Genomic DNA, 57671 nt, shown 5'->3' on the forward strand with positions numbered 1-57671 from the left:
GATTAAGTTAATAAGGGCGCACGGCGGATGCCTTGGCACTAGGAGCCGATGAAGGACGGGACTAACACCGATATGCTTCGGGGAGCTGTAAGCAAGCGTTGATCCGGAGATTTCCGAATGGGGAAACCCACTGCTCGTAATGGAGTAGTATCCATTTCTGAATACATAGGAAATGGAAGGCAGACCCGGGGAACTGAAACATCTAAGTACCCGGAGGAAGAGAAAGAAACATCGATTCCCTAAGTAGCGGCGAGCGAAACGGGAAGAGCCCAAACCAAGAGGCTTGCCTCTTGGGGTTGTAGGACACTCTACACGGAGTTACAAAGGAACGAAGTAGATGAAGCGGTCTGGAAAGACCCGCCAGAGAAGGTAACAGCCCTGTATTCGAAACTTCGTTCCCTCCAGAGTGGATCCTGAGTACGGCGGGACACGTGAAATCCCGTCGGAAGCAGGGAGGACCATCTCCCAAGGCTAAATACTCCCTAGTGACCGATAGTGAACCAGTACCGTGAGGGAAAGGTGAAAAGCACCCCGGAAGGGGAGTGAAAAAGATCCTGAAACCGTGTGCCTACAAGTAGTCAGAGCACATTCATGTGTGATGGCGTGCCTTTTGTAGAATGAACCGGCGAGTTGCGATTTCATGCAAGGTTAAGTTGAAGAGACGGAGCCGCAGCGAAAGCGAGTCTGAATAGGGCGAATAAGTATGAGGTCGCAGACCCGAAACCAGGTGATCTACCCATGTCCAGGGTGAAGGTAAGGTAACACTTACTGGAGGCCCGAACCCACGTACGTTGAAAAGTGCGGGGATGAGGTGTGGGTAGCGGTGAAATTCCAATCGAACCTGGAGATAGCTGGTTCTCTCCGAAATAGCTTTAGGGCTAGCCTCAAGGTAAGAGTGTTGGAGGTAGAGCACTGTTTGGACTAGGGGCCCTCATCGGGTTACCGAATTCAGACAAACTCCGAATGCCAATTACTTGTCCTTGGGAGTCAGACTGCGAGTGATAAGATCCGTAGTCGAGAGGGAAACAACCCAGACCGCCAGCTAAGGTCCCAAAGTATACGTTAAGTGGAAAAGGATGTGGAGTTGCTTAGACAACCAGGATGTTGGCTTAGAAGCAGCCACCATTTAAAGAGTGCGTAATAGCTCACTGGTCGAGTGACTCTGCGCCGAAAATGTACCGGGGCTAAACGTATCACCGAAGCTGCGGATTGACACCTTCTGGTGTCAATGGTAGGAGAGCGTTCTAAGGGCTGTGAAGCCAGATCGTAAGGACTGGTGGAGCGCTTAGAAGTGAGAATGCCGGTATGAGTAGCGAAAGAAGGGTGAGAATCCCTTCCACCGAATGCCTAAGGTTTCCTGAGGAAGGCTCGTCCGCTCAGGGTTAGTCGGGGCCTAAGCCGAGGCCGAAAGGCGTAGGCGATGGACAACAGGTTGATATTCCTGTACCACCTAATTTCCGTTTGAGTAATGGGGGGACGCAGGAGGATAGGGTAAGCGCGCTGCTGGATTAGCGCGTCCAAGCAGGTAGGCTGGGAGTGAGGCAAATCCTTACTCCTAAGGCTGAACTGTGATGGCGAGGGAAATATAGTACCGAAGTTCCTGATTCCACACTGCCAAGAAAAGCCTCTAGCGAGGAAATGGGTGCCCGTACCGCAAACCGACACAGGTAGGCGAGGAGAGAATCCTAAGGTGATCGAGAGAACTCTCGTTAAGGAACTCGGCAAAATGACCCCGTAACTTCGGGAGAAGGGGTGCTCCCGCGAGTGAAAGCTTGCGGAAGCCGCAGTGAATAGGCCCAGGCGACTGTTTAGCAAAAACACAGGTCTCTGCGAAGCCGTAAGGCGAAGTATAGGGGCTGACGCCTGCCCGGTGCTGGAAGGTTAAGAGGAGCGCTTAGACTTCGGTCGAAGGTGCGAATTGAAGCCCCAGTAAACGGCGGCCGTAACTATAACGGTCCTAAGGTAGCGAAATTCCTTGTCGGGTAAGTTCCGACCCGCACGAAAGGCGCAACGATCTGGGCACTGTCTCAACGAGAGACTCGGTGAAATTATAGTACCTGTGAAGATGCAGGTTACCCGCGACAGGACGGAAAGACCCCGTGGAGCTTTACTGCAGCCTGATATTGAATGTTGGTGCAGCTTGTACAGGATAGGTAGGAGCCTTGGAAACCGGAGCGCCAGCTTCGGTGGAGGCATTGGTGGGATACTACCCTTGCTGTATTGACATTCTAACCCGCAGCCGTGATCCGGCTGGGAGACAGTGTCTGGCAGGCAGTTTGACTGGGGCGGTCGCCTCCTAAAATGTAACGGAGGCGCCCAAAGGTTCCCTCAGAATGGTTGGAAATCATTCGCAGAGTGTAAAGGCACAAGGGAGCTTGACTGCGAGACCTACAAGTCGAGCAGGGACGAAAGTCGGGCTTAGTGATCCGGTGGTTCCGCATGGAAGGGCCATCGCTCAACGGATAAAAGCTACCCCGGGGATAACAGGCTTATCTCCCCCAAGAGTTCACATCGACGGGGAGGTTTGGCACCTCGATGTCGGCTCATCGCATCCTGGGGCTGTAGTCGGTCCCAAGGGTTGGGCTGTTCGCCCATTAAAGCGGTACGCGAGCTGGGTTCAGAACGTCGTGAGACAGTTCGGTCCCTATCCGTCGTGGGCGCAGGAAATTTGAGAGGAGCTGTCCTTAGTACGAGAGGACCGGGATGGACGCACCGCTGGTGTACCAGTTGTTCCGCCAGGAGCATCGCTGGGTAGCTATGTGCGGACGGGATAAGTGCTGAAAGCATCTAAGCATGAAGCCCCCCTCAAGATGAGATTTCCCATAGCGCAAGCTAGTAAGATCCCTGAAAGATGATCAGGTTGATAGGTCCGGTGTGGAAGTGTGGTGACACATGGAGCTGACGGATACTAATCGATCGAGGACTTAATCAATTTATTACATGGTTTACCTTCTCATTTATCTAGTTTTGAGGGAATGAATAAAAACCCTTGAAAAAAAGCAAAAAATGATTATAATAAAACTTGTCTTAGTAATTTGTCTGGTGACGATAGCGAAGAGGTCACACCCGTTCCCATCTCGAACACGGCAGTTAAGCTCTTCAGCGCCGATGGTAGTTGGGGGACTCCCCCTGCAAGAGTAGGACGTTGCCAGGCAAATAAAAAGCAAACTTGGTTGGTTGTACGATAATCTTAAATCACTCATTCCGCAGTAGCTCAGTGGTAGAGCTATCGGCTGTTAACCGATCGGTCGTAGGTTCGAATCCTACCTGCGGAGCCATGCTTCCATAGCTCAGTAGGTAGAGTGCTTCCATGGTAAGGAAGAGGTCACCGGTTCGATCCCGGTTGGAAGCTTCCAGGAACATCTTTATACATACTAATAATGGCCCCTTGGTCAAGCGGTTAAGACACCGCCCTTTCACGGCGGTAACACGGGTTCGAATCCCGTAGGGGTCACCATTTTTTTTTGATTAAAAGGAAGTAATTTATTTTCAATGGAGGATTAGCTCAGCTGGGAGAGCATCTGCCTTACAAGCAGAGGGTCGGCGGTTCGATCCCGTCATCCTCCACCATATAAATATGCCGGCCTAGCTCAATTGGTAGAGCAACTGACTTGTAATCAGTAGGTTGGGGGTTCAAGTCCTCTGGCCGGCACCAGGTTTGTTTTTTTATGAAAAAACGGTGGGGTAGCGAAGTGGCTAAACGCGGCGGACTGTAAATCCGCTCCCTCCGGGTTCGGCGGTTCGAATCCGTCCCCCACCACCATTTATACTATTTATGCATACATCTCTGATTGAAGGGTATTATACATAATATGTTAATTCATCAATGGGCTATAGCCAAGCGGTAAGGCAACGGACTTTGACTCCGTCATTCGTTGGTTCGAATCCAGCTAGCCCAGCCATTGAGCCATTAGCTCAGTCGGTAGAGCATCTGACTTTTAATCAGAGGGTCGCAGGTTCGAATCCTGCATGGCTCATTATTGTAATTAAATGTAAGTGATTATTGGTTGTCTTGATATATCAAGACTTCTTTGCATTTTGTTTTAAATTTAGGGGCCTTAGCTCAGCTGGGAGAGCGCCTGCCTTGCACGCAGGAGGTCAGCGGTTCGATCCCGCTAGGCTCCACCAAATTACATAAAATCACTCCGTTCATATTTTGAACGGAGTTTTCTTTTATTACTACTTGCATAAATATTCAAAAAATAGTTGAGTTGAGTCATATCCATTAATTCGGTAATATATGATGCGAGGGGGAAAAGGGATGAAAAAAAGACTGACTGTTATCGGAATGCCGTTGGATTATGGGCAAATGAGACGCGGCGTTGATATGGGGCCGAGTGCAATTCGCTATGCTGGGGTGATCGAGCGCTTGGAAAAGCTCCAGTATGAAATTGAGGATGACGGAGATGTTGTGATTGACCGTTCTGAAGCTAATCAGGTTTCAAATGACAAGCTAAGACATGCTGAAGTCATTGTCCGGGCAAACGAGCAGCTTGCAAATAAAGTCGATCAAATTGTAAAAGAAGGCTCCTTTCCATTAATATTGGGAGGGGATCATAGCATTGCGATCGGAACACTTGCAGGAATAGCGAAGCACTATAAAAATCTTGGGGTCATTTGGTTTGATGCTCATGGCGATTTAAATACGGTAGACACAACTCCATCGGGCAATATTCATGGTATGTCTTTAGCCGCTAGTCTTGGCTTTGGGGCAACTTCTTTAACGAATTTGGGAGGATATCAGCCGAAGATAAGGCCTGAAAATGTTGTGATTATTGGCGCAAGGGATTTCGATGAAGGGGAAAAGAGGCTTATTCAAGAACAAAATATAAAAGTATATACGATGCATGAAATTGATCGACTTGGAATGACAAAGGTAATAGAAGAAACGATTCATTATTTAAAAGAACGAACAGATGGAGTTCATTTATCGCTTGATTTAGATGGATTAGATCCACTCGATGCCCCAGGGGTTGGCACACCTGTCCTTGGTGGTATAAGTTATCGAGAAAGTCATTTGGCGATGGAGATGCTTGCGGAATCTGAACTTATTACGTCAGCTGAATTCGTAGAAGTAAACCCAATTTTGGATGAGAAAAATAAAACTGCGGAAGTAGCAGTCGCTTTAATGGGGTCGCTTTTAGGGGAGAAATTATTATAAAAGCAGCAGTTCTGATTTTATAGAACTACTGCTTTTTTGTGATAATTGTCTGATATTTATATAATAGTTTGTCCAATTGATTGCTAATATTGATTACTCGTTCATCAATAAATGAGGATGACAACCCCAATTCGATCATGTTTTTTCTATTTTCTTCGATTTTTATTAACAAATCATCTGCGGTCATAAGTGACAAGCCTCCTGACAAGTCTTTATTTATTGTATTTCCCATTTTTGAAAAATATAAACCAATTGTTGTAATCTTTGTTAATATAGAGAGGTATGCTTTTATTTATGTTTTAATGAAACCTTTTTCTTTTACATACGTAAGAATGGATAACCGCATAGAGCGGGAGGTAGAAAGAATGGATGCGATTGTCAATCAAAGAATTAAACAGGTGCTGCGTGGGGATCAGGAAGCTTTTGGAGAGATTGTAGAAATTTATAAAGATAAGATCTTTCATTTAAGTTACCGGATGTTGGGAAATCGTCATGAGGCAGAAGATATAGCTCAGGAGGCATTTGTTAGAGCTTATGTTAATATTCACAGCTTTAACCAAAAGCGGAAATTTTCTACGTGGCTATATCGAATTGCTACAAATCTATGCATCGATCGAATTAGGAAAAAGAAACCTGATTATTTCCTTGATGCAGAAGTAGCTGGAACAGACGGGCTAACGATGTATTCTCAAATCGCGGCAGAAGGGAAAACGCCTGATTCAGAAGTGGAAACACTGGAGACACAGGAGATGGTACAAAGGGAAATATTAAAACTGCCAGATAAATATAGGGCGGTTATCGTTTTGCGATATATTGATGAGTTATCGTTAAAAGAGATCGGAGAAGTGTTAGAAATTCCACTTGGAACCGTGAAAACGCGTATCCATCGTGGACGTGAAGCTTTGCGTAAGCAGCTACACAATTTGTAGGAAAGGTGAGAAGGAAATTGAAGGCATGTCCTGAAGAGATGATTCTCTATATGCAAGATTATTTCGATAATGACTTGTCGCAGAGAAATGAACAAGTGTTGAAAGAACATTTGCAAAGCTGCCCAGATTGCCAAAAACACTTTCAGGAACTTAAAAGAACAATTGCTAACATTAAAAGCACTTCTCATATTGAAGTTCCTAATGGCTTTACCGCTAACGTTATGGCTCGATTACCGAAGGAAAAAAGCAGTGTCAGTATAAAGAGATGGTTCCGCCATCATCCTTTGCTTGCAGCAGCTTCATTATTTCTTATATTAATGGCAGGCAGTATGTTTAATGTCTGGAATGATGATCAAAAATTTTCTGTCACAATGCAAGAGAATCTCGTTGTTGAAAATGGAACAGTAATTGTTCCAGAAGGAAAGATTGTTGAGGGAGATATTACTGTAAAAAACGGTAATTTACGTATAGAGGGCGAAGTACATGGAAATGTTACCATTATAAATGGTGAACGTTATTTGGCTACGGCAGGAAATGTAACAGGGGATATTGAAGAAATTAATGAGATGTTTGAGTGGTTTTGGTATAAAATAAAAGCAGGTGGGAAGAAAATCATCCTTTTATTTGACGAAAAGTAATTCCGGAGAATACTTAAGGGCAGATGCTTGGCATCTGTCCTTTTCAAGTCTGGCTTTACTCGCAAATAAAAAAATATGATATAATGATGAAGTTATTTAAAATAGAAAAAAATGAGAACAAGCTATATTGAAAAAATTAGTGGAGGAAAGAATATGCCGTTTGCAGATTTTACCATTATGGACTATTTGTCCAGCATAGTGGATATTTTCCTCGTTTGGTTTGTTATTTATAAATTAATTATGCTCATTCGTGGTACAAAGGCTGTCCAACTTTTAAAAGGAATATTTGTCATTATTATCATCTGGTTTTTAAGTGACTTCTTCCATTTAAATACGTTAGGGATGATGATGGAAACCGTCATTACTTGGGGGTTTCTTGCGATTATTATCATCTTTCAACCTGAATTAAGGCGGACGCTAGAGCAGCTTGGTCGTGGGAAAATATTTGCTAGAACGAGCATTCATGAAGATGAGGAGCGTAAACAAAGAGTGGATTCCATCGTGGAGGCGGTCGCTTATATGGCAAAACGGCGGATCGGTGCTTTAATCTCTGTGGAAAGGGAAACAGGTATGGGGGATTACATAGAAACTGGAATCCCACTCCATTCTAATTTAACTCCAGAGCTTTTGATTAATATTTTTATACCGAATACTCCATTACATGATGGGGCTGTAATCATTCAGAAAAACCAAATTGCCGCAGCTGCATGTTATTTGCCTTTATCGGAAAGTCCGTTTATCTCCAAAGAATTGGGGACGCGGCACCGGGCGGCTCTAGGGATTAGTGAAGTAACTGATAGCTTAACGATCATTGTTTCAGAAGAAACTGGCCATGTATCCGTTACACAAAACGGTGAGCTTTATCGAGATTTATCCAATGATGAGTTCGAAAAGCTTTTAGAAAAAGAACTTCTTATTGAAAATAAAGGTAAGCAGTCTTCTTCATCATTTTGGAAAAGAAAGGAGAAGGCAAAGAATGGATAAGTTTATGGAAAGCCCATGGTTTATGCGATTGATAGCATTGCTACTTGCTCTTCTCTTATTTTTTACTGCAAATGATTTAATGAACAAGGAATCGAGAACAACTCCAAATGGAATGGAATCGAATGATATGGATACGATTACCGATGTTCCTTTGGAAATCATTTATGATACGGAAAATTTAGTCGTATCAGGTGTGCCACAATCGGTTGATGTAAAAATTGAAGGGCAACGAAGATTTGTCGAAGCGACAAAGAGACAAAGGGATTTTAGCGTGTATATTGATTTGTCAGATGTTGAAATCGGAAAACATCGTGTACCGATTTTGTATAAAGATGTGTCTGAAAAATTAAAGGTTACGATTGAACCGCAATATGTAGATATTACCTTGCAAGAAAGAGTAACCGAGGAATTTAAAGTTGAGGCAGAGTTCAATCGGGGAATTTTAGCCGAAGGATTTGAAGCTGAAAAGCCAGAAATAAAGCCGAAAACAGTGAAAATAACAGGTGCGAAAGATGTCATTGATAAGGTGACTTATGTGAAAGCAACAATTGATACAAGTGGGTTAATCAATGACACGATTAAGAAAGAGGCACTTGTGACCGTACTTGATCAAGATTTAAATAAGCTGGATGTAATTGTGGAACCGTCATCTGTTTTGGTGACAATACCGGTGACCAATCCAAGAAAAAATGTTCCTGTTAAAATTAATCGAACGGGCACACCTCCTAGTGATATTGAGATTATTACTGTAAGTACAAATACACCTGAAGTCGTTATTTTTGGTCGCACCGAAATTCTTCAGTCGATTAACGAGATTGAAGTGAATGTTGATGTGAGTGGGATTACGGAAGATACAGAAATAGAAGTTCCCGTTAAAGCTCCGTCAGGAGTAAATAAACTAACGCCTGAAACAATTACTGTAAAAATCGTTGCGGAAAAAAAGGAGCAAGAGTCAACAATCTCTGATTTAAGCTTGGAGAGCAAGGGATTGGATCAAGGGCTCGATCTGGAGTTTGTGTCACCAACAGATGGCATTGCATCGATTACGGTGACAGGGCTAAAGGAAGAGCTTGAAAAAATCAACAAAGACGACCTTCATGTTTTCTTCAATGCGGAGGGTCTTGGGCAAGGTGAACATGAGGTTAGTCTGGAAGTGACCGGACTAGGTGATCTGAAATATGAGTTATCTGTAAAAGTAGCAAAAATTCGATTAATAGAAAAAGAAGCTGTCTAGAATAAGACATTGTTTGAAGAAGGAGCGATTTAGTAAAATGGGTAAATACTTTGGAACGGATGGAGTACGAGGGGTAGCAAATGCGGAACTAACGCCTGAATTGGCATTTAAGTTAGGGCGGTTTGGTGGATATGTGTTAACTAAAAATGCGGAGCGCCCAAAGGTCATCATCGGTCGAGATACCCGTATCTCCGGACATATGCTTGAAGGTGCTCTCGTGGCCGGATTGCTCTCAATTGGAGCGGAAGTCATGCGCTTAGGAGTAATCTCTACTCCAGGAGTATCGTTTTTAACAAAAGTGTTGGGAGCCCATGCGGGAGTAATGATCTCGGCATCTCATAATCCAGTAGCTGATAATGGGATTAAGTTTTTTGGGCCAGACGGATTCAAACTATCAGATGAACAAGAGGACGAAATCGAAGCGTTGCTTGACGAAAGTGATGATCAATTACCGAGACCCGTTGGTGCAGATCTAGGTCTTGTAAATGATTATTTTGAAGGTGGACAAAAATATTTACAATTTTTAAAGCAAACGGTTGATGAGGATTTCTCTGGTATACACGTAGCTTTGGATTGTGCCCACGGTGCGACTTCATCGCTTGCTACTCACTTATTCGCGGATTTGGAAGCAGATATCACAACAATGGGAGCAACGCCGAACGGATTAAATATTAATGAGGGTGTTGGTTCAACACATCCAGAAGCATTGGCTTCTCTTGTAAAAGAAAAAGGCGCTGATGTTGGACTAGCTTTTGATGGTGATGGAGATAGGCTCATTGCGATTGATGAAAACGGCGATATCGTTGACGGTGACCAAATCCTTTACATTTGTGGTAGGCATTTGAAGGAGGAAGGAAGATTAAAGCAATCAACAGTCGTATCTACTGTCATGAGCAATCTCGGCTATTATAAAGGCCTTGAGGAACTCGGAATTAAAAGCGCCCAAACGGCGGTAGGTGATCGATATGTTGTCGAGGAAATGAAGGCAAATGGGTATAATTTGGGAGGAGAACAATCAGGACATATTATTTTCCTTGATTATAATACAACAGGTGACGGCTTATTAACTGGTCTTCAACTTGTGAATATTATGAAGCACACAGGTAAGCCGCTTTCTGAACTTGCCAAAGGCATGAAAAAATACCCACAAAAACTTGTTAACATTAGAGTAACTGATAAATATCACGTAACCGACAACGAAAAGGTGAAAGAAATCATCGACGAAGTCGAAGCCGAAATGAATGGAAACGGTCGAATTCTCGTTCGCCCATCAGGAACGGAACCACTCGTTCGTGTCATGTGTGAAGCTGCAACAAAAGAACAATGTGAAGAATATGTAAATCGCATCGCGGTCGTTGTACAGGCTGAAATGGGGTTGCAGGAATAGAATAACATGTGCCAGGCACTACCCAAAAGATGTCGATGGATGTTGGCCTGGGGTGTGCTTGGTATTTTTATGTATGGAAGCTGGGTCCATATAGACAGCTTTAAATAGGAGATCATTCGAGTTAGAGCATAAGGTTTTTATAAAATGAGTAAGGAGATTTTTTTACGATGACATATGAAAATTCTAATTTACCGCCAAAGACTTGTTCGATTGAACGGCTTGTTACAGTTTCTGAAGATGTTGAAAAAGTATTGAGTGGGCAAAAGACAGCCACGCGCCGCAATGGAAGGTACGCTGATGTTGGTGAAGTAATGACGCTTCAAGGGTATGATTTCGTTGTTAAGCGAGTGTATGTTCAGGAGCTCGGAGAATTAACGGATGAGGATGCGAAGCAGGAAGGGTATGGTAATGTCACAGATTACAAAGAAGCAATTTTAGCGATGCATCCAGGCATGCCTTGGGTGCCAAAAATGAAAGTATGGGTGCATGAATTCGCACGTGCTTAATTAGATGACTGGTGAAGAAAAATAATATTTCTTCACCAGTTTTAATTTAGGGAAAGGATGGGAAGCGATGCGAGCATTATCAGTGCAGTTGGAAAATTGGGTGCTGCATTCTGTTGGTGAAGAAGCTTCGATCTGTTCAATTCAAAGACTGTTTGGTGGTACTTCCTCACTTGTACATCAGCTAACTTTACAATCGGGTGGAGAAACGTTTGATGTTGTTCTGCGACAGTTTACAAATAAGCAGTGGCTTGAGGAAGAACCTGATTTAGCTTTACATGAAGCCGAAAGTTTACGTTTGGCAAGTCACACCAAGCTAGAGACTCCACAGTTAATTGCTTTTGATGAAATAGGAAGAGAGGCTGGTGTTCCTGCTGTCCTTATGTCAATGCTTGAAGGGACGGTCGTTTTGGAGCCTGAAAATACCCATAACTGGACAAATGAACTGGCGCAAACGTTGGTGAATATTCATCAACAAGATGCAGATGAGTTCGCATGGAGCTATTATACATACAAAGATCTAGCTGCTCTGGAAATTCCAAACTGGTCATCCTTAACAAAAGAGTGGAAAGATGCCTTTCGGATCGTGAAAGGCCCGCGGCCGGAGGTGAGGAATACATTCATTCATCGAGATTACCACCCAGCCAATGTTCTCTGGTTACATCATTCGGTCAGCGGAGTTGTCGATTGGGTGAATGCGTGCCGAGGTCCTGCTGGGATTGATGTTGGGCATTGTCGATTAAATTTAGCAATGCTACACGGTGTTCAAGTGGCCGACCATTTTTTATCTGCGTATGAAAAACATGCTAGCGCTTCTTTTTCATACGATCCATATTGGGATTTGTTATCTATTATTGATATTCTTTTTGACCCGCCTGAAGTATTCCCAGGTTGGATCGAATTGGGAGTGACCGGGCTAACAGATGCGATCGTAAGGGAGCGCTTAGAAGCGTATTTGGTTAGTGTGTTAAAGGCGAGGTAGGTATATCGGGAAAAGCCGCTTAGAAATCGTCTAACAGCTTACAAATCCCACCTGATACAAAAAAGTGCCCCTCCCATCACCTGATTTTTAAAAATAGTTTGACATTTGATTTTTTTCATGGGAGAATGTACACGTGTACATAACTATGAGGTGAGGAAATGTCAAAAGCGAAAAGAAAAGATGTTGCTGCATTAGCGGGTGTTTCAGAAGCGACGGTATCCCGGGTGTTTAATAATGTTGCTCCATTGCGTGAGGAAACGAAGCGTAAAGTGTTAGAAGCGGCAAAGCAATTGAATTACCAACCGAACGCCATCGCTCAAAGTTTTGCAAGGGGGAAAAGTGGAAATATTGGTGTGCTTGTCCCATCACTACCTAAGGTAAGAATGTTCTCCACCTATTACTTTTCGGAGATTTTAAGCGGGATTGGGATGCGGCTTGCTGAGATGGATTACGGATTGCTTTTGTTATTCTACTCACCACATGAACCGATTGATTATGTGACATTATTTCATACCCAGAAAGTCGACGGCTGTATTATTCTTGGTTCGAAAAATGTTCCGAGAGACAAAGGGGCAATTGAACAACTTCATGAATTGAAGCTCCCATATTGTTTGATTAATCAACGGTTTGATGGGTATGAATTTCATTCGATTGATGCGGATCATCGTGATGGAAGCTTTCAAGCGATATCTCATTTAATAAAAACCGGTCATGAAAAAATTGCTTTTTTAAACGGACCACTTGAATTTTCCAATAGTTTGGATCGGTTGGAAGGATTTAAGACGGCGATGCAGACCTATGATCTGGGATGGAGTTCGGAATGGATTTTCACAGGAAATTATAGTCGGACGAGTGGATATCAAGCTGCTGAAAAAATTGGACAAATCATTGCAGAAATAGATGCTGTTTTCGTGGCAAATGATCGAATGGCGATAGGTTTAATGCAAGGGTTAAATGAGCAAGGTTTTCGGGCAGGTCGAGATTACTCACTTATAGGCTGTGATGATTCAGACATAGCGAGCATGACGGAACCACAATTAAGTTCCGTGAGAGTTCCACTATTTGAAATGGGGATAAAAGCGGCGAATGCAGTTTTTCAACTCATTTCAAACGATTCGTCTAAGCTTACTATTCATGAGCAGTTGCCAGTCACTTTTATTGCGAGGAATTCAATTATGAGGAAGGAGATAGACAAGTGAAGAAACTAAATATTGGTATGGTTGGATATAAATTTATGGGTAAGGCTCATAGCCATGCATACCACGATTTACCATTATTTTTCCCAGATCATATTCACCCGGTAAAAAAGGTGATTTGTGGACGCAATCCCGAAGCGATCAAGAATGCTGCTCAGCAATTCGGTTGGGAGGAGTATACAACGGATTGGCGCGAACTTGTCGAGCGGGATGATATTGATGTCATTGATATCAATGCTCCAAGCAATGTGCATAAAGAAATTGCGATTGCTGCCGCAAAAGCAGGCAAGCATGTTTTTTGTGAGAAACCGTTAGCGCTCACACTCGAAGATTCTCGTGAAATGCTAGAAGCAGTAAAAGCGGCAGGAGTAAAGCATATGATTGGATTTAATTATCGTTTTACACCGGCTGTTATGCTTGCTAAGAAATTAATCGATGAAGGGCGGCTCGGAGATATTTACCATTTCCGTGCTTGGTTTTTACAAGATTGGCTTGTTGATCCTGAATTCCCGCTTGCATGGCGGTTACAAAAGGAAATTGCCGGCTCAGGTTCACACGGGGATCTTGGAGCACATCTTATCGATATGGCCCATTATTTACTTGGCGATATAAAAGAAGTGATCGGGATGAGTGAAACGTTTATTAAAGAAAGGCCGATTTCGGAAAATATGAGAGGGCTAACAGCTTCAAGTGAGAAGAATGCTGGAAAAGGAGCCGTCACAGTTGATGATGCAACATTGTTTTTAGCCCGCTTTGAAAATGGTGCCCTAGGAAGCTTTGAAGCTACGAGATTCGCATCAGGCCATAGAAGTACAAATTCATTTGAAATTAACGGCAGTAAAGGAAGCGTGATCTTCGATTTTGAGCGCTTAAATGAGCTTCAAGTGTATTTTGTTGATGATAAAGATGATGTTCAAGGGTTCCGACGTGTCCTTGCGACAGATGCTGCTCATGCTTATTCTGACGTATGGTGGCCAGCGGGGCATACGATCGGATATGAACATACATTTATTCATGCGACAGTTGAATTAATGGAAGCGTTTCAAGAGGAACGTATGCCTGTTCCGAACTTTGAAGATGGCGTGAAATGTCAGCAAGTATTAGAAGCGGTGGATCTTTCGATTGAAAAGCGACAATGGATAAAAGTCGCTGATTTATAGATCTGAGGAGAGTGAGAGAGATGAGTAAAAAGGCATTAATCGTTTGGGGTGGTTGGGACGGCCATGAGCCGGAACAAATTGCTCAAATTTTCAAAGGGATTCTGAAAGAGGAAAATTTTGAGGTAGAAGTATCCAATTCGCTAGATTCATATGCAGACGTAGAAAAGTTAAAATCATTAGATCTAATCATTCCGCATTGGACGATGGGGCAAATTGAAAAGAAGTATGTATTAAATATTTCTGAAGCAGTTGTGAGTGGTGTTGGCATTGCTGGTTGTCACGGAGGGATGTGCGATTCCTTCCGTAATAATGTGGACTGGCAGTTTATGACTGGAGGGAATTGGGTTGCCCACCCTGGAAATGATGGAGTGGAATACATGGTGAACATTAAACATTCGACTAGTCCGCTTCTTGAAGGACTAAGTGACTTTAAAGTAGTGAGTGAGCAATATTACTTACACTTTGACCCAGCAGTAGAAGTATTGGCGACTACAAGATTTCCCGTTGTAGAAGGTCCGCATTCGACAAATACACCTGTTGATATGCCTGTTGTTTGGACAAAAAGATGGGGAGTAGGTCGTGTATTTTACAGTTCATTAGGTCATAAGGCAAATATTGTTGACATGCCAGAAGTAAGAAAAATTATGCGGAGAGGTTTCCTTTGGACGGCTGAAGGAAAATCGCTTTACGGAACAAATGAAGCAGTCGCAGCATCAGGCAATGCTAGGTCATATACAGGTATGGGAGATAGCCAATAAGGGAAAAGTTCGGAGGAAGCGACTATGGAAAAGCTAAAAGTAGGGATCATAGGATGTGGAAACATTAGTTCCATATATATGGAAAACTGTCCGAAGTTTGAGTATCTTGATTTGGTGGCATGTGCTGATTTGGACATACAGAGAGCACAAGCTCAGGCGGAAAAGTATTCAATTTGCCATGCGTATACAGTAGAGGAATTGCTTGCTGATCCACAAATTGTTTTAGTGATTAACTTAACGATACCGAAGGCGCATGCTGAAATTAGCATACAGGCACTCCAAGCAGGTAAGCATGTATACTGTGAGAAGCCATTAGCAGTTACAAGAGAAGAAGGACAAAGAATTCTTCAAATAGCTGCAGAAAAGGGATTGTATGTTGGAAGTGCACCAGATACATTTTTAGGTGCCGGCATTCAAACGGCAATTCATTTGGTGAAAAACGGCGCAATTGGAACGCCAATCGGTGCATCTGCTTTCATGATGTCGCGTGGTCATGAGCATTGGCATCCAGATCCTGGATTTTACTATGATGTGGGCGGAGGACCAATGTTTGACATGGGGCCGTATTATTTAACAGCACTCATCTCCTTGCTTGGACCAATCAATCGCTTATCAGGGTCCGCTCGAATAAGCTATCCGGAGAGAACGATCATCAGTCAGCCAAAAGCGGGGGAAAAGATACAAGTACAATGTGCAACCCATATTTCCGGGACGATTGATTTTGCATCCGGTGCAATTGGAACGATTACAACAAGCTTCGATATTTTTGGTGGATCAACACTCCCGTTCATTGAACTGTATGGAAGCGAGGGGACATTGCTTGTCCCTAATCCAAACACCTTTGGTGGTCCAGTGAAGCTTCGCAAAAAGGGGGAGGAAGATTTTACGGACATTCCATTAACTCACGGCTATGTGCAAAATAGCAGGGGTCTTGGTGTTGCAGATATGGCAGAAGCGATCATAAATGGCAAAACCCACCGCGCCAATGGTGAGCTTGCTTACCACGTCTTGGAGGCTATGCATGGTTTTCATGATGCCTCTGAAAGTGGAAAATATTATGTAATGGAAAGTACATGCGATACCCCCGCACCTTTAATGAACAAATTAGAAGAAAAGATATAGGCGTATAGTGAGGATGAAGTACAGGCGGCTCTTCATCCTTACTTTCCTCGCTGGAGAATTTTGAATATTCCCACTGTACACGCGTACATGAACATGGTACTATTTGATGTACTAAAACTCGTTAAATATGAGCCTTTTATCTATGTAACTGGAATCTATTTCTGGAGGGGGGAATGTGATTATCATATAATTTTTTAAAATGTCTTGGTAACGCTTACAATAAACCTTAGTAAAATGGGGAGAGGGGACAGTGATGAATAAAAAACTCGTTTTAACTATCATTTCTATTCTATGTTTTAGTATTTTAGTAGCTTGTAATGGTGGGAAAAATTCCACAGGGGGATCAACTGAGTCGAGTGGTGGAAAAAGCGGCGGTGAGGAGAAGAAATTAACATTATGGCATATTGAAACAGGAAACAATGTAACCGTTTTGGAGAACGCGGTTAAACGGTTTGAGGACAAGCATGAGGGTGTAAGCGTTGAAGTGGTACAAGTTGAAAATGACCCATATAAAACAAATCTAGTTGTTGCGATGGGTGGTGGCAATCCGCCTGATGTGTTTCACAGTTGGGGTGGAGGTTGGTTAAAGCAATTTTCTGATGCCGGACAAGTGCTGGAGTTAACCGATAAAATTGATGCCGACAATTATATTCCAGCTGCTATTAGCCCTGCTACATTTGATGAAAAGGTCTTTGGTGCACCGCTAGCCTTGTCTGGTGTTCCAGTTTATTACAATAAGGATATTTTCGAAAAATACAATTTAACACCACCCACAACATATGATGAGTTATTGACGATCATTGACACGTTAAATGAAAATAAGGTGATTCCATTTGCGATTGCTAACCAGTCAAAATGGCCGGGTGCGTTCTATTTAATGTATTTTGCGGACCGTCTTGCGGGAAATGAGTTATTCAATAATGCATTTGGTCGTGAAGGGCGTGGATTTGACGATCCAGTGTATGTAAAAGCTGGAGAAATGATTCAAGAACTCGTTGAGAAAAAGGCATTTCCAAATGGATTTAATGGTTTAAATTATGATACAGGGCAATCACGTCAATTAATTTATTCTGAGCAGGCTGCAATGATTTTACAAACGACAGGCTTTATTAATAATTTACGATCTGAAGCTCCAAAAGACTTTGAAAAGAAAATAGATATTTTTAATTTTCCAGCAATTGAAGGTGGAAAAGGTGATCCGACTAACGTCGTTGGTGGGGTGTCTCCAGTTTTCTCAGTTGCAGCAAAAAGTGCAAATCCTGATTTAGCTGTTGAGCTTGTAAAGGAATTAACGAGTTTAGAAACGGCTCAGGATGCAACCGATAATGGAGGGAAAATCCCAGCCGTTAAAGGAGTAGAAATTAAGGATGAATTTATTCAAAAGGTAAATGATCTTCTAAGCAATGCAAATAGTATGCAAACTTTTTACGATCAAACATTGCCACCTGAGCTTGGAGAGCTTCATAAAGATACAACACAGGCCATTTTTGGTTTAGAAATGACTCCTCAGGAAGCGGCAGATGCAATGGAGAAGAAAGCGAAGGAAATCTTGAAATAGCTAAAAAAAGCAGCTTATTGAATATTAATATAAACCTTGTTTATTACAACAGGAAGCGGGTTAGTTGGAAGATAATCCGCTTCTCCACGAAAGGATGGGGAGTAGCCTTTGAAGGAAATTAACCGTGATATGAAGTTGACAGTTGGGTTACATCAGCAGGATACAGTACGTCCTATAAAAGCGTCCGTAAAGAGAAAATGGGAAGATGGGACAATTATTACTTTTTTTCTTGCACCCGCATTAATTGTATATCTAGTATACGTCGTATATTCAATTTTCATGACCTTTTTTTATAGCATGTTTAAATGGTCGGGAATTGAAGCAGCATCTGATTTTATTGGTCTTGCCAATTATGTTCAATTAATGAATGACGGCGTATTTTGGAAATCACTCACTAATAATTTAATTCTTGTCGCTACTTCCGTACTCACGCAGATACCGTTAGGGTTGATCATGGCATTATTATTATTTGCACCAATTAGGGGAATTCGTCTATTTAGAACGGTATATTTTATGCCATTCTTAATGTCAACGGTAGCAATTGGCCTATTGTTTATTTTCATTCTAGATCCTAATTTCGGTTTGGTTAATCATTTTTTATCCCTATTGGGCCTGGACTCTTGGCAACGAGGCTGGTTAGGGGAAAGTGATACAGCATTGTGGTCGGTCGTTGCTGTAATCAGCTGGCAATTTGCACCGTTTTATATGATTTTATTCAGGGCATCTATCGTAGGTATTCCTGATGAATTATATGAAGCAGCGAAAATAGATGGAGCGAATAAGTGGCAAAATTTTATTCATGTCACATTGCCTTTATTAATGCCAACGATTGTTACATCATCTATATTGGCAATTATTGGTTCGCTAAAATACTTTGATTTAATTTATGTTATGACAAATGGAGGCCCAAATAATTCAACTGAATTAATGGCTACTTATATGTATAAGCAAGCATTCACTAACTTTAATATGGGTTATGGCAGTGCGGTCTCTTTCGGTATGTTTATCATTGCTCTAATCATTACCCTAGCCGTATTAGGTTTGGATAATATAAGAAAAAGGGGAGATGTAGCATGATCCAAAAATGGAGAGGCATTCCTACTTATATAATTGCAATCATTTTTCTACTGTTTACAGGTCTCCCTTTCTTCTTTATGATCAACACGGCTTTTAAGGATCAATTTGAATTTTTACAAAGTCCATGGAAGCTGCCGGCATCTTTGAATATTGAAAACTTCACCAATATATTAAATGGGACATTTTTTACTTATTTTATGAACAGTATAATTGTCTCCGTTTCCACCGTTATTTTAGTCGTCATTTTTGCGTCGTTAGCTAGTTATCCATTAGCAAGGATCAAATTTAAGCTGAGTAAGCCGGTCTTTATGTTGTTTTTAGTAGGGATGATGATCCCAGTTCATTCGACATTAATTCCGATTTACGTATTAACACAAAAATTAGGGCTTTATAATTCTTTATGGGGACTTTTGGGACCATATATTGCGTTTGCTCTTCCTGTTTCGATCGTTATTTTTGTTCAATTTATGAAGGAAATTCCGAACGAACTAATTGAAGCGGCTCGAATCGATGGCTGTGGACATTTTAGCATTTTTTGGGTCATCTTATTCCCTTTATTGACGCCAGCCATTTCCACCGTTTTTATCTATAATTTCATTCACACTTGGAATGAATTTATTTTTGCATTGATATTGCTTCAAAGTGAGAAATCTATGACTTTACCGCTTGGTTTAAGGGAGTTTTACGGGGAATTTTCTGTGAATATTCCGGGTATGATGGCTGCCTTAACGTTGGCAAGCCTGCCGCTTCTAATTGTTTATTTTATTGGTCAGGAAAAAGTAGTAAAGGGACTTTCCGCAGGTTCCGTAAAGGGATAAATTTGTATTCCCAATGATTGATAGAAAAGGAGTTTTATATATGGAAACGTATACAAATTATGTGGATGGTGTTTGGAGAGCATCTGGATCAGGAGAATTAAAGCCAATTATCAATCCCGCGACGATGGATGTAGTTGGGAATGCCCCAGTTTCAACATTGGCGGACCTTGATGAAGCAGTTCAGGCTGCAACAGAGGCGAAGGCGAAGTGGAGTAAGCTTTCGGGCGCTGCGAGGGGAGATTACTTATATAAAGTAGCCGATTTGATGGAGGAAAGGCTTGATGATATTGCGATAACGATGACGAAGGAAATGGGAAAAACATTACCTGAGGCAAAGGGAGAAACTGCACGAGGAATAGCGATTTTACGTTATTATGCAGGCGAAGGAATGAGGAAAGTAGGTGATGTCATCCCGTCGACAGATAGTGAGGCATTGATGTTTACAAAACGTGCACCATTAGGAGTGGTTGGCATTATTACACCGTGGAATTTCCCAGTTGCAATTCCTATATGGAAAATGGCGCCCGCACTAATTTATGGGAACACAGTTGTAATTAAACCCGCATCTGAAACGGCAATTACTGCTGCAAAAGTGATTGCGTGCTTCTATGAGGCTGGTATTCCGAAAGGTGTCGTGAATATGATCATCGGTTCCGGCAGTGTGATTGGCCAAGGCATTGTTGAGCATCCTGCTATTGCCGGTATTTCATTTACTGGCTCAGATGAGGTAGGTCATCAAATTGCACTTGGTTCGGTCAAAACAGGGAAAAAATATCAGCTTGAAATGGGCGGGAAAAATCCTGTCATTATTGCTGAAGATGCTGATTTATCTAAAGCAGTTGAGGGGACAATTAGCGGTGCATTTCGCTCTACTGGTCAAAAATGTACGGCAACAAGCAGGGTGCTTGTACATAGCAGTATAAAAGCTGCGTTTGTAGACAAGCTGCTATCTGCCCTTAAAGAGATCAAAATTGGCAATGGTTTAAATGACGGAATCTGGATGGGGCCTTGTTCTTCTGAAGGACAAATGGAAGGAGTATTGTCTTATATTGAAAAAGGGAAGAGTGAAGGTGCGAAATTGATTTATGGTGGAAGTCGATTGCAAGGTCCTTCATATGATCAAGGCTTTTATGTAGAGCCAACTATTTTTGACGAAGTTGATAGCCAAATGCAAATTGCTCAAGAAGAGATATTTGGTCCAGTCATTGCGCTTATTAGTTTTGATAATTTAGAGGAGGCATTTGCATTAGCAAATGATACTAAATTTGGATTAAGTGCCTCTATATATACGGAGAATATTGGAGCGATGTTAGCGTTTATCGATGATGTCGATGCTGGTCTTGTAAGGGTGAACGCGGAAACGGCTGGGGTTGAACTTCAGGCGCCATTTGGAGGAATGAAGCAATCAAGCTCGCATTCTCGTGAACAGGGACAAGCGGCAATTGAGTTTTATACAAATGTGAAAACAGTATTTATTAAAGGGTAAATGAGCGGATGCGCTACCTTTAGTAATGAATAGGGGAGGGAGTAAGGTGAGAATCATTAGTTACCGAACGGAAACAAATTCGAACCAATTAGCTGCGGTTACGGCAGAATCGGAAATTTACCCTTTACCATTTGCTACAAGCATTGAGCTTATTCAAAAGGGGGAGGAAGAAGGCAAAAGTTGTTTAGAGATTGTTCTTAAAGCGATAGAGGGGGTAAAAGCTTTAGAGCTATCGTTTGAAGAATTAAACTTACAGCTGCCAATTCATGCTTATGAGGTATGGGCGAGCGGTGTCACATATCAAAGAAGTAAGGAAGCAAGGAACTATGAATCTAAACGTGAGGAAGGTGCAAGCTCTTATTACGATAAAGTGTATGAAGCCGAGCGACCGGAGCTGTTTTTAAAATCGACTGAACGAAGAACGATTGGACCGAATGACCCGATCTATTTACGTTCAGACTCAAATTGGCAAATTCCCGAGCCGGAATTAGGTCTTGTCATTAATAAACATGGAGAAATCATCGGTTACACGATTGGTAATGATATGAGCTCCAGAGACATTGAAGGAGAAAATCCGCTTTATTTAACACAAGCGAAAATTTGGAAGCATTCCTGTTCTATCGGCCCGGCTATCCTTTTAGCGGAAGCGGTTGAAAATCCTTATGCCTTTGAAATTATCTGCAGGATACTTAGGCAAGGGGAGAATGTTTTTGAGGAAAGGGCAAGTACATCCCAATTAAAGAGAAAGTATGAGGAATTGGTCGAATTTCTAATCAGAGATAACGAGACATTTTCCGGCACCGTGCTGCTTACAGGAACATGCATCGTTCCACCCAATGATTTTACATTAAAAGTTGGGGATCTAATCGAAATAGAAGTTCCAGGCATTGGGGTTTTAAGAAATCCAGTAGGCCATTGTTGAAATACATTCGAAAGGGAGACATGCATGGATGCTTTAGATATGCTTTTAGAATCTAAATCAAATGTGATTGAACAGATTAAAACAAAAGCAAAAGGACCGGAAGGCAGACTGCCCCTTACAGATCATATGCTTCGTCATTCGCCTAGTGGGGATTTGTTTGGACTTTCTCAAAATGTAGGGATGGGCTGGGCACCAAGCAAATTACGCGGGAAAGAGGTTTTATTGCTTAGTACACAAGGTGGCATGAAAGATGCCGAGGGGCAACCGATCGCTTTAGGCTATCATACTGGACATTGGGAAGTCGATCAATTGATGAAGGAAGCGGCAACTGTGATTCATCATGCAGGAGGGATCCCTTTTGCAGCATATGTAAGTGATCCTTGTGATGGCAGATCTCAAGGTACGTCCGGGATGTTTGATTCTTTCCCTTATAGAAATGATGCAGCGATTGTCTATCGCCGTTTAATTCGTTCTCTTCCAACGAGAAAAGCGGTGATCGGAATTGCTACATGTGATAAAGGGCTCCCAGCAATGATGCTCGCTCTGTCATCGATGCACCAATTGCCAACCATTGTCATACCTGGAGGTGTGACATTACCTCCTGAATATGGTGAAGACGCAGGGAAAATTCAGACGATCGGCGCACGATATTCCAATAACGAAATTACATTGGAGGAGGCAGCTGAATTAGGCTGCCGAGCATGTGCCACACCAGGGGGAGGGTGTCAGTTTTTAGGCACCGCTGCGACTGCGCAAGTAGTGAGTGAGGCGCTAGGACTATCTCTTCCACATTCCGCTCTAGCTCCATCAGGACAAGAAATATGGAGAGAGATGGCTAGAAGTTCAGCAAATGCGATCATTGAGCTGGAAAAAAACAAAATTACGACAAAAGTTATTATCACAGATAAAGCCATATATAATGCAATGGTTGTTCATGCTGCATTTGGCGGTTCGACCAATTTACTATTACATATCCCGGCGATTGCTCATGCGGCAGGCTGTAGTATCCCTACTGTAGAGGATTGGATTAAAGTCAATCGCCAAACACCAAGGCTTGTCAGTGTATTGCCTAACGGTCCTGACTATCATCCAACCATCCGTGCTTATCTTGCTGGCGGGGTGCCTGAGGTGATGCTCGAGCTGCGTAAATTAGGCTTATTATATGAGGATGTCATGACGGTGACAGGTAAGACATTACGAGAGAACTTAGATTGGTGGGAAAAATCGGAACGAAGACAAAATATGAAGCAGCGTCTCATGCAAGCTGATCATATTCCTGCTGATGAGGTTATTATGTCAAAGGAAATAGCAGAGCAAAAAGGTTTGACATCTACGATTACTTTTCCGATTGGTAATATTGCCCCAGAGGGATCGATTATCAAATCAACATCCATTGATAAGGAAAAAATTGATGTGAATGGCATTTTTTATCATAAAAGCAAAGCAAAGGTGTTTTCAAGTGAGCGAGCTGCGATCCAAGCAATAAGAGAGGGGAAAATTAATCAAGGTGACATCATGATCGTAGCTGGTTGCGGGCCATTAGGAACAGGAATGGAGGAGACGTATCAGCTCACCTCGGCGCTTAAACATTTATCCTATGGAAAACATGTGACACTCATAACAGATGCAAGGTTTTCAGGTGTTTCAACGGGAGCATGTATAGGTCATGTCGGTCCTGAAGGATTGGCGGGAGGACCGATTGGGAAGCTGTGTGACGGTGATATCATTGAAGTGAAGATAGATACTGTTCGCTTAGAGGGACATCTCCACTTTTTAGGTACGGAAGAAAATCCAGTGCTACCTGATGAAGGTGCATTGATTTTGCAACAGAGAGAACAGAACAAAATTACGCCTGCACAAGGACTCCCGGACGATACACGCCTATGGGCTGCTTTACAAAAGGTGAGCGGCGGAACATGGCGCGGAAGTATTTATGATGTAGATCGAATCATTAACGTACTGGAAGCTGGAGAAGAGGCGTTAAAAAGGGAAGGGGTAGTTCATAATTAATGGCTGGAAGAAGGTTCAGAAAGTTCCGTAGAATAAAGAAGGAAATTTTACAGACCATCTGTTAAATTACGGCTATATGCAAAATAGCAGGGGTCTTGGTGTCGCAGATATGGCAAGGCAATTTTAAAGGGTAAAGAGCACCGAGCGAATGGTGAACACGCCTATCACGTATTGGAGACAATGCATAGTTTTCATGATGCGTCGGAAAGTGGAAAGTACATACAGCCGCCCTCAAGCCTTTAATCTAATATGGAACTCACAAAAGCACACTCATTATAGGGTGCGCTTTTCTTTTCGAAGCGACAGGAAGACATGAACAATAACAACTAAAAAGCTGTATATATAATGAATATGGACCTAATCGTTAGCAGGGACCTTTGCCCGTTGTTAATGATTTTAACTCAGTTAAACTATTAACAACGGGAGGAGGTATGTAGATTGAATGATTTTATCGTATTACCGAAAATAAGAAGAATTGTGATGTTAGCTTTTATGTGCTTATTATTTATTATGCTTGGCATTGTATTTATCGTATTCTCTAGCGGTGAGACAGGTTCTGTAGGATTTTGGCTTAAAGTTATTGGTGTTCTCGTGATCGCCATCTTTGCCTTATGTTTAATTTATTACGTTAAAGTATTAATGGAAAAGAAGCCGGCATTAATTGTGTCAGAGGAAGGGATTTTTGATCAATCGAGTTATATTGGTGCAGGATTGGTTAGATGGGAAGAAATTGAGGCGATTGATTTTGTTCAGTTTTCAGGTCAGGTGTTTCTAGGTATTACAACGTATGATCCTGAACTAATTATTAACAGGACGAGCGGTGTGAAAAAGTGGCTGAATAAGGCAAATAGGGGCCTTGTATCAGCTCAAGTAAACATACCTGTAAAAATTCTCGCTTGCCCATTAGACGATTTGGTCGATGAAATTAATGAACGTTGGGAAGAGGCTAGTCATGATCCTCATATAGAAAGGAACGAGGAAATGTAAGGGATTGGAAAACTCCTTCCAATCCCGTTTTTTTATTTGTCCAATTTTCGTTTCTGCGCTAAAAGCTTTTGAAATTCAGCTTCCAATGCTTCAGATGGTTCTATGCTTAGCTGGCTGAGAACGGCTGTTATTTTTGTTTCAAGTAAAAGTCGTTCATCTTCTTGCCAATCTCTCGTTTCTTGTACAGGACGGTGTTCAAATTGATCGTATGTCCCTTCAAATAGGCGAATTTTTTGATCTTCAATTGCGATCACTTTGTTTACGATGGCTTGTAGGAAGCGACGGTCATGAGAAACGAGCAACACGGTTCCTTCATAGGCTTGAAGCAAGGATTCAAGTGCTTCAACTGATTCAATATCAAGAAAATTTGTCGGCTCATCGAGAATAAGCGTGTTAATATCGCTAACAAATAGTTTCGCAAAGGAGACTTTTACCCGCTCCCCGCCACTTAATACACCCACTTTTTTATACACATCATCTCCAAAAAAATGTAAGCGCGCGAGCACGGTACGAATCAAGCTTTCGCTTTGCCTTGAAGTAGAAGCGACATTTTCTAAAATTGATTGTTCAACATGTAATAGGTCTAAATTTTGACTGAAATAGCCAATTTTGATTGCAGGGGAAAGGGTAATTCCATCTTCTGCTTGAATGATTTTCTTAATAAGCGTTGTTTTTCCACTGCCATTTTTACCAATAATCGCAACCTTCTCCCCGCCTTTAATGTTAAAACGAGCGGGTTTCCAGAGGGTTCGCCTACCAACGATGCCGCTAACATCATCTACTCGTAATATGATTCTTCCTTTAAACGTTTCGGCATTTGGTACATTCATTTTAATCGGCGGTGCTTCTTTTATTTTCTCTACCTTTTCCAGTATATCTAAGCGGGTTTCAATCGCTTTTGCCGCTTTGCGCAGTTTCTTTTGCTTATTGGCAAAATACGGCTTGGCGCCGGTAATTCTAGCTTCCGACCCGCTCACTTTTTTCGGCGTTTTCGTAGCTCTCGCTGCCTTTTGTTCTTTCAAAACAAGTGCGGCTTCGAGTTGTTTCTTCTTTTGTTCATATTGCTCATACGCATTTTCATGCTGTCGTTGCTCTAAATCCTTTTGTGATACATAATCCGAATAATTCCCTTTATAGACTTTCACTTGTCCTTCATGTAATTCCCAAATGCTTGTGCAAAGCGAGTCAAGAAAGGCGCGATCATGGGAGACAATGATAAGTGCGCCATGCCATCTTTTTAGCTGCCTTTCCAGCTTTTCGATATGTGCCGTATCAAGATTCGTTGTCGGTTCATCAGCTAATAGAAGCTCTGCTTTCTTTGCGAGCGCTTCGTTAATATACGCTTGCGTCACCTCACCGCCACTTTTTATTGTGTTCGTCTGTTTTAATTGTGGCAATATTTCAGAACGTGCATACAACGTAACTGTTCCAGACTCTGGGCTTTTCTTTTTTGCTAAAATCTTTAATAATGTCGTTTTTCCACTTCCATTTCTTCCAACTAAGCCAATGCACTCCCCGTTTTGGACTTTTAAGCTTTCTACATCAATAATTAAGCGATCTTTGATCGACCATTTTAATTGATTTGCTTCTAGTAAAATCATCATATCATCCCCATTTCATTCATGCTGGAGACAAAAAATGCCTCCTATCTTTTCAGAATAGGAGGCATGGGTGTACAACAAAAAAGAGGCATTTTCCCCTTGTTTGCCCAACCATGAAAGAACCATCCTATTCTGAAAAACGCCCGATCCAGTGCATGACGAAAAGGACAGGAATATCTCCTGTTTCACATCATGCTTTGCCATCGATTGTTTTCAAAAATAGGATTAGTACTTCATGTAATTGGGTCACCCTTCCGTTTATTGTTAAGGCAACTATAAGCGATAAAGGATGAATATGTCAATGGGTTTATACTTCTTGTGAAAAAGGTGGTTCCATCGGCAAAAGAAAAGATTCATATATAAGTCATGTCTGCTAAAGAGAAGTTTATAGATTCACTCTAATTGACAATCATTCTCAATATGAGCTAAGATAATCATGCGATAACAACTTATTGAGAATATTAATCAATTGTCTAAAATGAATGTTTTTTATAGTAAAGGGAAAATCTTTAACAAAAGGGAGCGTATATGAGAATGAAGCAATTAAGTAATAAGCGAAAGAAAAATAAGTCCTTTCAACACCTTACGACAATCATATGCCTTTGCATCTTTTGTTTTTCTCTTTATCAATTAACAAAGATTTACTTTGAATATCGTGGAAACAGCCAAGCTCTAGCCGAAATTCAAGAAATATATCTTCCTGAAACGGAAATGCAAGAGCAAAATAAAGAGCAAGTAGTGAGACAATCCTTTCAACCATTACTTGAAATTAATCAAGAAATCGTTGGTTGGATTACGATCGATCAAACGAAAATCGATTATCCGATTTTACAGGCAGAAAATAATGAATACTATTTAGATCGAAACTATCGTCATGAAAAAACAAGAGCTGGCAGCTTGTTTATGGATTACCGCAATGATGTTCAGGGGTCGGATAAACATACGATTATTTATGGACATCGAATGAAGGATGGCTCGATGTTTGGACAGATCAGTAAGTTCCTTGACCAATCTTTTCTTGATGAACATCCATCATTTTACTTCGATACGTTATATGAAGGCTATGAGGCTGAAATTTTTTCTGTTTATGAAACAACGACTGATTTTTATTATATCGAGACTGATTTTTCAGATGATCAAGTCTATCAATCATTCATTGACGAAATAAAAAATCGCTCCGTCGTCCAAACAAATATAGATGTGGGGATGGATGATCAAATCATCACTTTATCTACTTGTGACAACTGGCGTTCAAATGGACGACTTGTTATGCATGCAAAGTTAAGTAAAACATCTTAAATGGGATATAAAAAGCCGCTCCTTTAGAAGGATTGCGGCTTTTTATATTATTGCACTTGTGTTTGCAAAACGTTCTCGGAATTTATCGCGCTTTGCGGTTCCCTTACAACTTTTACATCGTAAAAAGTGATTTTGTTTTCAATGATATACTCCGGTACTGTGCGCTTGGAATGAGATTCGCGGAAGGCCTCACTTTTTGTCCAGTTCTTAAAATCTTCCTTTGCATTCCAACGGGTAACGACACTTACTTCATCATAGTCTCGTAGATTCTCAGTCATCATGACCTCTAAACCTAAGAAACCCTCCATGAATTCGACTTTCCCAATTTTATTAAAACGTTCAACTAGTTTTTCACCATTTCCTTTAGTGATTTTCGATGTGTTCGTGACAATAATCATGTTTTTCCTCCTCTGTTAGATTTGAATATTCAGAAAAAATATTTTCCATTTTTCTCATGAATAAGCTGTGTATAGTAGTTGAACATGTACTTGGTCATCCTCTGTCCGACAGCAAGAATAAGCAATGATAATCATGATAATGAAAATCATTCTCACTAATGATGATAATCGTTATCAGTAGATAAGTCAAGTAGTTGGAGGAAATATTTTCTTGTTAAAAAGAGGTTGTCCATACGAATGGACAACCTCTTTTTAACTTTCTTTTTGAAAGACAACTTCATTTTTTCCTGCACGCATCCCTGAAATAAACAGACCTGCTGTTGCGATAAATAAAAGAATCAACGGAGTGGACCAGCTTGAAGTGACATCATGTAAAAGCCCAAAAAACACGGGGCCAACCGCGGCAAGAATGTAGCCAAACGACTGTGCCATTCCAGATAAATCCGCTGCTTCATGTGGCGTGTGCGTTCGCAGGGTGAAGAACATCATCGCAAGTCCGAACGCCGATCCGCCAGCAAGTCCAAGAATAATCATCCAAAGTGGAATCAATGGTGCTCCGATAAAAATTCCCACAAATCCAATTAAGAAGAAACTAGCAATGAATAAAACGAGCATACGTTGGTTCTTCATTTTTCCTGCAATGACAGGAATGATGAATGTCATCGGCAATTGTGCAAATTGCATGAGCGAAAGCATCCAACCGGCCTGCCCTGCGCTTAAGCCTTGCGTTTTTAATACCTCTGGTAACCATGCGGAGCAAGTATAAAAGATGAACGATTGTAATCCCATGAAAAGGGTAATATTCCAAGCTAAATTGGAGCGCCATAATGGCGATGTATTCTGCCTTTTTGTTGCAATCGCCGCGCCAGCCATCGATTTTTTCGCTTTTAACTGTGGCAACCAAATGATTGCTGCAACGAATGAGAGAATCGCCCAGCCGCCCAATGCACCTTCCCAGCCAAAGCTTGTTCCTTCCGCAAGTGGAATGCTAATTCCAGCAGCTATCGAACCCGATAAATTCATGGCAACGGAATATAATCCCGTCAAAAGCCCGATATGGAGTGGGAAGTTAAGCTTGATTAGGCCCGGTAATAATACATTTCCGAACGCAATCGCAGCTCCTAATAAAAACGTACCAATGAGTAGATACGGGGTTGTGCCTAATGATCGAATGACGATCCCTAGCGTTAATAAAACGAGTGAAGCAAATAATGTTCGTTCCATCCCAAAGCGTCGCGCAATTTGAGGCGCAAATGGTGAAATGAGCGCAAATGCAAGCAAGGGAATCGTGGTCAGAAATCCAGCCAACACATTGGAAATATGTAAGCCGCTTTTGATCAATGAAATAAGTGGTCCAACAGACGTTAATGGTGAACGGAGAGTAGAAGCAATAAAGATAATTCCTATAATAAGAATCCAGTAGTCCCGGGTAAACGTTAATTTTCTACTTGTAGGTCGTGAATATTGACTAGCCAAAATAAAGCCTCCAAACATGTAATCATTATTTAAGTGTACCATGTTCATAGAGGATAAGTAATGAATAAAACTTGCCAATCTAAAACTCTAAGAAAATTTGTTATGATGAAATTGAGAATAGGATAGATCGAAGGAGAGAAATGGATGAGAATTGGTAGTTGCATTAGAACATATACAGGTATTGAATTTTGGCCGCTAGACCCGCGGGCTGATGAGATTTCAACGAGGGATATCGCACATGCACTCTCATTGACATGTCGGGCAAATGGACATGCGGCTCATTTCTTTAGTGTGGCACAACACTCTATTTATTGCGCGCGAGAGGCAAAAAATAGGGGATATTCGGAACGAGTCCAATTAGCATGCTTGCTCCATGATGCATCGGAGGCATACATTTCTGACATTACAAGACCTGTAAAAAGGCATCTTACTGATTATATGAAAATTGAAGATACATTACAAAAGACGATCTATGAAACGTATGGATTGGTCTCTTTAACAGAGGCAGAATTAGATCTTGTCCGTTTGATTGATGATGCGATGTTGAAATATGAAATGGCAACATTACTTAATATGAACGATTTTCAGGGGGAAGAGGTCCAAGAACGATACAGTCTCTCGTTTAAAATGATGGACGTTATAGAGGAAGAGTTTGTAAGATTGGCAGAAGAACTGCAGACAGCTTTATTGATAAAGGCATAAAAGTTAAAAGAAGAACCCCGTTCGAATGGGGTTCTTAGGTTCGGTTCACTCTTATTTTTGTGTCTTGCTAAATTTAATTTTCATTGCTTGGGCTAACAATACAGGAAGGTCTGTATTGTCGTGCAACCCCCTAAATAGATCAGACCCCGGCCCAAATGCATATAGCGGAATATCAACCCCTGTATGCTGCGTGCTAGTCCAGCCAACTAGAGCCCGTTCAGATACAATTTCGTTTATAGCGATATCTGGATTGGAAGCTGATTGGATTTTCTCGATTTCTTCGTTTGTTAAATCAAGTCCAGTAAATTCTTTCACAACTTCCTTTACATTGCTGCGCTCCGCATTTAATTGGCCAACCATATAATCGCCAGTTGCAGTGACATTACGAAGTACTTCTACCTTTGCATCGTATTCTCCATATCCTCCAACGGACATCCCGCCTGTATCATGGTCACCAGCGATCAAAATAAGAGTCTTTTTATCCTTCTTAGCAAAATCTAATGCCCGTTCGAGCGCCTCTTCAAATGCCTGAGAATCTTTCATTGCCCAGGCGGCATCATGGTCATGACCAGCCCAGTCTATTTGGCTACCCTCTACCATAAGGAAGAAACCATCTTTATCTTTTTTAAGAACGTTTAAAGCCGCCTCGGTCATTTCAGCAAGGCTAGGCTGAGTCGTCATATCCCTGTCCAATTCCGGAGCCATGCCATCTTCCGAAAACAGTCCGATTAATTTGTCAGTTTTAGAGATATTTAATAGATCATTTCGATCTGAAACATAGTCATAACCACTTTTTTTAGCTTTATTTATCAATGTATCAGGAAAATACTTCTTCCCGCCTCCAAGGATGACGTCAACCCCATTTTCAAGCAGTTGGGGTGCGATATCTGCTTCATCCGCACGTGAGGCAACATGTGATGCAAAAACAGCCGGGGTGGCATGTGTAATAGTAGAAGTAGCGACTAAGCCTGACGATTTCCCTGCATCTTCAGCAGCCTCTAATATTGTTTTTAATTTCTTACCTTTAGGCGAAGTGCTGATCATCCCATTATTTGTCTTTATTCCAGTAGCCATCGCTGTCCCTGCTGCAGCTGAGTCCGTTACTTCGGAATTGGCTGAATATGTACGGTGCATCCCAACTAACATAGAATCCATGATTGATTCCTCGCCTTTAAACCAACGATAATTTGTAGCATAAGAAGCTGAATAGCCGTCAGGAATCATGAAAATGACGTTTTTCACTTTACCATTATTGTGGTCGGAATGAGCCTCTGCATTTGAGGATGGTAAATTAACCCCTATCAATGTACCGAGAGCAAGAGTTGAAACGGCAACGATTGAAATGACTTTCTTTTTTACTACATTTCTCAATTTAATCCCTCCTAAAATGAAGTACACACCCATTGTATAATTGTTTTATTAAGGTATTATAACTGCGGTGTTAATGATCGGTAAATCGATTAAATGAGGAATAAGTTCCTATGAAATAAAGTTTCCATTGTACCATTCGGGTCTTTTGTCTGTATAAAGTTTTATCTTTCTTCGTAATATGATCATACTGTCTAAAAAGGTAAATGGAAATAATTCGATCATCAGACTTTCGGTATATTGTAGACTTTCAAATCTTTACGTTAAATTTACAAATTAATTGTATAGAGATACAGTTTTATTCAAAAGCAATATCAATAGCTCTTTTACGAATGAACAAATAATGAAAAGGTGCATCGTTATATGATTAGAAAATGATCTTGTGTAACGATTTAAAAGTATGTTATTCTTTTATTAACCACCGGTTAATAAAAGGAGTTTGAACATGTCGCCTCGCAAAACAGCTTCAAAAGAGCTAACAAGGGAAATCATTTTACAAAAAGCACGGACACAGTTTATTGAAAAGGGCTTTCAACGAGTTTCTATGCGCAGTATCGCGAAATTGTTGGACTGCAGCCATGGGGCGTTATACTATCATTTTAAAAATAAAGCAGACTTGTTTTATGCGATTGTGGAAGAAGATTTTGCTGTATTGAACAACTTAATTGAAGAGTCAATTCAGGGACCGGAAGATGATTCAACAAAGCTTTATCAAATCCTTATTCGATTTATTGAATTTGGAATAAATCATCAAAGTCAGTATGAAATCATGTTTATGGTCAGGAATACGGAAGTAGACAGTTTATCTCAGGAAGCAGCAAACCTCTCATATCACAAATTTGCTCAAACGGTCCAAGCTTTGTCAGAGAATAAGTTAAAGATCATTGATATATGGTCAGCATTTTTAGCGTTACATGGATTTGTATCACATTATCGAGGATATGTTGCTCATTTTGACGATGTGAAGCTCGCAGCTGAATCTCATGTGCATTTTATTATGAAAGGTTTAAATGGTTAGACAGCTCTAAACTTTTTTCCGTTTAGAGTTTCTAATATTTTTTTTATATAATTTGACCGATGGTCAATAAAGGAGGTCGCAATGATGAAAAAAGCATTGGTACTAGGAGCATCAGGTGGAATCGGTTATGCGTTAGTTCGTGAGTTAACGGCTAGAGGGATCGAGGTGATTGCTTTTTCCAGAGGGGAGGAAAAATTGAATGCACTTTTTCAGCATGAAGCGCAAGTAACGATTTTCCCAGGGGATGTGCTCGTGGAAAGAGAAGTGATCGAAGCAGCTGATGGAGTCGATGTTATCTTTCATGCTGTTAGCTTTCCTTATCAAGAATGGAATGAAAAGCATCCTTCATGTATGGAGATTATTATAAAAACAGCAAAGATGCGGGAAGCAAAAATTGCGTTCGTTGATAATATTTATGCATATGGAAGGCAATCGCAAATAGAAGTATATGAAGACACAAAGAAGGAGCCACATACAAAAAAGGGGAAAATCCGACTTTCCATGGAAAATAGATTAAAGGGGAGTGGTGTCCCCTTCTTAATTGTTCATATGCCAGATTTGTATGGTCCGAATGCTGAAAATACGATTCTTCACGAAACACTTAAAAATGTCGTGCAAAATAAAACAGCAAACTACGTTGGTCATCTTAAGATCGCCCGTGAGTTTCTTTTTACATTGGATGGTGCAAAGGCGTTGGTGGAACTGGCTTTGCGAGAGGATGCATACAATCAAAATTGGAATATCCCATCAGCACATCCGATAATAGGGGAAGAAATCATTGAGATATTACGTCAGGAAACGGGTTATAAAAAGCCGATTAGAATGGTGTCAAAAACAATGATTCGCATCATCGGAATCTTTCAGCCATTCATGAAAGAAATGGTTGAGATGATGTATTTAACAGAGGACCCCGTAATCTTGAGCGGAAAAAAATACGAAGAAAAAATAGGAACAATCCCACGGACGCCATATAAAGAAGGGATTAAGATCACATTAAATTGGATGAGTGATAAAGGAAGATAAGGGAACTTTTTTCGTATGGAAGGGGTGGAAAACTTTCGGGTTATATCTCAATCTAGTATCTAGGGAGCAAAATGGAGTCTTAGGATTCCTAGTTGGAAATGTCATTGTTTCAGCGAAAGATGAAACTTCTTCTCTAATGGTGCGTACCTAATATAAGGGGGCGATGAGATGGGGTTTGATATGCATAATCGGCAGATGGAACTAATGGCTAAATTGAGTAAGCGTGATCGGATCAAGCGGCGATTGACTGATTACGAGGCACAGTTAAAAGCGGCAGAGAAGCTATGCAGTCAGCTTCATAAACAGCTAACGAAAGAGCAGCAAGATGTGGCAAAGCTCGGGAAATTCTCATTCATGAACATCATCGATACATGGACGGGTAAATGGGATGAGAAAATGGATAAGGAAGTAGCCGAAGCGGCAGAAGCAGAATTAAAATATAATGAGGCAAAAAAGACGCTGCTTGATCTAGAAACAGACACCAAAAAATGGCGCGAGCAGATGGAAGATCCGGAATTTACCCATATTGATGCCGATTGGGAAGAATTTGTAAAAGAAAAAGAATGCTGGCTACGTCGAAATGATTCGCAGGCTGACCAAGCATTGCAAAAAATTGCCGACGAGCGAGCAGCACTCCAAGCAGTGCTTCGTGAAATAGAAGAAGCGCAAGGTGCAGGAAATAAGGCGTTTCGAGCACTTAACAAAGCACGTAAAAAGCTCAACTCAGCAGAGGGCATGTCAACATGGGATACGTTTCTTGGTGGTGGATTGCTTGTTTCAGCAATGAAGTATTCTGAAATGAATCAATCAGAAGATTTGATTCAACAAGCACAGCGCGCACTACGGCATTTTAAAACGGAATTGATGGATGTTCAAAACATGGCTATTGAGTCATTTACGATAAACAATAGCAGCATGCTTACATTTACAGACTTATTTTTTGATAATATTTTCTCAGATTGGATGGTTCATTCCCGAATCACGGAAGCGAAAAGCAAAGTAGGCGGAATTCTTCATGATGTGCGACGAGTGCAAGATCAGCTCGCTAGTAAATGTGACGAAGTAAGACGCGAACTAGAACGGCTGGATGAAAAGGAACGTGATTTAATTATTTCATAAGCAGAAAGCAGATGAGGGAAAATAACATTTTTCTTTGTCTGCTTCTTGTGATTTTAGGCAATTCCCACTATTTTCTCTGCTTTTCCCTATCAAACGAATGGTTGATCTTTAATAGTGAGGCTTCATCCGAATCTATTAATTCAATTTCCGTACATAATGCCACTAACTGATGAACACCATTAAATTGTTGGCGATTCCGTTGATGAATACTCATAAGTGCTTGCTCAGTGACTTTTTTTGCTTTTTCGATGCTTTGATGTTCGACGGCATGAACGATCTCTTTCATATGCTCCAAAAAGTAAATCGTCTTTCTAAGGGTGCGAATAAGTAAAATTTGTCTTACATGAACAGGAGTGTATAATCTGTATCCATTTTCAGGGTTTCTTTCTGGTGTTACTAGCCCTTCCTTTTCCCAATGACGAATAGCTGAAGGTTGAACGTTCGTGATTGCCGCCACATCACCAATCGTCATGAGTGGTTTTAGTTTTTCATCGTTCAGTAAATCTAGCTTCGGGTCTTGCAATAATGTGAGTGTTTGATCGGCACTCTTTTTTTCATGATGAAGTTTTGCTTGTTCCTCATTGACAAGCCAAAACGCTTGATCAATCTGGTTATTTTGGACATGACGAAGAACCTCATATGTGACCGAGAAGCCGAATCCGGGAAACATGGCGCGCAGACAGCGAAAGTAGGCTAAATGGACAGGTGTATAAAGACGATAGCCATTTTCGGCACGCTCTGGTGCGGGCACGACGCCCCATGACTCATAATGCCTTAATGCACTTGTACTAATTTGCAGTGCTCGAGCAATTTCGATTGGTTTGTAATAAGTCATCGCAATCCCTCCCCAAAAAGTAAATTTTACTGTAACAGAAGCAAAGGTTCAAAGCAAACATTAAAAGAAAACCTTCAAGTGCAATGAGAAACTGTGTCGTACTACGTTATATATAAAGACACAAACTGTATTGAAAAAGGTTAAAGTACCATGACGGATTTTGAAATAAGATGGCACTTAATACTCGTCTATTCGTACAAACCTTCCCATTTGCACCAATGTTGTATAGTGGAGATATAGAAAGAAAGTGGAGGGCCCGCCAATATCTTTCGAATAATTAAGTGTCGGAGGTAAAGAGACGTTGCAAAATCAAATCATCATTCAAGGTGCACGCGAACATAATCTTAAAAACATTTCACTTCAAATTCCAAAGCATAAATTGGTTGTTTTAACAGGTCCTTCAGGATCAGGAAAGTCAACGTTGGCCATGGATATTTTGCAAAGAGAATGCCAAAGGCAATATATGGAGTCGAGTGGAATGGTGACCGATTCCTTTAGCAAGCCGAAAGTGGATGCGATTGTTGGTCTTTCACCATCGATCAGTGTTGGCCAGCATGTAACGAATCGCAATCCGCGCTCAACGGTTGGAACAGTCACAGATATGTATACGTATTTGCGGCTAGTGTATGAAAAGCTTGGTGAGCGACCTTGTGAGAACTGTCAAGCAATGATGAAGCCAGCGTTAGATGCAAGTGAGGCGATCTCCAGCGAAGTCGGGTACGATCAGTTTCTTATCTGTGAAGATTGTGGTTATCAATCAAAAATATTAACGAGAACGCATTTTTCATTTAATACTCCCGAAGGGGCTTGTGAGACATGTGAAGGATTAGGGAATGTGGTAGATGTTCATATCGATGCTGTTTTTAATCAGGAGCTTAGTATACTCGATGGAGCGGTTAGCTTTTGGTTTGAGGCATACAATCAATATCAAATAAACATATTACAGGCGGCAGCGAAGCATTATGGCTTTGAATTTGATGTGAACCTTCCTTTAAAGGATTATCATCAAATTCAACGTGATCTTTTATATTATGGAGTGGAAAGTGATACCTTTAGCGCGCATTTTCCAGATAAGCAACCACCGAAAAGCGTTGGAAAAGGAAAATTTGAAGGGGTCATTACCGGAATGTGGAGAAGGTATAGAGAAAAGGAAGGGAATTCGGGTGAGGCTGATTTTTTCTATGAGCAAACGTGCCCTGATTGTCACGGCCAGCGATTAAAAAAGGCGAGCCGCCTTGTCAAAGTAGCTGGCACTGCCATCACAGATGTATCGCAATATTCTCTTGATGGCATGCTTACATGGGTAAAACAAGTGGAGAGGGAGCTGACAGGCGAGGCCCGCTCGTTTGTAGAAACGTTCCTTCATGACTTGGCTACGAAACTAACGAGACTGATTGATGTCGGTTTAGGCTATCTTTCTTTAGATAGACAAGCGATTACTTTGTCTGGCGGGGAATCTCAGCGTTTGCGACTGGCGTCCATCCTTGGTTCCGGTTTAACAGGTGTGCTTTACATTCTTGACGAGCCGACGACAGGCTTGCATCCAAAAGATACGCAAGGATTGGTTAAGGTAATGAAGCAACTACGCGACCTAGGCAATACGGTGCTTGTGATTGAACATGATTTAGCGGTGATGAAAGAGGCGGATCATATCATTGATATGGGACCCGGAGCAGGACGATTAGGTGGAAAGGTGGTCGGAGAGGGACGTTTAAACGATTTGAAAGATCAACAAGAATCGGTGACAGGGGCTTATATAAAAGAAGAGCGCAGGGCATCTCCGCAACGCAGAGAAGGGATTGGGAAGCATGTAACCGTTCATCATGCAAATAAACATAATTTGAAAAACGTCACCGTCTCTTTTCCGCTTGGTTGCTTTATAACTGTAACCGGTGTATCAGGTTCGGGAAAATCGACGCTTTTATTTGATCTTGTTGCGAATGGAAGCAAGGAGAAAAAGCATTATGATGGCTGTGAGAAGATCACTGGATTTGAAGCAATTGATCGATTGATTACGGTCAACCAATCTCCTATGGGGAGAATGAAACGATCGAATATCGCGACCTATACGGAAGTATTTACAATGTTGCGAACGTTGTTTGCAGGGCTTCCGCAAGCAAAGAAAAATAAATTAACAGCCAAACATTTCTCATTTAATGCAGCGGGTGGACGATGCGAAAACTGCCAGGGGCTTGGCTATGTGCTCGTGAATATGCACTTTTTGCCCGATCTTGAGGTACAATGTCCTGTTTGCCGAGGCAAACGATTTAAAGATGAAGTATTGGAAGTAACGTATAAAGGCTATACGATATCGAGTCTGCTTGATGTAAGCATTGAGGAAAGTTTAACCCTATTTAAGGGTAAGAAAAAATTAGAAAAAATCATTGAATTGTTATGCGATGTCGGCCTCGGCTACTTACAATGGGGTCAATCGGTTACCACATTATCCGGTGGAGAAGGTCAGCGCTTGAAGCTAGCGCGGGAACTAAGTAAGCCAACGACCGGTCATACGCTTTATATACTTGATGAACCATCCACAGGGTTACACCCGAATGATGTGAAGAACCTTCTCGTATTGTTAAATAAACTTGTCGATGCAGGCAACAGCATGATTGTTGTTGAGCATAACAGCGAAATCATTCGCGAATCCGATTGGGTTATTGATATGGGGCTGGAAGGGGGAGTAGCTGGAGGCATGGTTGTTGCGGAAGGTACTCCTGAGGATATTTCGAAAAGCAAGTCTTCGTATACAGGCATGTTTTTATAAGCAAGAAGAAGAGTGCAAACGATGATTTGCACTCTTTTTCATTTATTACTTGTTTTCAGAGATGGCCTCCATGTATTTCGGATACCATTTTTCCCATTCGGCTTTGCGATTTTCGATCGTTTCCCCGTTTAACAATGCTTCGATTACATCAAGACACACATGCCAGCCTGCTAAATCTCTTGGAGTGTGATCGGTTAGATTATTTATTTTTTCTTTGAAAATAAGCAGACATCCTTCTGGCTTTGCATTTAACTCGAAGCGAACAACGTCTTTGTCCCATGTAAACTCTAATACCTCATTGATTTTCAGTTCAAGAATTTCCATCTTTATAAATGTTCCGTTCTGCATATCAAACAGAATGAATCCACCTTTACGAAGCTCCTCAACACGCAGCTCAGCGAACCATTGTTTAAGCTTTTCATTATCAGTTAACATAGCCCACACATCTTCAATCGAATGGTTTAGATGGCGCTCGAATGTAGCTAGAACGTTACTTTCAACTCGTTGTATATTAGCAATCATCATAAATCCTCCTGATTTTGTGGTGATAAACCTCTTATTAAAAATTGAATCGTCCGTTCCAATTCGGCATCGTCATCCCAGTTTACTTCGGAAGCAAGGGCATACTTCGCGGCGAAAAAGCCAAGTGCAGTTGAAGCAGTTAAGCGAATGACCGTATCGACAGGTACATCAATAATCTGTTCCTTCGCTTGATAATAACGGACAATTTCTCTAAAGCGTGCGAATACCTTTTTTCCGATATGTTCAATAAATTGTTCCCTTAATTCAGGGTGAAAAGGGATTTCTTGAACTAAAATTCGAATGACAGATCGATTATTTTGGATGAACTGCGCCCGATTTTCAATCATTGCGCGTATGAAATCCTCAAAATATTCGTAGTGATGATCCAATACTTTATTTAAATCTTTAATAACAAAGGGGGCCATCAGCTTCACCATCATCGGGCTTACGATCGATAAAAGCAGATCTTTTTTTGTTTTATAATGCCTAAAAATCGTGCCTTCTGCAACGCCAGCCTTTTTGGCAATTTCACTAGTTGAAGTGGATGCAAATCCTTTTTCAGCGAATGCCTCAATGGCAGCTCTTAATATATTTTTTTGTTTTTCAGTAAGTCCATCCCCGTGCATGAATAGCTCCTCTAAGTATTGTTCATCGTTAGACATGTGGTGCCCTCCCTTCGCAGCAACTATATTTTACGGTATTTTTTCAGCGCGAAAATATTTAAGATCATGAATAATAATGAAAATCCAGCAAGCATAGCAACGTCTGTATAAATGTCGCCCCAATCGTACCCTCTTACCATAACATTTCTTAATGCATTTGCAGCATAATAGAGGGGGGTAAATGGTCCAATCCAGCTAAGCCATTTCGAAATCGTGTCCAAATCAAATAATCCAGAAAAGAAGATTTGCGGGACGACGACAATCGGAATAAATTGCATCATTTGTAGCTCATTGTTGGCAAAAGCAGATAATAAAATACCGAGAGTAAGAGCGGTTAACGCAAGCAACAGGGTGATCAATAATACATAACCGAAGTTTCCTTCCATAACCATCCCAAGAACATAGATCGCATAGGCGGCGATAATCGTTGTTTGAATCATGGCAAATAGACCGAAGCCGAGCACATAACCAATAACAATTTCCCATTTTCGCAACGGGCTAGCTAGCAGTCGTTCAAGTGTTCCTGTTGTTCGTTCGCGTAAAAATGATACACCAGCAATCAGAAAAACAAAGAAAAAGACGAAAAAGCCAAGAAGAACAGGGCCAAAATAATCAAAGATACCCATATCGCTTGAGCCGTGTAAATAATCGATGTTTAACGTTGGGGCAGGACCGTTCGTTGGCTGACCAGATGGCAAAGCGGTTTGTATCCACTTCATAACGGCGCCATTCTTGCTTGGATCACTGCCTTCAAGATAAAGGGCGGGTGATTGGTTTTCAAACGTAAAATATCCGTCTATCTCTCGATCTGTTAATGCATTTTGAGCTTGAGTCTTATCATCATATTCAGTGATTTTGACGTCATCGCTATTCATCTGTTCGACAATCGCTTGAGGAACATCCACGATTCCGATTTTAGGAACGTACTCATCACCGGCAAAAACGAAATGCATCATTGTTAATACGAGAATAGGTGCGAAGATCAACAGTCCCATTGTTCGCTTATCTCTAATGATTTGCCGTAGTATTCTGATCATTAAAGCGGCAACTCTCATGTTTATGCACCTCCGTAAACGAGGAATGCTTCCTCGATCGTTTGTGAGTTTGTTTGCTCTTTCAACTCTTTTGGAGATCCCACTGCTATGAGTTTCCCATCGCGAATAAGACTTAAGCGATCGCATTTTTCAGCTTCATCCATAACATGGGTGGTCACGAGTAGCGTCGTTCCTTTTTTCTTTAATTCATAAAAAGCTTCCCATATATTTTTACGTAAAACAGGGTCAATGCCTACGGTCGGTTCATCAAGAATTAAAATGTCTGGCTGATGAAGAAGTGAAATGGCAAGTGAAAGTCTTCTTTTCATTCCGCCAGAATAGTTGGAAACCAATTTTGTCAGATGATCGGTTAGATCAACAATCTCCATTACATCATTAATTCGTTTTGCTTGATGTGCACCTTTTAAACCGTAGAGGGATGAAAAAAATTGCAAGTTTTCCTTTGCTGATAATTCTTCATAAAGGGCGTCAGACTGCGCCATATAGCCAATTTTATTCATCGCATGCAGGGAAGGCATTCTTTCCTGAAAAACAAAATTTTCTCCAGACGTCGGTGTATCCAATCCAGCTAATTGTTTAACTAATGTTGTTTTTCCAGCACCAGAAGGACCTAGTAAGCCAAAAATCTCTCCTTGTACAATATCGAGATGTATGTCATCAAGAACTTGATGTTTTCCAAAGGATTTGGAAACATGGTGAATCGATATGCATCTGTTTTGCTCATCCATTTCATTCACTCCTTTGCGAGAGTGAGTAATCACTCATTATTATTTCTATCTTAATTGCTTAACGATATAAAGTAAAGATATAAATCAAATTATCAATCTTATGTCGGTCATGAAACTAAGTCTAAATAAGGACAATCAAGAAAAACACTTGCAGTTAAGTCGATAAACAGTGATAATTAATTTTTGGAGAGATTATAAAAAAGGAAGTAAATATATGGCTATTATTCAAGGATTAATTAGTTTTATTTTGCATATTGATGAACATCTTGTTGATATTATCGAAATATTTGGTGGCTGGTCTTATGTGATTTTATTTTTAATCGTTTTTGTTGAGACGGGAGTCGTTATATTTCCGTTTTTACCAGGAGATTCTTTATTGTTTGCGGCAGGTGCTTTTGCGGCAGTTGATGCCTTTCACATATGGCTGTTAATAATTGTCTTTTTTGTAGCGGCAGTGGTTGGTGATACAGTCAATTATCATATTGGGAAAAAAATCGGTACATCGATTCCACCGACGAGCTGGCTTGGAAAAGTGATTAATCAAGAAAAGATGCAAAAAGCAGAGGAATTCTTTAATAAACATGGTGGTAAAACGATTGTTATTGCTCGGTTCATGCCATTTATTCGTACATTCGCCCCGTTTGTTGCTGGAGCGAGTCGAATGAATTATCGCTATTTTATTGTGTACAATGTAGCCGGAGCGGCGATTTGGGTAGGAATATGTACGATGCTTGGTTATTTATTCGGTAATATTCCGCTCATCAAAGAAAACTTTTCAACCGTGCTATTAATGATTATCTTTATCTCTGTTTTACCGGCGCTGATTAGTTTTATTAAAAGCCGATTTGCAAAATAACTTTAAATGAATGAAAGATGGACATCCTTAATTATGAAAGGATGTCTGTCTTTCATTTTGTGCAATTTCATAAAAAATATTTGACAATAAATAAGTGTTGTAACTATAATGGTTACAACAGGAGGATGAATGATATGAAAATCAGTAGTCGTTTTACCGTTGCTGTTCATATATTATCTCTTGTAGAAATAGAAAAAAACGCAGTTTGCACATCCGAATGGATAGCGGAAAGTGTAAATACAAATCCAGTTGTGATTCGCAGGGTAATCGGGCAATTAAAGAATGCAGGAATGATCCAAGTTCGCCGCGGTATCGGCGGGGCTTCTCTATTAAAGCCATTGGATCAAATCACTTTGCTTGATGTTTACCGAGCAGTGGAAGTCGTAGAAGTAGGAGAGCTTTTTCAGTTTCACGAAGATCCAAATCCTCAATGTCCTGTTGGCGCTAATATTCAAGCTGTACTTGAATTAATTTTATTGCGGGCCCAAGAGGCAATGGAAGCTGTATTAAAGGAAGTCACAATGAAGGAATTAATATCGGTTTTAAGTAAAAAAATTGAATAAATCATTCGATTTTTTTTACAGCAGTTGTAACTGCGTTGGTTACAATGGGTGTGGATAGAAACATCCATTCGGAAAGCATGCGGGGTTTACCAATTGGTAATAATAAAAAAACAATATTTTGGAGGTAATAGAAATGAGAATTGGTATAATTGGAGCAACAGGAAAAGCAGGAAATTTAATTTTAAAAGAGGCAGTTCAAAGAGGTCACGACGTAACGGCAATAGTAAGAAATGCAGCAAAATTAACTGAACATCATGTTTCCGTATTGGAAAAGGATGTTTTTGAATTGACGAGTACAGACATTCAATCATTTGATGTAGTTGTCAATGCATTTGGTGCACCTGCTGGAAAGGAGCAACTCCATGTAGAAGCAGGAAGGGTATTGATTGAAGCGATGAAAGGTGCGCCCGATACAAGACTGATCGTAGTAGGTGGAGCAGGCAGTTTATTTGTGGATGATGCTCAAACGATACGTCTCATTGATACGCCAGAATTCCCTAAAGAATACTTTGCAACAGCTTCGAATCAAGGGAAGAATTTAGAGGATTTGCAAAAAACGAGTGAGATTTCTTGGACGTTCATCAGTCCAGCAGCTTTTTTTGATCCAGAAGGCGAGAGAACGGGCTCTTATCAAAAAGGGAAAGATCAATTAATTTTAAATGAAAAAGGGAATAGCTATGTAAGCTATGCAGATTATGCGATTGCCGTTCTTGATGAAATTGAAAAGCCAGCACATATTAATGAACGATTTACTGTTGTCGCAGAATAGAACAGAAAAGAGGAGAAAAATGAAAATCGTTGCCATTGTAGGTAGTATAAGAAAAGAATCGTATAATAAAAAACTAGCTTTATTTATGAAGGAACATTTTCGAAATAAGGTTGAGATAGAGATTTTATCAATTGCCGAACTTCCAATGTATAACGAAGATCAAGAGCTAACACCGCCTGAGATTGTAAAAGAAATAAAAAGCAGTGTTGCTGGTAGTGATGGGGTTTTAATTGTCACGCCAGAATATAATCATTCCATCCCTGGTGTATTGAAAAATGCAATTGACTGGTTTTCTAGAGTAGACAAGGTGATGGTGAATAAACCTGTAATGATTGCTGGCGGAACACGCGGAGCACTAGGTACTGTGCGTGCGCAAATGCATTTGCGGCAAATACTGAATTCTCCGGGCGTTTCCGCATTGACGTTACCAGGCAATGAAGTCTTCGTTGGAGCGATTCATGAGAAACTTGATGAGACCGGGCGTCTCATTCACGAGCCAACGATCAATTTTCTTGACACAGTTATGAACCATTTTCTTTCTTGGATTGAAAAGAATAGAGCTTAACGATTTGAAGGACATACAGTGTGACTGTGTGTCTTTTTTCTTTACATGCCTATCATCGAATATCATGGGTATACTTAATTTAGATTAGCTTTTTGGAAGTGAGGAGGAGCAAGTATGCAGAGCAAATTTATGAGGCTGATGAAGCAGACTTTAGAAATAAAGACGGGACCTTTACCGTGGACTAAGGCGATCAGTGCAGGAATTTGCTGTGCTTTACCTCCATTCCTTGGCTTGTTATTAGGAAATATACAATACGGACTGTTGGCTGGAATTGGAAGTTTCTCTTATCTATATGTAGTCAATGAGCCATATGCTCAAAGAGCGAAAAAACTCTTATTCGTGGTGCTTGGAATGACTTTTTCGGTAGGGATAGGAACTATTTTTGCTCCCTTCCCATTTGTATCAGCATTATTAGTAGGAGTCATTGGTGGGATCGCAACTTTTATTTTCGCTGCTTTAAATATCCGGGGACCAGCGGCCATCTTTTTTGTTTTAGGCTTTGCGATGACTACGGGGATGCCAATTGATCAAGCTCTTGCTCCGGTACGTTCTGGCCTTGTCTTTCTCGGCGGGATTTTATCATGGTTGATTGGAATGGCAGGTTGGCTTATACCTCAAGTACGTCAAAAATATGTAATAAAAGGAACGTTCAAACAAGCTCGAAAACATGTTTTTAAAGATGCTTTACATAAAAATTCTGTGGTCTTTCTAAATTCTGTCAGATATGGACTTACTTTGATAGTCGCAGCCGTGATTGCTTATTCATTCGAATTTGATCGGCCCTATTGGATCATTATATCTTGTGCGGCTGTAATGTTGGGATCGACAGCTACCGCAACCTTCCATCGGGCAATGCAAAGGACAATTGGGACACTAATTGGGATTCTAGCGGCAACGGTCATTCTTTCGTTTTATCCAGAGGGAATCGCCGTTGTCATCCTCATTATGCTTATGACATTCTTTACCGAGCTATTTATTGTGAAAAACTATGGTATTGCTGTGATGTTCATTACACCAAATGCTCTACTGATGGCAGAAAGCACGACTCACATTCATTATGTACGTTATTTTGCGGAAGCAAGGATAACGGATACGCTCATCGGCTGTGCAATTGGGATCGCTGGAACATTATTAGTCGCTAATCGAGCGAAATAGGAGCTGCCCTAAAAGTCAAACTTTTATTGACTTTTAGGACAGCTCCTTCTTTATTTATGCACAGGCTGTTTTCCATTTCCCCTTGATCGCATATTTTCGTTATTAGGGTAAATCGAACCCCATTCGATTGCCGATCTCCCGTGGAAAAACGTCAACAGGGTAAATAGAACCCCGTTCGATTACCGATCTCCCGTGGAAAAACGTCAACAGGGTAAATCGAACCCCGTTCGATTGCCGATCTCTCGTGGAAAAACGCCAAAAGGGTAAATCGAATTCCGTTCGATTGCCGATCTCCCGTGGAAAAACGTCAAAAGGGTAAATCGAACCCCGTTCGATTGCCGATCTCTCGTGGAAAAACGTCAACAGGGTAAATCGAACCTCGTTCGATTGCCGATCTCTCATGGAAAAACGTCAACAGGGTAAATCGAACCCCGTTCGATTGCCGATTTCCTGTGAGAAAACGTCAACAGGGTAAATCGAACCCCGTTCGATTGCCGATCTCCCGTGGAAAAACGTCAACAGGGTAAATCGAATCCTGTTCGATTGCCGATCTCCCGTGGAAAAACGTCAACAGGGTAAATCGAACCCCATTCGATTGCCGATCTCTCGTGGAAAAACGCCAAAAGGGTAAATCGAATTCCGTTCGATTGCCGATCTCTCGTGGAAAAACGTCAACAGGGTAAATCGAACCCCGTTCGATTGCCGATCTCCTGTGAGAAAACGTCAACAGGGTAAATCGAACCCCGTTCGATTGCCGATCTCCCGTGGAAAAACGTCAAAAGGGTAAATCGAACCTCGTTCGATTGCCGATCTCTCATGGAAAAACGTCAACAGGGTAAATCGAACCCCGTTCGATTGCCGATCTCCCGTGGAAAAACGTCAACAGGGTAAATCGAACCCCGTTCGATTGCCGATCTCTCGTGGAAAAACGCCAAAAGGGTAAATCGAATTCCGTTCGATTGCCCCATAAAATCCTCAATACGGTCAATCGAGCGCACGATGTTTATCAAAAAACCATTTTATGTTCTATTTAATGGGGCTATGCGTAATTTGAGATAATCCCTCGTTGATCCCAAATACTTTCGCATTCGCATTTTCGATTCCAAATCCACTTAAACGTTTGAGATGCATATCGAGGTAACCTTCTGCATCTTCTTTCGTTTCGAAAACGTAGATGCCACCTGCTTGATTTGTTTCTTTATTCTCTGTCCAAATTTTCCACATAAATCCTTTTTCTTCATTGATGCTTCTTGCTAAATTGGCAAATGCAGTTGCCATTTCTTCACCGAATGGTCCAGTATGTGTAAAATCAACTTGTAGAATATATGCCATGATAATTCCTCCTATTTCTTTTCAATATATTTTTCGCCAAGAATTTCTTTTAGAGTGTAAGATTCAGAGGAAAGTTCTTTTTGAATAAATAATTCAGCTTCGTTTTGCTCTATGTCATACATCACTTCAATCTCTTTTGAAAACAAACGCTCTTCCTTTTTCAATAGATCGGCAAGTACTGGCGGTTGCTTTGGTTGTAGTTCCTCTGTTTCGAGAATTTGTTGCAGTCCGCTTACATAGTATTCTAATCCGCGAGCTCCAACAATTTTAACGCCTTTCTTTTCCTCATTGACCATAATAATCGTTGGGAAGCCACGAACACCAAGGCTTCTAGAAAGTGCAAAGTCTTCATTTAATAATTGATGCCCACCTTCAAGATGTGCTTGCTTTACGATTTCCTCTCCGTTAAGTCCAAGTTGATTGACTACTTCTATCATAAGCTGATCTTCAGCAATGTTTTTGTTAAAAGCAAAAAGCTCTTCGCGAATGCGACGGAGAAAGATGGTAGCTAACGTCTCATCTTGTTTTTGAATGATTTTATATACACGCGAAGGGGGGAACGATGATTTAATGGGGTTATTAAACCAAACGGTTCCATCAATTGGCATACGCGAATGTACCCCAACTTCTTGCCAATGTCCCGCTACATCAGCTGGGCCGGAAATTCCATTGTTCACATCGGCGAAGCCATCCCAGCTTTCTAATAGCCCGCCCATGACAGTTTTCATATTAAAATAATGGCCATACTGTGCTTCGAACTTACGGAGTACAGGTTCAAGTGCCCAGCAATGTGAACAAATCGGATCTGTTACATAATAAAGATCGATTGTTTTCTTTGGCTGAGTCAGATCAATCATTTCAAAGGCTGCTTCGCCAGCTTCACCACAAATCCCTGTTTCTAAATCACAAATTAGATTAATTTTCATCCTTATTCACTCCTTGATTTGTTGATATTGCTGTGCCCATTTTTGAATGGGCTGCAATGCTTTGGCAAGTGACCGTCCTTTTTCTGTTAATTCATAAGAGATGATCACTGTTGTTGTACCTGTTATTTTTTTTTCGACTAACCCATACTCCCCGAGCTCTGAAAGTTTCATGGATAATGCTCTTGGGGTGATATCTTTCAGGTCTTTTTGTATATCAGAAAAATGGGCCGTATAATCGTTGCAAAGAGATAAATAATGGATAATGAGGCCATTCCATTTCCTGCCAAGGATCTGGAAAGATCCCTCTAAAAATGGACAAATTTGTATTGTAATCACCTTCTTTATATTAAGTATACTGCATATAAAAAGTATATCAACTATAAAAAATATATTTAAGGTCATAAAAAAGCTAATCAACAAATTGGATGATTAGCTTTCTCATTAGAATAGGTGATGTATGGAGCTCGGCTCATAGCTGAGACTGTGCTTTAAGTCCAACTTTTTTAAGTGCGTCGATTAATATCTCTTTTTCCTCGATTGTTACTTCTGCAAATACATCTTCAATTACTTTTTGATGCTGTGGGAAGATGCTGTCCATAAATTCTTTCCCCTGATCTGTCAGCATGACATGAACAACTCGGCGATCGTGCGGGCAGGCGCTTCGCTCGAGCATGTTTTTCTTTTCTAATTTATCGATCACATATGTCATGGAACCGCTAGCAATAAGGACAGAATTACAAATTTGTTGGACTGTTTGCTGTCCTTTGTGATAGAGTACCTCCAAAACGGCAAACTCGGATAGATTGACCCCATAATTATTGATGTCTAGTTTGATTCTTTCTTGCAATGATTTTGTTGCTTTCATCAATACAACAAATGATTTTAAACTAAGATCTTGGCTCATTTTTGCACCTCCCAAAATAACATTACTTTGAATTCAAACTAATGATATAACATGTTTCCTATTCTGTCTACTGACTGAAAAAATCTTTCCATCGCAATATATGCAATGGAAAGACTTTACTTTGCAAATGTGTGATGCCTCTTCGCTTTTAATAAATAGGCACGGTAAAGAACAAGAGCGATAAGGGAAAGGATGATCCCCGAAATATAAGGCAAGCCGATCATTACCGAAAAGAGCCAGCCACCCAGTGGAGGACCAACAATTCTTCCAAGTGAATCGAAAGAGGATAATAATCCGGTTGTACTTCCATGTCCTGTTTTCGAGGTTTTCGTTAATAATGCAGAAACGCTCGGGCGAATAACCCCATTTCCAATTCCAAAAATCGTTAAAAAGATTGCTGCCGTCGTGAAACTATCAACGAATAAAATAAGACCAAATCCAATCGCTGAAATGATGATCCCTAATTGAATGACAAATCCTTCACCATATTTTTTCGTTAACCTACCGACGAGTCCGCCTTGGACCAATGCTCCAGCTAATCCCATAATCATAAAAATATAACCGAGCTTAACCGTTCCGAGTCCCGCTTTCACTGCTGCATAATAGGCAAACGTTGCCTCTAGCCCTGAAAGGGATAAAGAAATAAATAATTGTAGGAAGTATAATACGGATACAGAGCCATTAAATGCATGCCATATCGATTTTTTCTCCGCCATTTGCTTACTTCTACTTTCCTTCGGCAATGATTCCTTTAAAAGGGAGAAGACGAGCAGAAAAGTAATCAAGGATGAGATGCCGGCAATGTAAAAAGGGAGACTTAAGCTGACTTTTGAAAAGATCCCGCCAATCGCTGGTCCTAAGACGAAGCCAAGACCTACGGCTGCGCCGACAACCCCCATTCCCTTTCCACGGTCTTCGGGAGATGTAATATCTGCCACATAAGCAGTTACAGTAGGCATATTGGCTGAAGATAAAAATCCGCCGATTACTCGCGCCGCAAATAACATCCATAGTTCAGATGCCATTCCCATTAAGAAAAAAGAAAGAGCAAGCCCAACAATTCCAATCATAATCACAGGCTTACGACCAATACGGTCAGAAATTCGTCCCCACATCGGCGCAAACAAAAGCTGCATAAGCGAATATACCGCCATAAGCCATCCTAATTGAGCTGGTGTTGCACCAACATCCTCTGCATAAAAAGGCAATACGGGAATAATGATCCCGAAGCCAACCATGACAAAAAACATAACAGCAAACAAAATAGGTAAAGCCCTTTTTGTTTCTACCATAACATTCACTCCAGATAAAGCGTAATATCTACCATATTAATGTAATGAAGTTTGTAGAGGATAGTCAACCTATAACTATTAAAGCCATTTCATATTTCATTTAATAAGGCAAAATTGCAAACAAAATATTATATGTTGCGTATAATACCTTGACTGTCATAGTAGTATGTTTTATATTGTATATAAAGAGGTGAGGGTGATGAATGGAAAACTATCCTCGGATTTGCTTCGTGGGCACACCGATACGATAATTTTGAAGCTTTTACTTAGTGGAGATAAATATGGATATGAAATAAGTAAACTAATCTATACCAGTTCGAAAGAGCAATATGAATTAAAGGAAGCAACGATGTATTCAAGTCTTAAACGTCTCGAAAAGGAAGGGAGCATTTCTTCCTATTGGGGGGAAGGAAGCCAAGGAGGCCGAAGAAAATATTATAAAATTACAGCCATTGGTGAAGAGACCTATCGACAAAATAAAGAAAATTGGGAGCAAGCGAAGAAAATTTTGGAAATGCTCCTTTAGGAAAGGATGAAAAAGATGAATGAACAACTAAAAGCACATGTCCGCAGCATTTTTGCTCCATATGAAAATGTAAAGACAGCGAAGGAATTAGAAGAGGAGCTATCACAAAATCTACTCGAAAAGTTCCAGGATTATAAGCGAAATGGCCATAGCGATGAGGAGGCATATAAGCTAACGATTGATTCGATCGGGGAAATTTCTGAGCTCGTTGATTCAATTAATCTTCAGTACAATGAGCTAGAACAAGCGGTGCGTATGGATTATTCAAAGCAACGCCTCATCGATTCGGACTTTCGTTCGGTTTCCGTCCACGATGGAAAGTTTGATCTTTGTGATTTAAAGCGCTCAGATTTTAGCCACTCAGATCTAACTAAAAGCACGTTCAAGGGCAGCAATTTAAACGAATGTATCTTTGAAGAAGTGAATTTGACGAGTACTTTGTTCAAAGGCTCTAATTTAAAAAGCGTCAACTTTAAAAATTGCATCTACGATAAAGCCCATTTTAAAGGCTGTAATTTATCAGGTCTTGATTTTGAAGGTGAAACATTTATCCAAACCATTTTTGAGACATCAACATTAAAAAAGGCATCCTTTCGCAACGCGACGCTTAAAAATGTCCAATTTCGCATGTCTGATGTAAAAAATGTGAATTTTGACGGAGCGATCATGGATAAATTAACGTATAACTTTTTAAGCGGTTCAAAAGCCGATGTTAGCAATGTAACAATTATTTAAGGAGGAGGGATTTATATGACCTTGCCAGTAGCTATTGTTGTTTCAACTGCGATTATTTGTGTAACGGCATTTTTAACTGCAGTAACATTAAAAGGAATGAGCATGGGTGATTAAACGCCAATGTTAAAAGCTCTGATCATGTGAAGATCAGGGCTTTTTCATTCTTAATCAAACATTTGATTGAAATTCAAAACAGTACCTTGCAATGAACAATACTGTGTGATATATTATTGTCAATCGGTACTGTTCAATGATTAGTAGTGAATAATGAAAGTATGGAGTGATTCAAACATGAATGTCCAATTTAAAAAAGGTGTTTTGGAGCTATGTGTTCTTGCGCTTTTACACAACCAAGATCGCTATGGCTATGAGCTTGTGCAAAGCATTTCCAATCAAATTTCCATTTCTGAAGGATCTGTCTACCCCCTGCTAAGGCGGTTAACGAAAGAGGGATATTTTACGACATATTTACAAGAATCATCCGAGGGACCATCACGTAAATATTACAAATTAACGGAGGCAGGCAAAAATTATCTTTATGAATTAATCGATGAATGGGAGAGCTTTTCAAAAGGGGTCAATCAATTAATAAAAGAAGGTGTTGCAAATGACTAAATATCAATTTCTAAAGATATTGGATTCTGCTTTACAGAAGCTTCCCGCTGATGAGCGTGCTGATATTTTACAAGACTTTGAAGAACATTACTCGATGGGAATGGCGGAAGGAAAAACCGAGGAGGAGCTATCGGCCTCACTTGGTTCCCCACAACAAATTGCTAAAGATTTACTTGCGACGCGTCATCTTGAAAAAGTAGAGGCGACGGCAACGGTCGGAAATGTTTTTCGCGCAGTTTGGGCAGTGATTGGATTGGGCTTTTTCAACTTAGTGATTGTGCTTGGTCCGTTTATCGCACTTGTTTCTATCGTTATTGCAGGCTGGGTTGCGGCAGCTGGATTTATTGTTTCTCCTTTTCTTGTCGTATTAAGTTCAATGATATTTCCAGGAAACTTTGAGCTTTTTGAGTTTTTTGTGGCACTTGGATGTGCGGGTATAGGTCTATTTATTGCGATTGGGATGTTTTTCGCCACTCGTACATTAACAAAAGGGTTTATTCGTTATTTACAATTTAATGTAAAACTCGTAAAAGGTGGTTTGAAACATGATTAATGTTAAAAATGTATCAATCATTGCCCTCGCTCTTTTCTTGGTAGGTATTATAGGGGCAGCTCTTTCCTTTAAGTTCATAAGTAAACCTGAAGAAATATTTGAGGAAAAGCAGGTCGATGCTGATTTTGTGAATATGGAAATTGTTGCGGAAAACGCAAAGGTCGAAATTATTCCAACCACATCAGCTATCGCGAAAGTAGAACTAACAGGCAAGGCGAAAAAGCAAAAGTTTGAAGTGAACGTAAAGGGAGATTCGCTAATCGTTCAAGTAAAGGAAGAAAGTTGGAGCTTCGTGAATTTAGACTTTTTTACGACTGGTTTAGCATTAACTATATATGTTCCAGAAAAACAGTATGAAACGATTTTTGCAAAAAGCAATAACGGACGAATTGAAGCGGAAAAGCTAGAAGCGAAAGATATTAAAATGGAAACAGATAATGGTCGAATCCAATTGCAAGATGTAAAGGCAGCGAATGTTACAACTAAGACAGATAATGGACGCACAGAGTTAAAGAACATAGTAGCCGAAACGATTTCTGTCAAAGCGGCTAACGGAAAAGTAATCTTAGACAATGTAGAAGGAGAATTGGTCGGAAAAGCGAACAATGGCAGCATTACTTTAATAACGAATCAACTAAATAATCCGATCGATTTCACGACAGATAACGGAAAAATTAAAATTGAAACTGAAAAAGAACCGGAAAATGCGACATTCGATGCTGATGTGGCAAATGGAAAGGTTCGCATTTATGGACATTCAGATAAGCATATCGTATTTGGCAATGGCGATCATACGATTCGATTGCGCACACATAATGGCAGCATTACGGTGGATTAACAGAGCAGATGGGGTACCCTCATCTGTTTTTTTGGCTTTAGTATATATCGCTTAGAAATCAGTGTGACGGCTTAGAAAATCAAATAATGTCTTGGAAATCGGTGTGACGGCTTAGAAAAATCGAATAATGTCTTGGAAATCGGTGTGACGGCTTAGAAAAATCGAATAATGTCTTGGAAATCGGTGTGACGGCTTAGAAAAATCGAATAATGTCTTGGAAATCGGTGTGACGGCTTAGAAAATCGAATAATGTCTTGGAAATCGGTGTGACGGCTTAGAAAGTCGAATAATGGCTTAGAAATCAGTGTGACGGCTTAGAAAAATCGAATAATGGCTTAGAAATCGGTGTGACGGCTTAGAAAATCGAATAATGGCTTGGAAAACCGCGCAACGGCTTAGAAAAATCCAACTAATGACTTACAAATCCCCATAATCGCTTAGAAACTTAGAAATATTTTGGCTTAAATAATCACTTAGTTTATATCAAACCTTCGATGAGTGAATCTTATTTTCCTTTCAAGCGTATACTTATCAATTAGTAAAATATAGAGGATGATCGAGATGATGGAATATGAAAGAAAGGTCCAAGATGATCTACAAGCATGGCAACGGCAAATACTTAGAAAATCGAGCATTTTGAATCGGATGTCGAAAAAAGCGCAAGGGAAAATCAATGAGCTAATTCCAGAGAAGGTTCATAAAGTGTTAACGGAAAGTATTAAAACAATGGTAAAAGCAACACTTGTTGGGTCTAATATAACGACAAGCAAAGATCAAGCAGCAAATAAAAGCCTTTATGAGCGTGACGAGTTGGTAAAGCAAAAACTGTCCACGTTTCGAAAAACGGCGGTCATTGAAGGAGCAGGAACGGGTGCTGGAGGAATTTTGCTTGGTTTAGCTGATTTCCCATTGCTTTTATCAATAAAAATGAAGTTTTTGTTTGAAGCTGCTGCTGTTTACGGATTTGATACAAATGAATACGAAGAGCGATTATTCATTTTACATGTTTTCCAGCTTGCGTTTTCAAGTGATGAAAAACGCAAGGAAACCTTTCATATGATTGCGAATTGGGAAGAAAATAAGCAGTTGCTTGCCGAAATGGATTGGCAAGCATTTCAGCAAGAATATCGCGATTATATTGATTTAGTGAAATTGCTACAACTCATTCCCGGTTTCGGAGCCATTGTTGGGGCATACGCCAACTATAATTTACTTGATCATTTAGGGGAAACGGCAATGAATGCTTATCGGATGAGAATCTTGAAGATATAAGGCATAATAATAGAAACAACGTATAATGAGGTGCAGGATGAGTAATAAAACGATTGTAATTTCTACATTAGGTCTGTTTGTTGTAATTGCAGCTTTTGTACTTTTTCTCAATAAAGAGGAGAAAACTGAACCAACCATCACGACAGTCAATCACCCATCAATTGAAAACCAGCCGACCATCGGAGATGAGGCTGCACCTGTTTCTGTTATTGAATTTGGTGATTATAAATGTCCTTCATGTAAAGCTTGGGGAGAGAAGATCTATCCGCAACTAGAAAAAGAGTATATTAAGACGGGAAAAATTACATTTTCTTATATGAATGTTTTGTTCCATGGGGAGGAATCGATTCTTGCTTCGTTAGCCTCAGAATCTGTCTACAAGCATCATCCAGAAGCATTCTGGCCTTTTCATAACGCGCTATTTGCTGCACAGCCGACGAGTCAGAATCATGATGAACAATGGGTGACGGTTGAAAGCTTGCTTGACATTGCGCAACAATCTGTACCAAATATCGATATCGCACAATTTAAAGCTGATATTACCGAGGGAGAAACTGCAGCAGAAGTTGCGATCGATATGGAGTTAGTAAAGGAACTAGATGTGCAATTCACACCGACGATCGTTATTAATGGGGTCATGTTAGAGGATCCATTTGATTATGATGCGATCGTGACCCAAATTGAAAAAGGATTGAAAAAATAAAGATGCATAAAGCAAAAATGAGTTATCATTTATATTTTGCTTGGGTTGTCTCTGTCATTGCCACGTTAGGAAGCCTGTATTTTAGTGAAATAAAAGGATTTATTCCGTGTGAGCTTTGCTGGTATCAAAGAATTTTTATGTATCCATTGGCGATTCTTCTCGGCATTGCGTCCTTTTATAATGATAAAAGCTTGAAAAAATACATTCTCCCTTTATCGATCATGGGTGGCACGATTTCTTTGTATCACTATCTCGTCCAAAAGGTTCCTGGGTTTGCGGCGATCAAACCATGTGTACAAGGTGTTCCGTGTAATGTCCAGTATATTAATTGGTTTGGCTTTGTTACGATTCCTTTTTTAGCATTAACGGCTTTTACACTGATTAGTCTATTGCTTGTGCTTATGAAAAAAAGTGAATAATTGTATTAAACAAGCTTGTCCATACTAAAAGGTGGACGAGCTTGTTTTACAGTCATGTATAGACAACTACCTTCGTTTTTATTATAATAAAGAGTCGTCTAAAATTTTTAGAGAAAGAAGGTTATGCATTTTGACATCTGATCAACGTAAAAAGATGATTATATTAATGATAAATATGTTTATTGCGATTGGAAGTTTTGGGATCATTATTCCAATTCTGCCGGCTTATTTAATGTCAATTGGTGAAGGGGGAACAGCGGCTGGATTAATGATTGCCATTTTTGCCGGTGCACAGCTCATTGTATCTCCAATTGCAGGAAAATGGACCGATCAATATGGGCGCAGAAAAATGATTATTTGGGGACTTGGTGGATTAGCACTATCCATGTTCGTCTTTTATTTTTCCGATTCACTTATCGTGTTGTACCTTTCACGCGTGATCGGCGGTGTCGGGGCTGCATTGCTCGTTCCAGCCATTTTCGCATATGTAGCTGACATTACAACGATGGATCAGCGGGCAAAAGGTAATAGTTATATTTCTGCTTCGATGTCGTTGGGGATTGTTATCGGACCAGGAATTGGCGGGTTTTTGGCTGACTTCGGTTTAAAAGTACCACTGCTCGTTTCCGCGATTGTCGGGCTTGTTGCTGTTGCATTTTCTGCAATTGTCTTAAAGGAAAGCATGCCAGAGGGCAGTTACGTTCCGGAAGAGCATAATGATTCAATGATCAAAAAAATTGGTCAATCTTTTAGTAAACCGTATTTCATTCCACTTATTATCATCCTTGTAATGAGTTTTGGACTGATGGCATATGAGTCCGTACTCGGTCTTTTCGTCGACAATGAGTTCGGAGCTACTCCGAAGGAAATTGCTTGGATGATTACAGCTACTGGGATTATTAGCGTAGTTGTTCAACTGTTTGCTGTGGATCGAATTGTACGTCGATTTGGTGAAGCCTCCGTATTAACGATTTTTCTTGGTGTTGCAGCAGCTGGCTTCGTATTATCCCTTTTAGCAAATAGCTATATGATGTTTTTTGGTGTAACAATGATTATTTTCCTAGCCACATCAATTTTACGACCAGTATTAACGACGCTTATTTCAAAGCTAGCCGGGAATGAGCAAGGATTTGCAATGGGGATGAATAATGCGTATATGAGTATTGGAAACATTCTTGGACCACTAACAGCGGGTCTTCTGTATGATGTGAACATTATTTATCCATTCATACTGGGCTTAGTTGTATTAGTCATCACAATGCTTGTTTCGATTAGGTGGAGCGGTCGCCGTAATCGCCGTAAAACTGTACCAGCTATCAAGTAAGAGCAAAGTCTAAATTAAAGACTTTGCTCTTTTTTTTATAAAGATAGGATTTAAAAATCAATTATGTCATAAATTAGGTCTGAGGTCTGAGAACATTACTAGGCTATGGTTGGTTCAGACCATATAGATATTTTTGTATGATAAATGGGTAATGAAGAATAAAGGGGTGAGTAACATTGAGGAAGGTTTTATTTTTCCCTTTACTAAGGATGCCCTCAGGTCATCACCAAGTTGCGGATGCCGTCGCTGAATATATTAGTAAAAGAGATCCGAATATCCAGTGTAAAAAAATCGATCTATTAAGTGCATGGAATCCAATCGTTGAAACGGCAGTTACGAAACTTTATCTAAAGTGGATACATCATTTTCCGAAAACATATGCATGGATGTACGAGCAAATGGCACATACATCAAATTCTCAACGTTCTTATCATTACTATGAGTTTTTGTTTTTGAAAAAGATGGAGAAAATCATTTCTGAAGAAAAACCTGATCTAATTATTTGTACGCACGGATTCCCATCCTATATTGTGAGTAAACTAAAGATCAAAAATCAGTGCTCTGTACCAGTAATTAATGTGTACACTGATTTTTTTGTAAATGATGTTTGGGGGAAAGAAGGAATCGATTATCATTTTGTTCCTAGTGAAGCAGTGAAAACCGCTTTAATAAATAAAAATGGACTATCGGAAAATCAAATTATTATGACAGGAATCCCGATTAGTGAGCAGTTTATGAGCAACCGTATAAAATCGATTAAAAATAAGAAGAAATGGAATGTTCTCATATCTGGAGGCAGCATCGGATTAGGAAATATATTGGATCTATTGGAGCAAAAA

General features: G+C 40.5%; 55 protein-coding genes, 9 tRNA genes and 2 rRNA genes (1 of these 66 running past the window's edge). 51 read left to right on the forward strand and 15 right to left on the reverse strand.

Annotated features, from left to right (window positions below):
• From KHA95_RS18255 to rocF, 12 genes are all read left to right on the forward strand, one after another.
• Nucleotides 1-2932, forward strand: a 23S ribosomal RNA gene (locus KHA95_RS18255).
• A 106-nt stretch (nt 2933-3038) separates the two neighbouring features.
• Nucleotides 3039-3154, forward strand: a 5S ribosomal RNA gene (gene rrf, locus KHA95_RS18260).
• 49 nt (nt 3155-3203) lie between these two features.
• Nucleotides 3204-3278, forward strand: a tRNA-Asn gene (locus tag KHA95_RS18265).
• 1 nt (nt 3279) lies between these two features.
• Nucleotides 3280-3352 (forward strand) — tRNA-Thr (locus tag KHA95_RS18270).
• Between the two features lie 30 nt (nt 3353-3382).
• A tRNA-Glu gene (locus KHA95_RS18275) sits at nt 3383-3457 on the forward strand.
• A 37-nt stretch (nt 3458-3494) separates the two neighbouring features.
• Nucleotides 3495-3570: transfer RNA gene (locus tag KHA95_RS18280), tRNA-Val, on the forward strand.
• Nucleotides 3571-3579: 9 nt separating this feature from the next.
• Nucleotides 3580-3655 (forward strand) — tRNA-Thr (locus KHA95_RS18285).
• A gap of 23 nt (nt 3656-3678) precedes the next feature.
• Nucleotides 3679-3763 (forward strand) — tRNA-Tyr (locus KHA95_RS18290).
• Between the two features lie 64 nt (nt 3764-3827).
• Nucleotides 3828-3902, forward strand: a tRNA-Gln gene (locus KHA95_RS18295).
• A 2-nt stretch (nt 3903-3904) separates the two neighbouring features.
• Nucleotides 3905-3977 (forward strand) — tRNA-Lys (locus KHA95_RS18300).
• A gap of 75 nt (nt 3978-4052) precedes the next feature.
• Nucleotides 4053-4128, forward strand: a tRNA-Ala gene (locus KHA95_RS18305).
• A gap of 133 nt (nt 4129-4261) precedes the next feature.
• On the forward strand, nt 4262-5161 hold the full coding sequence (gene rocF, locus KHA95_RS18310) for an arginase (protein WP_213139010.1): 900 nt from the start codon (nt 4262-4264) through the stop codon (nt 5159-5161).
• Nucleotides 5162-5186: 25 nt separating this feature from the next.
• Here rocF and KHA95_RS18315 read toward each other — a convergent pair whose 3' ends face one another.
• Entirely contained in the window at nt 5187-5348 is a 162-nt protein-coding gene (locus tag KHA95_RS18315; protein ID WP_213139011.1) for an aspartyl-phosphate phosphatase Spo0E family protein, read from the reverse strand.
• 178 nt (nt 5349-5526) lie between these two features.
• Here KHA95_RS18315 and sigW point away from each other — a divergent pair, with 178 nt between their 5' ends.
• From sigW to KHA95_RS18405, 18 genes are all read left to right on the forward strand, one after another.
• Entirely contained in the window at nt 5527-6090 is a 564-nt protein-coding gene (gene sigW / locus KHA95_RS18320; RefSeq protein WP_213139012.1) for an RNA polymerase sigma factor SigW, read from the forward strand.
• 38 nt (nt 6091-6128) lie between these two features.
• Complete coding sequence (locus KHA95_RS18325; protein ID WP_213139325.1) at nt 6129-6728, forward strand: anti-sigma factor family protein; 600 nt, start codon at nt 6129-6131, stop codon at nt 6726-6728.
• Between the two features lie 153 nt (nt 6729-6881).
• The gene (cdaA, locus tag KHA95_RS18330) at nt 6882-7712 is read left to right on the forward strand and encodes a diadenylate cyclase CdaA (protein ID WP_213139013.1); all 831 of its coding nucleotides are present in this window, start codon (nt 6882-6884) and stop codon (nt 7710-7712) included.
• Nucleotides 7705-8946, forward strand: a complete 1242-nt coding sequence (locus KHA95_RS18335; RefSeq protein WP_213139014.1) for a CdaR family protein — start codon at nt 7705-7707, stop codon at nt 8944-8946. Before cdaA ends, KHA95_RS18335 begins: the two co-directional genes overlap by 8 nt.
• Nucleotides 8947-8983: 37 nt before the next feature.
• A complete protein-coding gene (glmM, locus tag KHA95_RS18340) occupies nt 8984-10333 on the forward strand; it encodes a phosphoglucosamine mutase (protein WP_213139015.1) in 1350 nt (449 codons plus the stop codon).
• A gap of 167 nt (nt 10334-10500) precedes the next feature.
• Nucleotides 10501-10839, forward strand: a complete 339-nt coding sequence (locus tag KHA95_RS18345; RefSeq protein WP_213139016.1) for an ASCH domain-containing protein — start codon at nt 10501-10503, stop codon at nt 10837-10839.
• Between the two features lie 67 nt (nt 10840-10906).
• On the forward strand, nt 10907-11818 hold the full coding sequence (locus KHA95_RS18350; RefSeq protein WP_213139017.1) for a phosphotransferase family protein: 912 nt from the start codon (nt 10907-10909) through the stop codon (nt 11816-11818).
• A gap of 158 nt (nt 11819-11976) precedes the next feature.
• Nucleotides 11977-13017 (forward strand): LacI family DNA-binding transcriptional regulator, encoded by a 1041-nt coding sequence (locus tag KHA95_RS18355; protein WP_213139018.1) that lies wholly within the window; start codon nt 11977-11979, stop codon nt 13015-13017.
• The gene (locus tag KHA95_RS18360) at nt 13014-14174 is read left to right on the forward strand and encodes a Gfo/Idh/MocA family protein (protein WP_213139019.1); all 1161 of its coding nucleotides are present in this window, start codon (nt 13014-13016) and stop codon (nt 14172-14174) included. Before KHA95_RS18355 ends, KHA95_RS18360 begins: the two co-directional genes overlap by 4 nt.
• A 20-nt stretch (nt 14175-14194) precedes the next feature.
• Nucleotides 14195-14932 carry a ThuA domain-containing protein gene (locus KHA95_RS18365; RefSeq protein ID WP_213139020.1) on the forward strand — a complete coding sequence of 246 codons (738 nt, stop codon included), beginning with the start codon at nt 14195-14197 and terminating at the stop codon, nt 14930-14932.
• A gap of 24 nt (nt 14933-14956) precedes the next feature.
• Entirely contained in the window at nt 14957-16054 is a 1098-nt protein-coding gene (locus tag KHA95_RS18370) for a Gfo/Idh/MocA family protein (protein WP_213139021.1), read from the forward strand.
• 253 nt (nt 16055-16307) lie between these two features.
• Nucleotides 16308-17612: an extracellular solute-binding protein gene (locus KHA95_RS18375; RefSeq protein ID WP_213139326.1), complete on the forward strand. Its 1305-nt coding sequence runs from the start codon at nt 16308-16310 to the stop codon at nt 17610-17612.
• A gap of 108 nt (nt 17613-17720) precedes the next feature.
• Nucleotides 17721-18689: a carbohydrate ABC transporter permease gene (locus KHA95_RS18380; RefSeq protein ID WP_249317078.1), complete on the forward strand. Its 969-nt coding sequence runs from the start codon at nt 17721-17723 to the stop codon at nt 18687-18689.
• The gene (locus KHA95_RS18385; RefSeq protein ID WP_213139022.1) at nt 18686-19507 is read left to right on the forward strand and encodes a carbohydrate ABC transporter permease; all 822 of its coding nucleotides are present in this window, start codon (nt 18686-18688) and stop codon (nt 19505-19507) included. Before KHA95_RS18380 ends, KHA95_RS18385 begins: the two co-directional genes overlap by 4 nt.
• Nucleotides 19508-19547: 40 nt before the next feature.
• The gene (gucD, locus tag KHA95_RS18390; protein ID WP_249317080.1) at nt 19548-20993 is read left to right on the forward strand and encodes an alpha-ketoglutaric semialdehyde dehydrogenase GucD; all 1446 of its coding nucleotides are present in this window, start codon (nt 19548-19550) and stop codon (nt 20991-20993) included.
• Nucleotides 20994-21039: 46 nt separating this feature from the next.
• Nucleotides 21040-21915 (forward strand): fumarylacetoacetate hydrolase family protein, encoded by an 876-nt coding sequence (locus KHA95_RS18395; RefSeq protein WP_213139024.1) that lies wholly within the window; start codon nt 21040-21042, stop codon nt 21913-21915.
• 24 nt (nt 21916-21939) lie between these two features.
• Nucleotides 21940-23925 (forward strand): YjhG/YagF family D-xylonate dehydratase, encoded by a 1986-nt coding sequence (locus KHA95_RS18400; RefSeq protein WP_283248186.1) that lies wholly within the window; start codon nt 21940-21942, stop codon nt 23923-23925.
• 438 nt (nt 23926-24363) lie between these two features.
• Nucleotides 24364-24912, forward strand: coding sequence for an STM3941 family protein (locus KHA95_RS18405; protein WP_249317082.1), 549 nt, complete (start codon nt 24364-24366; stop codon nt 24910-24912).
• Nucleotides 24913-24944: 32 nt separating this feature from the next.
• Here the strand turns inward: KHA95_RS18405 and KHA95_RS18410 are convergent, their stop codons facing one another.
• Entirely contained in the window at nt 24945-26513 is a 1569-nt protein-coding gene (locus KHA95_RS18410; protein WP_213139025.1) for a Vga family ABC-F type ribosomal protection protein, read from the reverse strand.
• Nucleotides 26514-27047: 534 nt separating this feature from the next.
• Here KHA95_RS18410 and srtB point away from each other — a divergent pair.
• Nucleotides 27048-27812, forward strand: a complete 765-nt coding sequence (gene srtB, locus KHA95_RS18415; protein WP_213139026.1) for a class B sortase — start codon at nt 27048-27050, stop codon at nt 27810-27812.
• A 47-nt stretch (nt 27813-27859) separates the two neighbouring features.
• Here the strand turns inward: srtB and isdG are convergent, their stop codons facing one another.
• On the reverse strand, nt 27860-28210 hold the full coding sequence (gene isdG, locus KHA95_RS18420) for a heme oxygenase (protein ID WP_213139027.1): 351 nt from the start codon (nt 28208-28210) through the stop codon (nt 27860-27862).
• 252 nt (nt 28211-28462) lie between these two features.
• Nucleotides 28463-29704 carry a CynX/NimT family MFS transporter gene (locus tag KHA95_RS18425; protein ID WP_213139330.1) on the reverse strand — a complete coding sequence of 414 codons (1242 nt, stop codon included), beginning with the start codon at nt 29702-29704 and terminating at the stop codon, nt 28463-28465.
• 126 nt (nt 29705-29830) lie between these two features.
• On the opposite strand from KHA95_RS18425, the gene KHA95_RS18430 reads away from it, so the two are divergent.
• Nucleotides 29831-30388: an HD domain-containing protein gene (locus KHA95_RS18430; RefSeq protein WP_213139028.1), complete on the forward strand. Its 558-nt coding sequence runs from the start codon at nt 29831-29833 to the stop codon at nt 30386-30388.
• A gap of 51 nt (nt 30389-30439) precedes the next feature.
• On the opposite strand, the gene KHA95_RS18435 is transcribed toward KHA95_RS18430, so the two are convergent.
• Nucleotides 30440-31759, reverse strand: coding sequence for an alkaline phosphatase (locus KHA95_RS18435; protein WP_249317085.1), 1320 nt, complete (start codon nt 31757-31759; stop codon nt 30440-30442).
• A gap of 442 nt (nt 31760-32201) precedes the next feature.
• Here KHA95_RS18435 and KHA95_RS18440 point away from each other — a divergent pair, with 442 nt between their 5' ends.
• The 3 genes from KHA95_RS18440 to KHA95_RS18450 all read left to right on the forward strand — a co-directional run bounded on the left by KHA95_RS18440 (nt 32202) and on the right by KHA95_RS18450 (nt 34916).
• Nucleotides 32202-32774: a TetR/AcrR family transcriptional regulator gene (locus KHA95_RS18440; RefSeq protein WP_213139030.1), complete on the forward strand. Its 573-nt coding sequence runs from the start codon at nt 32202-32204 to the stop codon at nt 32772-32774.
• Between the two features lie 84 nt (nt 32775-32858).
• Nucleotides 32859-33797 carry an SDR family NAD(P)-dependent oxidoreductase gene (locus tag KHA95_RS18445; protein WP_213139031.1) on the forward strand — a complete coding sequence of 313 codons (939 nt, stop codon included), beginning with the start codon at nt 32859-32861 and terminating at the stop codon, nt 33795-33797.
• Between the two features lie 168 nt (nt 33798-33965).
• Entirely contained in the window at nt 33966-34916 is a 951-nt protein-coding gene (locus KHA95_RS18450; RefSeq protein WP_213139032.1) for a coiled-coil domain-containing protein, read from the forward strand.
• A gap of 67 nt (nt 34917-34983) precedes the next feature.
• Here the strand turns inward: KHA95_RS18450 and KHA95_RS18455 are convergent, their stop codons facing one another.
• Nucleotides 34984-35751 (reverse strand): TioE family transcriptional regulator, encoded by a 768-nt coding sequence (locus KHA95_RS18455; protein ID WP_213139033.1) that lies wholly within the window; start codon nt 35749-35751, stop codon nt 34984-34986.
• A 301-nt stretch (nt 35752-36052) separates the two neighbouring features.
• Here KHA95_RS18455 and uvrA point away from each other — a divergent pair, with 301 nt between their 5' ends.
• Nucleotides 36053-38518 (forward strand): excinuclease ABC subunit UvrA, encoded by a 2466-nt coding sequence (gene uvrA, locus KHA95_RS18460; protein ID WP_213139034.1) that lies wholly within the window; start codon nt 36053-36055, stop codon nt 38516-38518.
• Between the two features lie 45 nt (nt 38519-38563).
• Here uvrA and KHA95_RS18465 read toward each other — a convergent pair whose 3' ends face one another.
• Genes KHA95_RS18465 through KHA95_RS18480 form a run of 4 tightly spaced genes read right to left on the reverse strand, consistent with a single transcriptional unit; the run spans nt 38564 to nt 41485 of the window.
• Nucleotides 38564-39040, reverse strand: a complete 477-nt coding sequence (locus tag KHA95_RS18465) for an SRPBCC family protein (RefSeq protein WP_213139035.1) — start codon at nt 39038-39040, stop codon at nt 38564-38566.
• Nucleotides 39040-39702: a TetR/AcrR family transcriptional regulator gene (locus KHA95_RS18470; protein WP_213139036.1), complete on the reverse strand. Its 663-nt coding sequence runs from the start codon at nt 39700-39702 to the stop codon at nt 39040-39042. The genes KHA95_RS18465 and KHA95_RS18470 overlap by 1 nt, the downstream gene beginning before the upstream one ends.
• 23 nt (nt 39703-39725) lie before the next feature.
• Nucleotides 39726-40757 (reverse strand): ABC transporter permease, encoded by a 1032-nt coding sequence (locus KHA95_RS18475; protein WP_213139037.1) that lies wholly within the window; start codon nt 40755-40757, stop codon nt 39726-39728.
• A gap of 2 nt (nt 40758-40759) precedes the next feature.
• On the reverse strand, nt 40760-41485 hold the full coding sequence (locus KHA95_RS18480) for an ABC transporter ATP-binding protein (RefSeq protein WP_213139038.1): 726 nt from the start codon (nt 41483-41485) through the stop codon (nt 40760-40762).
• A 214-nt stretch (nt 41486-41699) separates the two neighbouring features.
• On the opposite strand from KHA95_RS18480, the gene KHA95_RS18485 reads away from it, so the two are divergent.
• The 5 genes from KHA95_RS18485 (at nt 41700) to KHA95_RS18505 (ending at nt 45393) form a co-directional block, all read left to right on the forward strand.
• The gene (locus KHA95_RS18485; protein ID WP_213139039.1) at nt 41700-42341 is read left to right on the forward strand and encodes a VTT domain-containing protein; all 642 of its coding nucleotides are present in this window, start codon (nt 41700-41702) and stop codon (nt 42339-42341) included.
• Nucleotides 42342-42475: 134 nt separating this feature from the next.
• On the forward strand, nt 42476-42904 hold the full coding sequence (locus tag KHA95_RS18490; RefSeq protein WP_213139040.1) for an Rrf2 family transcriptional regulator: 429 nt from the start codon (nt 42476-42478) through the stop codon (nt 42902-42904).
• 133 nt (nt 42905-43037) lie between these two features.
• Nucleotides 43038-43673 carry an NAD(P)-dependent oxidoreductase gene (locus tag KHA95_RS18495; RefSeq protein WP_213139041.1) on the forward strand — a complete coding sequence of 212 codons (636 nt, stop codon included), beginning with the start codon at nt 43038-43040 and terminating at the stop codon, nt 43671-43673.
• A gap of 19 nt (nt 43674-43692) precedes the next feature.
• Nucleotides 43693-44238 carry an NADPH-dependent FMN reductase gene (locus tag KHA95_RS18500; RefSeq protein WP_213139042.1) on the forward strand — a complete coding sequence of 182 codons (546 nt, stop codon included), beginning with the start codon at nt 43693-43695 and terminating at the stop codon, nt 44236-44238.
• Between the two features lie 114 nt (nt 44239-44352).
• On the forward strand, nt 44353-45393 hold the full coding sequence (locus KHA95_RS18505) for an FUSC family protein (RefSeq protein WP_213139043.1): 1041 nt from the start codon (nt 44353-44355) through the stop codon (nt 45391-45393).
• A gap of 1026 nt (nt 45394-46419) precedes the next feature.
• Here the strand turns inward: KHA95_RS18505 and KHA95_RS18510 are convergent.
• From KHA95_RS18510 to KHA95_RS18530, 5 genes are all read right to left on the reverse strand, one after another.
• Nucleotides 46420-46725, reverse strand: a complete 306-nt coding sequence (locus KHA95_RS18510) for a monooxygenase (protein WP_213139044.1) — start codon at nt 46723-46725, stop codon at nt 46420-46422.
• Between the two features lie 11 nt (nt 46726-46736).
• Nucleotides 46737-47651, reverse strand: a complete 915-nt coding sequence (locus KHA95_RS18515; protein WP_213139045.1) for a DsbA family protein — start codon at nt 47649-47651, stop codon at nt 46737-46739.
• A gap of 6 nt (nt 47652-47657) precedes the next feature.
• Complete coding sequence (locus tag KHA95_RS18520) at nt 47658-47978, reverse strand: winged helix-turn-helix transcriptional regulator (RefSeq protein ID WP_213139331.1); 321 nt, start codon at nt 47976-47978, stop codon at nt 47658-47660.
• Between the two features lie 142 nt (nt 47979-48120).
• Entirely contained in the window at nt 48121-48555 is a 435-nt protein-coding gene (locus KHA95_RS18525; protein WP_213139046.1) for a MarR family winged helix-turn-helix transcriptional regulator, read from the reverse strand.
• A 116-nt stretch (nt 48556-48671) separates the two neighbouring features.
• A complete protein-coding gene (locus tag KHA95_RS18530; protein ID WP_213139047.1) occupies nt 48672-49847 on the reverse strand; it encodes an MFS transporter in 1176 nt (391 codons plus the stop codon).
• Between the two features lie 199 nt (nt 49848-50046).
• Here KHA95_RS18530 and KHA95_RS18535 point away from each other — a divergent pair, with 199 nt between their 5' ends.
• From KHA95_RS18535 to KHA95_RS18580, 10 genes are all read left to right on the forward strand, one after another.
• On the forward strand, nt 50047-50373 hold the full coding sequence (locus tag KHA95_RS18535) for a PadR family transcriptional regulator (protein WP_249317086.1): 327 nt from the start codon (nt 50047-50049) through the stop codon (nt 50371-50373).
• Between the two features lie 15 nt (nt 50374-50388).
• On the forward strand, nt 50389-51108 hold the full coding sequence (locus KHA95_RS18540; RefSeq protein ID WP_213139049.1) for a pentapeptide repeat-containing protein: 720 nt from the start codon (nt 50389-50391) through the stop codon (nt 51106-51108).
• A gap of 291 nt (nt 51109-51399) precedes the next feature.
• Nucleotides 51400-51723 (forward strand): PadR family transcriptional regulator, encoded by a 324-nt coding sequence (locus tag KHA95_RS18545; RefSeq protein WP_213139050.1) that lies wholly within the window; start codon nt 51400-51402, stop codon nt 51721-51723.
• The gene (locus KHA95_RS18550; RefSeq protein WP_213139051.1) at nt 51716-52276 is read left to right on the forward strand and encodes a DUF1700 domain-containing protein; all 561 of its coding nucleotides are present in this window, start codon (nt 51716-51718) and stop codon (nt 52274-52276) included. The genes KHA95_RS18545 and KHA95_RS18550 overlap by 8 nt, the downstream gene beginning before the upstream one ends.
• A complete protein-coding gene (locus tag KHA95_RS18555; protein ID WP_213139052.1) occupies nt 52269-53114 on the forward strand; it encodes a DUF4097 family beta strand repeat-containing protein in 846 nt (281 codons plus the stop codon). Before KHA95_RS18550 ends, KHA95_RS18555 begins: the two co-directional genes overlap by 8 nt.
• Nucleotides 53115-53675: 561 nt before the next feature.
• Nucleotides 53676-54386 carry an EcsC family protein gene (locus tag KHA95_RS18560; RefSeq protein WP_213139053.1) on the forward strand — a complete coding sequence of 237 codons (711 nt, stop codon included), beginning with the start codon at nt 53676-53678 and terminating at the stop codon, nt 54384-54386.
• 37 nt (nt 54387-54423) lie between these two features.
• Entirely contained in the window at nt 54424-55089 is a 666-nt protein-coding gene (locus KHA95_RS18565; protein WP_249317088.1) for a DsbA family protein, read from the forward strand.
• Between the two features lie 2 nt (nt 55090-55091).
• Nucleotides 55092-55508 (forward strand): disulfide oxidoreductase, encoded by a 417-nt coding sequence (locus tag KHA95_RS18570; RefSeq protein WP_213139055.1) that lies wholly within the window; start codon nt 55092-55094, stop codon nt 55506-55508.
• Between the two features lie 130 nt (nt 55509-55638).
• Nucleotides 55639-56832: an MFS transporter gene (locus KHA95_RS18575; protein WP_213139056.1), complete on the forward strand. Its 1194-nt coding sequence runs from the start codon at nt 55639-55641 to the stop codon at nt 56830-56832.
• 176 nt (nt 56833-57008) lie between these two features.
• A protein-coding gene (locus tag KHA95_RS18580) for an MGDG synthase family glycosyltransferase (protein ID WP_213139057.1) crosses the window boundary here: on the forward strand, nt 57009-57671 show its 5' portion. 495 nt of this gene lie beyond the right edge of the window; 663 of the gene's 1158 nt are visible here — the first part of the coding sequence; the start codon lies at nt 57009-57011; its stop codon lies beyond the right edge, outside the window.

Source organism: Bacillus sp. FJAT-50079 (genome assembly GCF_018343515.1).
GTDB lineage: Bacteria > Bacillota > Bacilli > Bacillales > Bacillaceae_C > Lederbergia.

Coding starts and splice junctions, on each gene's coding strand:
- rocF (WP_213139010.1), top strand. CDS start 4,262: ATGAAAAAAAGACTGACTGTTATCGGAATGCCGTTGGATTATGGGCAA.
- KHA95_RS18315 (WP_213139011.1), bottom strand. CDS start 5,348: ATGACCGCAGATGATTTGTTAATAAAAATCGAAGAAAATAGAAAAAAC.
- sigW (WP_213139012.1), top strand. CDS start 5,527: ATGGATGCGATTGTCAATCAAAGAATTAAACAGGTGCTGCGTGGGGAT.
- KHA95_RS18325 (WP_213139325.1), top strand. CDS start 6,129: ATGATTCTCTATATGCAAGATTATTTCGATAATGACTTGTCGCAGAGA.
- cdaA (WP_213139013.1), top strand. CDS start 6,882: ATGCCGTTTGCAGATTTTACCATTATGGACTATTTGTCCAGCATAGTG.
- KHA95_RS18335 (WP_213139014.1), top strand. CDS start 7,705: ATGGATAAGTTTATGGAAAGCCCATGGTTTATGCGATTGATAGCATTG.
- glmM (WP_213139015.1), top strand. CDS start 8,984: ATGGGTAAATACTTTGGAACGGATGGAGTACGAGGGGTAGCAAATGCG.
- KHA95_RS18345 (WP_213139016.1), top strand. CDS start 10,501: ATGACATATGAAAATTCTAATTTACCGCCAAAGACTTGTTCGATTGAA.
- KHA95_RS18350 (WP_213139017.1), top strand. CDS start 10,907: ATGCGAGCATTATCAGTGCAGTTGGAAAATTGGGTGCTGCATTCTGTT.
- KHA95_RS18355 (WP_213139018.1), top strand. CDS start 11,977: ATGTCAAAAGCGAAAAGAAAAGATGTTGCTGCATTAGCGGGTGTTTCA.
- KHA95_RS18365 (WP_213139020.1), top strand. CDS start 14,195: ATGAGTAAAAAGGCATTAATCGTTTGGGGTGGTTGGGACGGCCATGAG.
- KHA95_RS18370 (WP_213139021.1), top strand. CDS start 14,957: ATGGAAAAGCTAAAAGTAGGGATCATAGGATGTGGAAACATTAGTTCC.
- KHA95_RS18375 (WP_213139326.1), top strand. CDS start 16,308: ATGAATAAAAAACTCGTTTTAACTATCATTTCTATTCTATGTTTTAGT.
- KHA95_RS18385 (WP_213139022.1), top strand. CDS start 18,686: ATGATCCAAAAATGGAGAGGCATTCCTACTTATATAATTGCAATCATT.
- gucD (WP_249317080.1), top strand. CDS start 19,548: ATGGAAACGTATACAAATTATGTGGATGGTGTTTGGAGAGCATCTGGA.
- KHA95_RS18400 (WP_283248186.1), top strand. CDS start 21,940: ATGGATGCTTTAGATATGCTTTTAGAATCTAAATCAAATGTGATTGAA.
- KHA95_RS18410 (WP_213139025.1), bottom strand. CDS start 26,513: ATGATTTTACTAGAAGCAAATCAATTAAAATGGTCGATCAAAGATCGC.
- srtB (WP_213139026.1), top strand. CDS start 27,048: ATGAAGCAATTAAGTAATAAGCGAAAGAAAAATAAGTCCTTTCAACAC.
- isdG (WP_213139027.1), bottom strand. CDS start 28,210: ATGATTATTGTCACGAACACATCGAAAATCACTAAAGGAAATGGTGAA.
- KHA95_RS18425 (WP_213139330.1), bottom strand. CDS start 29,704: ATGTTTGGAGGCTTTATTTTGGCTAGTCAATATTCACGACCTACAAGT.
- KHA95_RS18430 (WP_213139028.1), top strand. CDS start 29,831: ATGAGAATTGGTAGTTGCATTAGAACATATACAGGTATTGAATTTTGG.
- KHA95_RS18440 (WP_213139030.1), top strand. CDS start 32,202: ATGTCGCCTCGCAAAACAGCTTCAAAAGAGCTAACAAGGGAAATCATT.
- KHA95_RS18445 (WP_213139031.1), top strand. CDS start 32,859: ATGAAAAAAGCATTGGTACTAGGAGCATCAGGTGGAATCGGTTATGCG.
- KHA95_RS18450 (WP_213139032.1), top strand. CDS start 33,966: ATGGGGTTTGATATGCATAATCGGCAGATGGAACTAATGGCTAAATTG.
- KHA95_RS18455 (WP_213139033.1), bottom strand. CDS start 35,751: ATGACTTATTACAAACCAATCGAAATTGCTCGAGCACTGCAAATTAGT.
- KHA95_RS18465 (WP_213139035.1), bottom strand. CDS start 39,040: ATGATTGCTAATATACAACGAGTTGAAAGTAACGTTCTAGCTACATTC.
- KHA95_RS18470 (WP_213139036.1), bottom strand. CDS start 39,702: ATGTCTAACGATGAACAATACTTAGAGGAGCTATTCATGCACGGGGAT.
- KHA95_RS18475 (WP_213139037.1), bottom strand. CDS start 40,757: ATGAGAGTTGCCGCTTTAATGATCAGAATACTACGGCAAATCATTAGA.
- KHA95_RS18480 (WP_213139038.1), bottom strand. CDS start 41,485: ATGGATGAGCAAAACAGATGCATATCGATTCACCATGTTTCCAAATCC.
- KHA95_RS18485 (WP_213139039.1), top strand. CDS start 41,700: ATGGCTATTATTCAAGGATTAATTAGTTTTATTTTGCATATTGATGAA.
- KHA95_RS18490 (WP_213139040.1), top strand. CDS start 42,476: ATGAAAATCAGTAGTCGTTTTACCGTTGCTGTTCATATATTATCTCTT.
- KHA95_RS18495 (WP_213139041.1), top strand. CDS start 43,038: ATGAGAATTGGTATAATTGGAGCAACAGGAAAAGCAGGAAATTTAATT.
- KHA95_RS18500 (WP_213139042.1), top strand. CDS start 43,693: ATGAAAATCGTTGCCATTGTAGGTAGTATAAGAAAAGAATCGTATAAT.
- KHA95_RS18505 (WP_213139043.1), top strand. CDS start 44,353: ATGCAGAGCAAATTTATGAGGCTGATGAAGCAGACTTTAGAAATAAAG.
- KHA95_RS18510 (WP_213139044.1), bottom strand. CDS start 46,725: ATGGCATATATTCTACAAGTTGATTTTACACATACTGGACCATTCGGT.
- KHA95_RS18515 (WP_213139045.1), bottom strand. CDS start 47,651: ATGAAAATTAATCTAATTTGTGATTTAGAAACAGGGATTTGTGGTGAA.
- KHA95_RS18525 (WP_213139046.1), bottom strand. CDS start 48,555: ATGAGCCAAGATCTTAGTTTAAAATCATTTGTTGTATTGATGAAAGCA.
- KHA95_RS18530 (WP_213139047.1), bottom strand. CDS start 49,847: ATGGTAGAAACAAAAAGGGCTTTACCTATTTTGTTTGCTGTTATGTTT.
- KHA95_RS18535 (WP_249317086.1), top strand. CDS start 50,047: ATGAATGGAAAACTATCCTCGGATTTGCTTCGTGGGCACACCGATACG.
- KHA95_RS18540 (WP_213139049.1), top strand. CDS start 50,389: ATGAATGAACAACTAAAAGCACATGTCCGCAGCATTTTTGCTCCATAT.
- KHA95_RS18545 (WP_213139050.1), top strand. CDS start 51,400: ATGAATGTCCAATTTAAAAAAGGTGTTTTGGAGCTATGTGTTCTTGCG.
- KHA95_RS18550 (WP_213139051.1), top strand. CDS start 51,716: ATGACTAAATATCAATTTCTAAAGATATTGGATTCTGCTTTACAGAAG.
- KHA95_RS18555 (WP_213139052.1), top strand. CDS start 52,269: ATGATTAATGTTAAAAATGTATCAATCATTGCCCTCGCTCTTTTCTTG.
- KHA95_RS18560 (WP_213139053.1), top strand. CDS start 53,676: ATGATGGAATATGAAAGAAAGGTCCAAGATGATCTACAAGCATGGCAA.
- KHA95_RS18565 (WP_249317088.1), top strand. CDS start 54,424: ATGAGTAATAAAACGATTGTAATTTCTACATTAGGTCTGTTTGTTGTA.
- KHA95_RS18570 (WP_213139055.1), top strand. CDS start 55,092: ATGCATAAAGCAAAAATGAGTTATCATTTATATTTTGCTTGGGTTGTC.